Here is a 57671-nt window from a genome sequence, read left to right on the forward strand (position 1 = left end):
TTAATGTCACTCTTCCTGAAAGCTTTGAAGGTGACTACCGCGAGGCACTATTAAACGAATTTGAAACCGGACTAACCACGACTGATGGTATAGAAGACGTACTTAACAATTTAGCTGTGCCTATTTGTATAGCTACAAGCAGTAGCCCAGCACGCACCGCAAAAGCGTTGAGCGTAGTGAGTTTAAGTAAGTACTTTAGCGATACGGTTTTTACCAGCAGCGAAGTTAAGCGTGGTAAACCGGCGCCTGATTTATTTTTACATGCAGCTAAGCAAATGGGTGTAAAGCCAGAGCATTGCTTAGTAATTGAAGACAGTAAAGCCGGCGTAAATGCAGGAATTGACGCTAATATGCAAGTACTGCATTACAGCGGTGGGCAACATATGCAAGGCTCTGTTAATCATGTACACAGTGCTTACCCAAATGTTGATCATTTAACGCATTGGCAAGATTTTTTTAGTGCATACCCTGCACTTAAAAAGCAGTAAACACGCAGCTTTTTAAATAAACAAAGTTTTAAACGCGATTTGCTCGCCTTACACACTGACAGGCAAGCAAACGCAAAATATAAATGTAGATGGTTTTGCTTTACTAAAAATAAAACAAAACATGGCAAAAGATCATGCGTTTATAAGCCAAATTATAAAAGGCAAAGTATTTAGGTACTATACCAATCTGCTTGAATATGGGGTTTATTTAACGATAAGAAAATTGCACTGTAACTAGGCAAAAATTTTTATATCTAGTTGTTCTAAATATAAAATTTTTAACGACGTTATGGGGTAATTTAACTCGTTAAATTATTCAAATAGTTATGCAGATTGGTATCAAATGCTTTGCTGTTAACAATAGGAAATACCATGGCAACGAGTCCACACACACAAACATTTAAAGATGTAAACGAAGAGCAACTTCCTGTTGCTAATAATAAGCTTCACGGCTGGAAGCATTTTGCAGGGCTATACGCCGGCGAACATGTTGCGGCTACTGAATTTGTTATTGGTGCAACGTTTGTTGCATTAGGCGCTTCAACCATCGACATTCTACTGGGTTTATTAATAGGTAATCTGTTAGCAATGTGTTCTTGGTGGCTGATTACTGCACCCATTGCAGTAGAAACCCGCTTAAGTTTATATAACTACTTAAACAAAATTGCTGGTAACTCAATGACCAAGCTCTATAACTGGGCTAACGTGGTTATTTTTAGTGTTATATCGGCCGCGATGATCACGGTATCCTCCACCGCCGTGCGGTTTTTGTTTGATATACCTGCGCAACTTGATTGGTATCCAAATAGCTTTTGGTTTGTAGCCATTGTTTTAGCTGTTGGCTCCATTGTTGTATTTGTTGCGATGTATGGCTTTTCTACGGTTGCTGACTTTTCAAAGCTGTGTGCGCCGTGGCTATTTGTTATATTTATTGCAGGCTCGTTTGCGTTATTCCCTGAGCTTTCAAATCACGTATTAGGTTCTACCTCTTTAACTAGCTTTAGCGACTTTATGACCATAGGTGACTCCTCCATATGGACGGGCACCAATGCCGATGGTGAAAAGGGCATTGGCCTATTAGAAGTGATTGGCTTTGCATGGGCTGCTAACTCAATAACTCACTTTGGTTTAATCGACATGGCTATTTTTAGATTTGCTAAACGCAAAAGCTATGGTTTGTTTTCTGGTGTGGGCATGTTTTTTGGTCATTACTTAGCGTGGATCTCTGCCGGTATTATGGGCGCAGGTGTTGCGGTATTACTTAAAACAACTATTTCATCACTTGATCCGGGCGATGTTGCATACCATGCATTAGGTTGGACTGGTTTTGTTATTGTAATTATTGCCGGTTGGACTACAGCTAACGCAAACCTTTACCGTGCAGGCCTTGCAGCGCAATCTATATTTGTTAATCAATCACGTGAACGCACCACCGCTATTGTAGGTGTTGTAACCGTAATTATTGCGTGTTTCCCGTTTGTATTTTCTCAAATGCTTCCGCTACTTACATACGCAGGCTTATTAGTTGTACCAGTAGGCGGCATTGTGTTTGCTGAGCATGTGTTATTTCCTAAAATTGGCCTAACACGTTACTGGGCTAAATATAAAAATATTACCCGCAGCGTACCGGCTATAGCATCTTGGGCGTTAGCACTTGTGTTTGGCTTTGGCTTAAACGCAATTGATGTAATGTCGTTTTACTACTTGTTTATTCCTACATGGATTTTCACCATTGTTGTTTACACGCTTTTAGCTAAAAAATACGGCGCTGGTGACGACTACACACAAGAAATTGCAGCAGAAAAACAAGAGCAACGTGATATTAAAGAATATCAAGCAGCTGAGGCTAAAGACATTCCAAAGCCAGTAATTGACAGCTCTGTATTTACAAAAGTACTTAACGCAGTTTCTACGGTTTCACTGGTTATTATTTTCATATTTGCCAGCCAAGTGATGTTTTTCAGTGAAACTATGAGTATGTACAGCGCTAATAAATCGCAATTCGAAATAGCCTGTTTTATTTGTACTGTTATTTATTTTGTTACTGCGTACTGGTCGTTAAAACGCCATAAAGTACTCAACACAGCATCGTAATACAGTATCGTAATTTATATTTTATCTTTGTTTAGTAAGGTCACACCATGACACAATACCAACACACTGACGCTCTAGTTACAGGGCTAAACCAACAGAGCTTGGCTCAATTACCAAGCCATGTTGATACACCAACCTACGACCGTAGCGCAGTTAAAGCCGGTATTGTACATATTGGTGTGGGCGGTTTTCATCGTGCTCACCAAGCAGTGTATGTTAACGAGCTTTTAAAAACTCCGGGCTCTGAGCAATGGGGTATATGCGGTGTTGGTCTTTTAGAGGGTAACCGTGGTCTGCGTGATATTTTAAAGCAGCAAGATTACCTTTACACGCTTACTGTTAGACACCCAGACGGTACAATAGATAACAAAGTAATTGGCTCAATGATCGACTTTTTGTTTGCTCCAGAGGACAAACAAGCGGTAATTAATAAGCTAGCGCACAGCGATACTAAAATTGTGTCGCTTACTATTACCGAAGGCGGTTACAACTTTAACCCTGCAACGGGCGAGTTTGATTACAGTAATCCAGATATTATTAACGACATTAATAACCCGAACGACCCAATTACAGCGTTTGGCTACATTACTGCTGCGTTAAAACTTCGTAAAGAGCAAGGCCTAGGCGCGTTTACAGTACAGTCGTGCGATAACATTCAGCACAACGGTAACGTAACACGCAAAATGCTTTTAGCCTTTGCTACAGAACAAGACAAAGACCTAAGCGAGTGGATTGAGCAAAACGTATCGTTTCCAAATGCGATGGTTGACCGTATTACACCGGTATCTAAAAAGAGTGATATTGATTATGTGGTTGATGCATATGGTGTTAGCGACGAGTGGCCAATTACCTGTGAGTCGTTTACACAATGGGTAATAGAGGACACATTTAGTGACTCTCGTCCAAATTGGGATGTTGTTGGTGCTCAGTTTGTTACTGATGTAACGCCTTATGAAACCATGAAAATACGTTTACTTAATGCAGGGCATTCTGTACTTGGTTTATTAGGTTCAATCCATGGCTACGGCACTATTGACGAAACGGTATCGGATGAATTATTTGCCACATACCTACGTGCTTTTATGGATAAAGAAGTAACCCCAAATCTTGAACCACTTGAAGGCATTGACCTTGAAAGCTACAAAGATACGTTAATAGAGCGTTTTGCTAATCCTAATATTAAAGACAGCCTAGCGCGTATCTGTAGTGAAAGCTCAGCTAAACTGCCTAAGTTTTTAATTGCCACAATTAACGAAAACCTAGTACAAGGTCGAGATGTATCACTGGCAACGCTTGTTATTGCTACTTGGTGTTTGTACAGCGATAAAGGTTTAAGTGAAAACGGCGAGCAACTTGAAATTCAAGATGCGATGCACAAAGAGCTTAATTCTTACGCGCAAGAGACTCAAACTAGCCCGATTGCATTTTTAAAGTTAACGAGCTTGTTTGGTAAGCTTGAGCATAACGAAACGTTTACTGCTGAATATAAAAAGTTGATTGCTGCGTTGTATGCACCTAATAGTAAAATTAAAGCCATTATGCAGGCTGTACTTGATCAAAAGAGTAACTAATTATGAGCATTTTAATTAATCATAAATCAGGCGAAAACGTAAGTGTTAGCTGTTTTGGCGAAGTACTGTGGGATTGTTTTGATTCAGGTAAACGCTTAGGTGGCGCGCCACTTAACATGTGTGTGCGTATTAACTCACTTGGCATTAAAGCCGACATGATCAGCGCTGTTGGTAACGACGAGTTAGGCGCTGAGCTACTTGGCGAAATTACTAGCAAAGGCGTAAGCTGCGAATACATTGCTATTAATAGTGACAAAAAAACTAGCACGGTTGAGGTAACGCTCGACAGTGGCGGCTCTGCAAGTTATGAAATAGTGGCAGACTCTGCGTGGGATAATATAGCGCTTACCGATGAGTTACTTAGTAAAGTTAAAAGTAGCGATGTATTTGTATTTGGCAGCCTAATTGGGCGAAGCGAAGCGTCTTTAGCAACATTAAATCAACTAGTTGATGTAGCAAACTTTAAAGTATTTGACGTAAATCTACGTGCACCGCATTACAAGCTAGAAACACTTGTAGATTTAATGAATAAAGCAGACTTTATTAAGTTAAACGATGAAGAGCTATACGAAATTGCAAAAGCGATGGGTTGTAAGTTTCATTCGCTTGAACAAAATTTAGCGTTTATAGCACAGCAAACAAATACCGATTACTTATGTGTAACCAAAGGTAGCCACGGTGCTTTATTAACAATCAAAGGCGAGAATTTTTATAATTCAGGTTATTTAATTAGCGTAATTGACACTGTTGGCGCAGGGGATTCGTTTTTAGGTTCGTTAATTTATCAGCTTTGTAGCAACGACGACGCGCAATATGCCGTTGACTTTGCATGTGCCGTTGGAGCAATGGTCGCCGAAAGTTCTGGTGCAACACCTACTTTAACGCATCAACAAATTAGTGAGTTTATGAACCCACTTTAAAAAAACATTGTGTGTGAAAGCGGTTATACGTAAAAGTTTAACCGCTTTTTTTGTGCCTAAAATAAGACATAGGCGATAAGTGAGTGTTAAGTGCGCAGGTTGCGTAAATAGTGGCTTATATCGATTATTGTATTAGCTAAACGTCTTATTGTTTGAGGGTTAAAGCTTTGTTATCGTTCGTCGATTATTCACGGATTGAAAAGGCGGGGCGACACACAATGCGCTCTATAACTAAAATACAAAAAGAGAAACGTGCTTTATGATCATCTTTTTTATCTGCCTCACTATTTTAATACTGGGCTATAAGTTTTACAGCCCATTTGTTGAAAAACAAGCCGGTTTGGATTCAACTGCTGACACACCACAAAAACGCTTTAGCGAAGGTGTTGATTACGTAGCTATTCACCCTGTACGAGCATTTTTAATTCAGTTTTTAAACATTGCTGGCGTAGGTCCAATATTTGGCCCAATTTTAGGTGCTTTATACGGACCAGTTGCACTAGTATGGATTGTACTTGGTAATGTTTTAGGTGGAGCTGTACACGACTTCTTCTCAGGTGTAATGAGTATAAAAGAAGACGGTAAAAGCCTACCAGAAATCGCAGGCCATTATTACAACGTCGTATTTAAAGGCTTTATGCTTGTATTTACTGCCATGCTACTGTTTTTTGTAGGTGTAGTATTTATTATGAGCCCTGCCGGTTTGCTAAGTAACCTTGATTTTTTTGAAGGTACAATACTGGCAAACAACACCTTTTGGGTACTTGCTATTTTAGCGTATTACTTTTTAGCTACCTTGCTACCAATTGATAAAATTATCACTAAGTTTTACCCAATTTTTGGTGCGCTAATGATTGTAATGACAGTGGCAATTGCTATTTCATTACTTATTAATGCGCCGCACTTACCTGTACCAAGTGACTTTTTAGCTTACTTTGAAGCTGATCACGCACATGACTTTTTAGAGCCAAACCCAGATGGATTACCAACATGGCCATTGTTATTTATAACAATTACCTGTGGTGCTATTAGTGGTTTTCACTCTACTCAAGCGCCTATTATTGCGCGCTGTTTAACTAACGAAAAATACGTACGTCCAGTTTATTACGGCGCTATGATGTGTGAAGGTATTGTAGGTTGTGTATGGGCACTTGCTGGTATTGCAGCGTTCCCAGATGGTTACGCAGGCTTAAAAGCATTGCTTGACCAAGGTGGTCCAGGCTTAGTTGTTAACCATGTAGCTAACAGTTACTTAGGCGTATTTGGCGGTATAATGGCAATTATTGCAGTAGCCGTATTCCCAATTACTTCTGGTGATACAGCGTTCCGCTCATTACGTTTAACTGTTGTTGATGCGTTTAATATTCCACAAAGCTTACGTAATCGCTTACTAGTGGCGGTGCCTATACTTGCTATAGCGTACTTTATGACGAAGCTCGATTTCTCGTTAATTTGGCGCTACTTTGCATTTTCAAACATGCTGCTTTCTACAAGCGTATTATGGCTTGCCACTAAGTACTTGTTTGACCGTGGTACATTCCATTGGATTGCCAGTGTTCCTGCTGTTATAGCAACAGCGGTAACGGTTTCTTATATTGGCACTGCAGCAATTGGTCTTAACTTATCAAGCGATTTAGGTAAACCTATTGGCGCTGTAGTAACAGTGATTGGCTTAATTGTTTTAGCAATTGTGCACTCTAAGCATAAAGTTAAACCAACAGCGGTTTAATAATCACATAAGTTATTTCAAGCATTAAAAAAGCGAGCTATTGATAATCAATAGCTCGCTTTTTTTGTGTACTAAATTTAGGTATTACTGAGTTGCAAGTTCAAAGTAACTATTATCGTCGAGCGTTTTGCTTATCATCATAGCGCCCTCAAGCAGGCTCACTGTTTGAATAGCTGCTTGAGCGGGGTTAGGCTCACCATTAGTTAAGTGTGCAGCGCTAAGCCATGTTAGGTTTTGATTAAAAAAGCGTTTTACTTCAAGGCGTACTTTATCTGGAAGGCTATCGCTTTCGGCTCCTAGTAACCCACATAAACACATTTTTTTATCGATTACTAATGCACGTCTAAAAAGCTGAGTGTACACATCAATAGGATTTTTACCGCTTGCTTTAAGCTCGCTTGGCTCGCCTAACGCAGCTAAAAAAGAATTAGTATATTGATGAGCAAGCTCAGCACCTAAATCGGCCTTAGTCGCAAAGTGATAGTGCACACTGGCGCTTTTAATGCCGACTTCGCAGGCTAGCTCTCTAAAACTAAAATTACTGTATCCGCCAAGGCGCACCTTGTTTTCAGCGGCTTTTAATAAAGCTTCTTTTTTACTCATTTTTAATATTTCCTATCTGCAGTAACACCAGTTTTATTAAAAACATGATCATTGTATCGCATTAAATAACACACTAACTGCGTTAAAAATTATTTATACAGAATAACTAGATGTCATGATTTTCGCCTCGTTATTGCGCTATTTTCCTAGCGCAATAATAGATCACTTATTTAATGCAATTGGTACAGCAAAATTATCGACCAGTAGGTAGTTATTTACAAGTGTTTTTACTTTTAAGCAACTCCATAATTTTATTATGAATTAAGTTAAATCCCATAAACCAGAAAAATTTAAACGTTGACTTAAATTTAGTTTAATATTATAAATTACCTATCGATAGGTAGGCTCCGCCATTGGCTCACTTTTAAACAATAAAGATAGAGATTGCTATGAAAATTTATGATGTAGAAAACTTTCCAAATCCACTTCGTGTTCGTATCGCTTTAGCTGAAAAAAATGCCACTTCAAATGTTGAGTTTGTACCTGTTGATTTATTAAATGGTGAACACAGAACAAAAGCCTTTTTAGCTAAAAATCCATTAGCAGGTGTACCCGTATTAGAGCTAGATGACGGCACGTTTATATCAGAAAGTACCGCTATTACTGAGTATATTGATACCGCATTTGAAGGCCCATCTTTAATGGGTGAAACCGCAAAAGAGCGTGCAGTAATTAACATGATGCAAAAACGCGCAGAATCTATGGTGCTTGACGCTGTGGCAACTTACTTTCATCATGCAACTGATGGCTTAGGTCCAGAGCTTGAAACGTATCAAAATGTGGCTTGGGGTGAAAAACAAGGCGAAAAAGCACGCCAAGGGTTTAGCTATTTTAATGATGTACTAGCGCAATCGGCGTTTGTTGCAGGTGAGCAGTTTAGTATTGCTGATATTACATTGTATGCTGGGATGGTATTTGCTGGATTTGCACAAATAGCAATCCCGAATGAGTTAACCCATTTAGTTGCATGGCAAGAAAAAGTAGCAAAACGCCCAAGTGTTGCAGCTTAATTAGGTTATTAGTTTAAAATTTAAGTGGAGTTACGCTTAGGAGCCAAATATGAAAATTGCTGCCGATTTTAGTAAACGAGTTGTGGTACATAGCGAATCACTTCCGTGGGTTGCATCGCCAATGGCGGGCGTTGATAGGCGAGCGCTCGATAGAGTGGGCGACGAAGTTGCTCGCGCAACGACCATTGTTCGTTATGCACCTGGGAGTGAATTTTCGCCGCATGTACATACAGGCGGTGAAGAGTTTGTTGTGCTTGAAGGGGTATTTCAAGATGAACATGGTGACTTTGCGGCAGGTTCTTATATCCGTAACCCACCGCAATCAAAGCACAAACCGGGGTCTGAAAATGGCTGCGTTATATTTGTAAAGTTATGGCAGTTTCAGCCAGATGATCGAACCCACGTGCGTTTACAAACGGACTTGATGCAAAGTACGGCGCACCCTAGTTTTAAAAATGTAGCCGTAACCCCTTTATACAAAGACGATTTTGAAGACGTAAGCTTGTTGGACTTTAAGCCCAACGCCTGCATGGTTATAAGCGCAAAAGGCGGAGCTGAGCTGCTAGTACTTGAAGGCTCATTTGATGAGCAAGCCGATACCCTTGTAAAAAACAGTTGGTTAAGAGTGCCTATTAATAGCTCTGTTAACGTTAAAGCGGGAAGTAATGGTGCAAAAGTATGGCTTAAAACGGGCCATTTAACTGATGTAGAAAACCAGATATCTCGCGTACAAAATGCGTAATTGAGTCGTTTATTTGAGACTATTTAATGATCTAGCTCAGAACTATTTATTGATTTAGTTCAGGACTATTTATTGATTTAGTTCAGGACTAATTAATTTTAGAAGGTGTACTTTTACCACTCAGCCTATTTAAGGAGAGCAGTAATGGTACACACAACACATGGTTTATCGATTGGTCTTGAACGTGCAGGAAGAGAGTTTTTTTTAAAACTTAAAGCCGTTGGTACGCTTACTCACGACGACTACAAAATAATTACCCCAATGATAAATTCAGCTCTTGGCGAAGTTAAGCACCCAGTTGTAAACGCCTTAATAGATGGTAGCGAGCTTGAAGGTTGGGAATTACGCGCAGCGTGGGACGACCTCAAGTTAGGTGTTAAGCACTCTAAAGAATTTAAAAAAGTAGCTATTTACGGTAATAAAGAGTGGCAAGCTCGAATGGCCAAAATAGGTAACTGGTTTATATCGGGTGAGGTTCAATACTTTGAAAATGCTACCGCAGCCATAGATTGGCTAGACGAATAATAAATCCCTTCTTTCAAAAAATAGCGCTTACAAAGCGCTATTTCAACTCTTAAATAAAGGACTTATAGCGAACGTTTAATAGTTTTCGCTTATTGTTAAGTATCAATTTTATCAAAATACGTTACTAAGCTATCAATAAATGAACGAAGTGCAAGTGACTGATGTTTCCTAGAGCGGTAAATACCGTATATGTTCAAAGTTTGTGGTTTAAGGTGTGGTAGTAAATGTATTAACGTTCCATTATTTATATATTTCTGCGCAGCAAACTTAGGTTGTAGAGTTATTCCTTGATTATTAAGAGCAGCTTTTAACAGTAAGCTCGAATCATTAGCACTGAAGTTACCAGCAATCGCTACAGATACGGGTTTTTCAGGGTGTGAAAAATGCCACATACTTTTTTCAAACCGTGAATAGTTCAAACAGTTATGGCGACTCAAATCATCCGTAGTTATAGGCTTAGAGTTTTTTTCTAAATATTCTGGGCTTGCACATAATACTGAATGGCATTTCCCAAGTGGGCGAGCAATTATATTAGGATCTAAGTCATTGGTAATTCTAATTGCTAAATCTATTCGCTCTTCTACCAAATTTGTAACGTGATTACTAATTTGTACATCAATACTGACTTCGGGATGAGCGTGCAAGAATTGTTGCAACATATCTGGTAGTACATCATGTGCTAAAAAAGGCGAGCACGACAACCTAATTTGCCCGTTTAATCTGTTATTACTTTCTATTGGCGCACTGATGTTTTGGGCGATGGCAATGAGCTCTCGGCTATGATTAAGTACTTTTTCACCCTCTGACGTGAGTGTTATTTTTCTTGTTGACCGATGGAGTAGTTGGGTATTTGCCCACTTTTCCATTTGATTCAAATACCGTGTAACCATAGATCTAGACATATCTAAAGCACGGGCAGCACCGGCTAGACTTTTCTGCTCTACAATTTTTATAAATACATCAGCTGCAATAATTCTATCCATTCACTTTGCCTATATGTTCGATTTATGCAACAGATAGTTGCATTCTGCCTAGTTTTTCATTCTTAAATTGCAACATACAATAGCCTCATCTTAACGAAATAACAAACAGGCTACTGAGAATGAAAAAAGTTAAACACGTATTAGCAGCAACAGCTTTATTAGCAAGCACATTAATGCAACCGGTATTAGCGCAAAGTGAATTAGTTGTTGATGTATATAACCCACAAGACAAAAGTATTTTTGCTGTTTCATCAAGCATTATAAGTGGTGATAACGAAGTGTTATTAGTGGATGCCCAATTTCAGCGTAATGATGCACAAGCATTGGTTGAAAAAATAAAAGCGAGCGGTAAAACATTAACAGCTGTTTATATTAGTCACAGCGACCCTGATTTTTACTTTGGTTTAGATGTAATTAAAGCTGCTTTTCCAAAAGCAAAGTTATTAGCGACTAAATCAACAGTAGAGAATATTAAGCGCTCAATGCAAGGAAAGTTAAATTATTGGGGGCCTATTTTAAAGAGCAATGCACCTAAAGAACTTATTTTGCCAGAAGTAATGCTATCTAATAGCCTAACTATAGATGGGAAAGAAATTATTATTAAAAATTTACAGCATGATCCAAAGCATACTTACCTTTGGATCCCTTCTATAAAAACAGTGCTGGGTGGGGTTGTAGTATTTGATCAAATGCATGTGTGGTTGGCCGATTCGAGCACTGCTGCAGAGCGTCAAACTTGGCAGTCAACATTAGATAACATCGAGAATTTAAAACCACAGACTGTTATTCCAGGTCATTTTTTACAGGGCAGTAAACAAGACCTTTCTGGTGTGTCATTCATGAAAGGATACTTAAATAAAGCGGATAGCGCTGCAAAAAATGCAAAAAACTCAACTGAATTTGTAGAGATAATGACTCAAGCTTACCCTGATTTAGGTGCAAGAAGCATTTTAGAGTTGGGCTCAAAAGTGGTTATGGGTGAGATGCAATGGCACTAAGTGCCCTTGCGTTAAGCAATTATTTAGATAGGAAATATTAATGAAAAACGTAACGTTACATATAATTGTTGACCCTTTATGTGGTTGGACTTACGGCAGCGTGCCCTTGATCACCGCTGCTGAAAATATTGATGGTTTAATTGTAAAAGTACACAGTGGAGGTATGCTAACAGGTGATAATGTCAAACCTGTGACTCCTGCATGGCGTGAATTTGCACTTAAAAACGACAGTGTCATAGCGAAGAAAACCGGTCAGGTATTTGGTAGTAACTATACTGATGGGCTTTTAAAAACCAACGATATTATACTCAACTCGGCTCCGGCTATTACCGCTATATTGGCAGCGCAAGAGCTTGGTATATCAGGTGGGGAAATGCTTAATAGTATTCAACATGCTTATTATGCTCAGGGTAAAAACATTATGCAGCTGCATGTACTGACTGATATTGCATTGGAGCTGGGTTTAAACAAGGCCTTATTTGAAACCCACTTTAATGCGCTAGAAGGCGGTGCAACAGATCAACATATAGCACAAAGCCGAGGCTTATTGCACGATATTCATGGGCAAGGCTTTCCTAGTGCAGCATTTGAATTTAACACAGGTAAGTGGCAAAAAGCCGATATAGCCCATTATTATGGAAAAACTGAGCAGTGGGTTACCTACTTACAGCAATCAGTTGCGCTAGTATAGTGTGATGAAATTTCTAAATAATAAAGCTGTTTATATTACAGCTTTATTGAGCTTCCTTTTTATAGTGCAAGGGTGTGCAAAAATGAACAACATAGACATAATTAAAAGTACGTATGAAGGCAAAACATCACAAGAGAATGGGCAAAATTTAGTTGCTCATGCAAGTGATACTATTACTTGGAAAGAGGCTGACGGTTTTGCTTATGCTGGTACATACCATGGTATGAATGACATTACTGAACATGTTTTTCAAAAGCTTGCAAGCGAGTGGTATAACTACACGTTTACGCCACAAAACTACTTATCCCAAGATGATACTGTTGTAGTGTATGGCACGTACTCTGGTACTTATATTAAAACGGGTAAAAAAATGCAAGCTAGGGTCGCGCATATTTGGCAGCTTAAAAATCAAAAAATAACGCACTTTGAACAAATAGTGGATAGTAAAATGGTGTTTGATGCTATGCAGTAACTACGCGTTACTGCATATATTTGAACTTAAAAAACATTAGGTCTATTAAAGTACATCAGCCAGCACAGGTAATGCCGGAAATGCCCCTTTAGCTAAACACGCTTTAGAGCCACATTTAAGAGCGAAGTGCAGGGCGCCTTTTACGCTCGCTTTATCATTTAGTTTATCTGCTAGTGGTAAATCACTTCCTAAGTTATTTAAGTAGTATAAAACCCCCGCTATAAATGCATCACCTGCGCTTGTTGTATCTACGGCGTTTATTTTTGGTGCCGATTCGTTAAGTGTAAATGCGCTGTGGTAAACCGTGGCAGGCTCTGGTCCATCGGTTAAAAACACCAGTTTTACTCCGGTATTTAATAGCATTTGAATGTAATCATCGCTCGTTGTATCGCTATGCTGAGCTAAAAAATTAAGTTCGTCACGCGAGAGTTTTACTATGTCACAATAGGTGTAACAGGCTTTTACATTGCTTGCTATATCGTTTGTGTTTTCCCACAAGCTGTAGCGTAAATTCACATCAAAACTGACGAGCTTATTATTCGCTTTTGCAAGTTCTAGCGCTTTAACCGTTGTGTTGGCAATTGCTGATTCGGTTAATGTGTTTGAACAAAAGTGTAGTGTGCTTATTTCTTGCCAATTTATATGCGCTAAATGCGCCTGCGTTAATAGTACATCGGCTGTGTTATGGCGATAAAAGCCAAAACTACGCTCGCCGGTTTCATCAAGGCTTACTATAACCATGGCGGTTTGTGAGCCTGGAATGGTAAATAAATAGTCTGTATTTACATTGTATTGCGCTAATGCATTACTTAATTGATTGGCAAAATGATCGTCCCCTTTACCACCACAAAATGCAGCCTCTGCGCCGAGTTTTGCGTAGCCAACAGCTACATTGGCAGGCGCGCCACCTGGTATAGGTAAATAGGCTGAGTTATTAGCATCTTGTGGCAGCATATCAATTAATAGCTCGCCTAAGCACAGGAGTTTAGTCATTTGGAATATCCTAAAAAGCCTAGCAAGGCTAGGCTAAAAAACGTGAAGGGTGTTATTTATTCATACTTTAAAAGGCGCTACAGTGACTACTCACCGCAGCGCAATACACACATTTAGTTAAAAGCGTATTTTAAAGTTACCGACGTTGTGCGGCCGTTAATAGTACGGGCACGAATAATGTTATTTTCAGGTACTGAACCTTCTTCTGCTTCTGTAATACCTACTGTATCGAAGAGGTTATTCACATTAAGCGCAATATTAAGGTTTTCAGATAAGTCATAGCTTACAAAGCCATTTACCTGTGTGTAGCCGTCAAATTGTAGATCGTTATTATCTTGAGCGTATGCATCGGTAGTACCAATGAAACTTACCCCTGCAGCGCCTTTTTCATAGTTGTAACGTGCCATTAATGAGTAAATTAAATCGGCTTGACGACGTGGCGTATTACCTACCACATCTGGATTAAGCGCATCTTTTGCTATTTCTGCATCGGTCCAGGTTAAATTACCGCGAAAATCCCATGCATCAATAAAGTAAGTAGATTCTATTTCAATCCCTTTTGCTTCGTATTCACGGTCAAAAAACGTTTGTGATGTTGCTTCAAAATTTTGCTCTTCAGTTTCGGCAAAAAACGCAGTAGCAAACACTGATAATGAATCAAAGCGCTTTTTAACACCAAACTCAAACTGGTTTACTTCATCAACAGCGTCTTCTTTTGCAACAGAGCCGTCGGCGCGTACTTTACCAAATAAAAGGCGGTCAGCATTTGCACGCCCACCTTTACTAATACGTGCAAACGTAGCAAGGCTTGGGTCAATTTGATAATTAGCACCAATTGAATAAGAAGAATAGTTCCAGTCATAGTTTACTGGGCTGGCGTTTGCTGTATCAATTCCAGCAACGTTTTGCTCAGGAATTGATATTTCACCGTCGCGGTTCATATCTACAGTTGATGTTACGGCACCTGCATAGTTACCGCGAGCTTCGCCACTGTCGTAACGGGCACTTGCATCAATGCTTACGTCGCCTAATTTAGTAGAGAATGCAACGTATGGTGCACGGGTGTCGTACTCTGTGTCGTAATCACGTTGGCAACAGTTTCCCCAGTAAGGTGTGCCATATGCATATAAACCATTTTCTGAAAATTCAGTACCGTCAGCTGCAGTAACATTTAATAATGCAGCATTGTCGCCTTTAAGCTCCATAAGGTATGAATTCCATAACCACGACATAGCAATGTTTTGTGTTGACGCGTAATAACCAAAGGTAATGCTGGTGTCATCATCAAACGATTTAGTTAGTTTAAAGTCGTTAACTAATGAATCGAAGTCGTTCATTGTTACGTCAAACGTATGAATTCGCATAGCAAGGTCGTCGTTAAATGCAGCGCCCGTGTTTGCGTTACTGAGTGTTGCGCCTACACCACCAATGCTCTGTGCAATAGATGATGCGCTGCCAACCTCTGCAGGAATAAGCGAGTTAAAGTTGCCGCTTATTGATGATTTACGAAAACGGTTTTCGATACGCCAATCGTTATCTAAATCAAATACAGCTTCAAAACCAACAGAGTCAACCTTTGGATTCATACCATCGCGAATATCGCCGCTACTGATTTGGTTTTCACCATTTAAACGTACTGTTTTAGTAAATAACGCTGAGTGAGGTGTGTCTGATTGCGCATCAAAGCCAGCAATAGAGTCACCATTTGAGTACATTGGCATAGGAAGGTAGCCAACACTCTTATCGTCTAAGTGTTTGTAATAAAGGCGAACGTAACCGTTGTCGAAATCTTTAGTAAGATTAGCTTTTATTTGGCCACCTTTATTAGACGTGTAACCTGTTTCGCGCGGGCCTTCGCCTTGTCGAACAAAGCCACCAACATGAAAACGCACGCTATCGGTTAAGTAAGTGCCGTATTCAAAGTCTGTACGAACGCTGTCGTAATCTAAGCCAAGTGTTGTAGATACACTGCCAGATTCGTTTTCGCCATTTTTAGAGATAAAGTTAATAATGCCACCAGGTGCATTACTTGCGGCAGTAGATGCTGAGCCACCACGAATCGATTCTATAGTTTGCACAGTGTTATCTAATCGCATAAAAATATCTGAATTACCAAAAGCGATATCACCGTATTGCAGTACAGGTAAACCATCTTCTTGTAATTGTAAAAATTTTGCACCGCCTGAAGCAACTGGCAGGCCACGAACAGCAATATTTGCATTACCTTCGCCACCTGTCGATTCTGCACGGATACCAGGAATGATTCTAAAAGCCTCGGCTGTTGAGCGAGGAGTAGACACCTGAACTTGTTCAAGTGATACGCTACTAACTGAAACGCTTGAAGCCATGATTGTTGTTCGACGTGGTACGCCGGTTACAACAATTGTTTCAAGACCTTTGTTTTGTGATGCTTCAGGTGTTGCTTGGTCTGTTTCTTGTGCGTTAACGCCTTGACTTACGGCAAGTGCTAAAGCGCTGATTAAATATAAAGGTGTATTGTGTGTTGTCATGTGAACGCCTCGTTGTGTTGAACCCAGTAGGATTTGTTATTTTCACTTAATCGATTAAGTAAAAATAACAAATATTTTACAATAAGCAAATTATTTTGTGTTTAATTTGCTCTTTTATTATTCATATGTTGATTTTAAAAGTATTTTTTATTGTATTGAGATACAAATTTATTAAGCTGTTGGGTTATTTTCTTGTAAAGCACTCATTGATGGGTCGCGTAAATAATTGAACAACATAGCTACAAATAAAATCACGGCAAACCCTGTTGCTAAGTAAAAGCCATAGCGCACATGGCCAAAGTAATCGCTGATCATACCCATAAATAAAGGAGCTAAAGCAGCCGATAATGCGGTAAAAAATAATATAACGCCGGCTACGGCTCCATGGCGCTCAGCAGGAAAACACGATATACCTTTAGAGTTTAAAGTTGGATAAACCATAGACATAAATAAACCTGAAAGAGGTAGTAACCCTACAGCCCAGTCAACGCCACCAATAAGTGTACCCACATAACAAAGCGCAATACCTAAGCTTAAATAAGCCATAACACCTTGCCAGCTATAACGATTTAGTAACCATACAGCAATAAAACGACCTGCAGCACGTAGTATAAAAAATATAGTAAGTGCATAAGTGGCAAGGAGTGGCCAAGAGCCTGTGTAGTCCTTTAATAGCGTTGGCATCCATACATAAATAGCCACTTCAGTCGCTACATAAAGTGCAATAGCTAAAGAAAAGCCAAGTGCATAAGGGTTTTTTACCATTTTCATGGTCGTGGCCAAAGAGGCTGGCTTTTCAGTTGTTTTAACTACGTCAGGGTAGTCTGCGCGCCATGCTAATAAAGCAAGGATTAAACACATTACGCCCGCAGTAATATACAGGTATGTCCAACTAACGTTTTGCACTAATAAAACACCAACTAGGGCAGGGCCTACAATAGCGCCAATGCCAAAAAAGCCCTCAACCTTGTTCATAGTTTTAGTATGGTCGTCGTTACTATGTGAAATATCGCCAAGCAATGCCAGTGCGCCGGTTTTAAATAAACCAATGGCCAGGCCTATGCAGCAAAGCAATACTAAAAAGAAAGTAAAACTGGTGCTAAATGCAAATAAAAAACAACTCGCGGAAAATATTAATAGACCTAGCATAATGGTTTTTTTACGGCCAAGGCTGTCAGCTAAAAAGCCTAAAAATAATCCACTAAAGGCAATGAGTGCCATAGGAGCGTAATGAAATGCACTAGCTTGAGTCATGCTTAAACCGAAATCTTTTATAAGTTCGGGGATTATCATGCCGACTGCGTCAGAGGTCATGGCAAACATAAAAAACATCATGTATGTAAGCCAGCGTATTTGTTGCAGTGGGTCGCTGCTTACGTGAGTGTGTGATTTTGTCATGTGTTTATTCCTCGTTAAATTCTCTATTAATACTTCGTAAGTCAGTCAGTTGCTTACTGTAGTATTACGTGAGACACGAAATTTGTATGTAAAATTATTAAAAATTACTTGTAAATTCTTACTCGCTAGTTAAAGATATATCTTAATCGATTAAGTTTCAACATGGTAATCACACAATGATGAAGAATAAAGTTCAATTGATCACATATGCTGATCGAATCACTGGCCAAAATATAGGCGCGCTAACCACACTTTTAAACGGCCCTTTAAAAGGCGTATTTGGTGGTGTGCACTTATTGCCATTTTACAATCCTATTGATGGCAGCGATGCTGGCTTTGACCCTATTGACCATAGTGAAGTTGATTCTAGAATAGGCACTTGGGAAGACATACAAGTATTAGGTAAAGATCTCGACTTAATGGCTGACCTAATTGTTAACCATGTATCGGCGCAGTCTTTTCAGTTTCAAGATGTATTAGCTAAAGGTAAGCAATCAGAATTTTGGGATTTGTTTTTAACCAAAGATGATGTATTTCCAAATGGTATGAGCGAAGCTGAGCAAAAAGCAATTTACCGCCCACGTCCTGGTAGTTGCTTTACCCCAATGAAATGTGGTGATGGTAAAACGTATGACTTCTGGACCACTTTTACCGATAACCAAATTGATATAAACGTAAAAGTAGAAGCCGGTGTTGCGTATTTAAATAACGTACTCACTAAATTTTCGGCTAACAATGTAAATATTATTCGTTTAGATGCGGCGGGTTACGCTATTAAGCAAGCTGGCACTAACTGCTTTATGCTTGATGAAACGTTTGGCTACCTAGATAACTTATCTAAGCAAGCAAACGATTTAGGCATGGAAACCATTGCAGAAATTCATAGCCATTATCAAACTCAGGTAGAAGTGGCAAAACGCGTAAATATGGTTTACGACTTTGCGTTACCACCGCTTATTTTACACAGCTTATTTAACAACGATGTAGATGCACTGCTCAAATGGTTACAAATTTCGCCACGTAATTGCTTAACTGTACTTGATACACATGACGGTATTGGCATTATTGACGCAGGTCCAATGGGCGACAAACCAGGGCTATTAAATGCGCAGCAGATTGATAACCTAGTAGAAACAATGCACGCCAACAGCAACAACCAAAGCCGCCAAGCTACGGGCGCTGCTGCGAGTAATGTCGACTTATATCAAGTTAACTGTACGTACTACAACGCATTAGGCGCTAAAGACTTTGATTACTTACTGTCGCGTGCAATTCAATTTTTTGCTCCAGGTGTACCACAAGTTTATTACGGCGGCCTATTTGCTTGCGAAAACGACATGGAATTACTGACAAATACAAATGTAGGCCGTGATATTAACCGCCCATATTTAGATGCAAATATAATCGACAAAGCCTTAAATAAGCCTGTAGTAAAAGGTTTAATTGAATTAATTAAAATTCGCAATTCACACCCTGCATTTGCAGGTGAATTTAGCGCCCAAGGTGAAGGCAGTATGTGTTGTTTATCGTGGCAACTAGATGAGCAAACTATTTCACTTACTGTTGATTTTAAATTACGCCATGCACTTATTACGCAGGTAAATGGTGATGAAGAAACAACGATTAACTTAAATTCATTTTTAGCTTAATGTTATAAAAGTAATTTACAAACGCCATGTAAAGCAAAAGCCAAGCTTAAGTAGCTTGGCTTTTTAACACATAAAACTATTACAAGGTTTGTAAGCTAACTACTCGCACCAATCTCTAATTCGTAACTGACTTCCTGAGTTTTTTCTTCTTTAGAAATAAATAATTCAGCGGCTATAACGCCTTTTTCTTGGCTGTTTTGATGAATGGTGGTGAGGCGAGGCACAAACCGGGCTGCTTCATCAATACCATCAAAGCCCACAATACGCAGTTCTTCACCTATTTTTATGCCTTGTTTTATTGCTTCTCGCATTGTGGCAAGCGCAATTAAATCACTCATACAAATAATAACGTTAGGACGAGGGGAGGCACTTAAAACCTCTTTAGCAGCAATATTAGCAAAACGCTCGCTACTTTCAGGAATGTTCCAAATACGATCGTCAGCTACCGTAATATTTGCCTCGCTTAAAGCGCGTTGATAACCACGTAAACGTTGATGCGAAATAGATTGTCCGGTTTCAAATTCGTGGTGTTCATACACGCGGCATAATACGTTTTCATCAAGTAATCTAAGCCCTAATATAGCCACTTTATCGCTTTGATTATGCAGTACGTGTTTAGCAATTTCGTAACTTGCTTGCTCGTTATTAATATTTACAGAGGCATTGCGAGCAATATCAAAATCAATTGTCACTACATGTTTAGACACTGTTTTTAACTGCTCAACTAACGCGTTATTACGAGGGCGGCCATAACAAATAAAGCCATCTACCAAGTCGACCACGTTGTTAAGGTTACCGCTATTACCTGAAAACAATAAAACATTAATGCCGTTTTTTTCAAGCACCGAGGTAACACCGCGCATAAAGCTGCTAGCCACAGGGTCCGACACCATGTATTCCACACTATCGGGCAGCACTAAAGCGACAATATTAAATGTGCCATTACGCAACGATTGCGCGGCCTTATTGGGCCCGTAATAGCCCAAAGTTTTACACGCTGCAAGAATATCGTCTCGGCGTTTAGCCGATAGCTGATCAGGGCGATTAAACGCATTAGATACTGTCGCGTTAGACACACCTAACTCTTTAGCAATACTTTTTAGGGTCCAGCGGGTTTGCTTACTCATACCAATTCTTTACTCAATACACATGTTAATAAACTAACATATTCAGGGCGTTAGCAAAGTAAAAAAATAAGATTTTAGGGCTAATGTCGGCATTCTTTAGGCGCAATGCCAAAGGTTTGTTTAAATAGGCGACTAAAGTGGCTCGCGCTATTAAATCCAACATCAAAGCACACTTGGCTAATTGCATGGCCTTGTAGTAATTGAGTACGCGCTTTTTTTAGTCTTAACTGTTGCTGCCAAAGGGCTGGGGTAGTGCCAAATGCGAGTTTAAATTGATGATAAAACTTACTTCGGCTCATACATGCTATTTTGCATAAGGTATTTATGTCGAGCGTTTCACTTAAGTGTTCTTCAATATAAAGCAGGGCATCGCTCACTTTTGTTTTAAGGCGTGGCTTATCGCAGCTAGCTAGCAATAGCTCGCGGCTTTGTTGTTGTAATAAACGGGTGATCAATTCGTTCAACGACAAATCAATCAAGTAATGTCGCTGTGCGCCTTGCTCACTAAATAAATGCACCATGCGCTCTAATAATTGCTGCGTTTGAATATTATGTTGGGTATGCACTAACTGAGGTACATATTCAAATAAGCCATCGTGTGCAAAATTTTGCTGCATGTTTAGTGCTTTCGCCACGCTCGTTATTTTATCTGTGCTAATTTCAATGGCTAAACAGGTGGTTGGGGCGTGCATTGATGCTTGTGGAAAATCAATTAAAACACCTTGCTCTGGCGCTAATACAAACGACTCGTGTGGTAAAAATACTTTATGGTATTGGCTCCTTTCTACGTGCATTACCTTTTTGCCGCTTAGCATGGCACAAAACAGCAGCTCGTTTGAGTGCAGTGCTACCTTTTGCGCGCTTTGATACGTGTCGTAAATACTCAACTCACTGCTATCTGCAGCGAATGTGACTTTATTTTCTATTAATACATCAAGTTGTTGGCGTTTTTTGTTTAACTGAGATGTGTGCATATCAATCCTTTAGGTTTTATTAGTTTGGACTCACAGACAACTTTTGTGGACAGCTAATCAAGTTTTTAGGTACTTGTTAGTTTAATGTCAATCAACATTGATTAAATATAAAGCATTTTGTTTTATATAAATGTTCGACCTTTAGCTAACAACAATAAAGAGAGCACACACATGATATATGCAAATCCAGGTAGCGATGGCGCACTCGTAAACTTTAAACAACAATACGGGAACTACATTGGCGGAGAGTGGGTGAAGCCAGTAAATGGCCAATACTTTGATAATATAAGCCCAGTAAACGGTAAGGTATTTTGCCAAATACCGCGTTCAGACAAAGACGACATAGAGCTGGCTCTCGATAAAGCGCATGCAGTGCGAGAGCAATGGGGCACAACGTCGGTGACCGACCGAAGTAACATACTGCTAAAAATAGCCGACCGAATTGAGCAAAACCTAGAGTTACTAGCTGTTGCCGAAACATGGGATAACGGTAAAGCAATTCGTGAAACACTCGCTGCTGATATTCCGCTAGCGGCAGATCACTTTCGCTACTTTGCAGGGTGCCTACGATCGCAAGACGGCACTATAGGTGAAATAGACGCAACCACCGTTGCGTATCATTTTCACGAGCCACTAGGTGTGGTTGGGCAAATTATTCCGTGGAATTTCCCTATTTTAATGGCCGCCTGGAAACTAGCGCCAGCACTTGCTGCAGGTAACTGTGTAATTTTAAAACCGGCTGAGCAAACACCAGCTTCTATTTTAGTTTTAATGGAGATAATTGGCGATTTACTCCCTGCAGGCGTATTAAATATAGTAAACGGCTTTGGTAAAGAAGCGGGTGAAGCACTGGCAACAAGCAAGCGTATCGCTAAAATTGCATTTACGGGTTCAACGCCTGTGGGCTCACATATTTTGAAATGCGCTGCTGAAAATATTATTCCTTCAACGGTCGAGCTCGGTGGTAAATCACCTAATATATTTTTTAATGATGTAATGGAAAAAGACGATGCGTTTTTATCCAAAGCTATTGAAGGCGCCGTGCTTGCTTACTTCAACCAAGGCGAGGTGTGTACGTGCCCATCAAGGTTGTTTATTCAAGAAGATATATACGAGCAGTTTATTGAGCGCATACTCGAACGTACCCAACAAATTAAACGCGGAAACCCACTCGACAGCGAAACTATGGTTGGCGCACAAGCCTCAAAAGCACAGTTTGATAAAATACTCAGCTACATTGAAATAGGTAAAAAAGAAGGTGCAGAAGTGCTCACTGGCGGAAACGTAGAGCAACTAAGTGGCGATTTAAACGGTGGTTACTACATACAACCTACCTTATTAAAGGGCACAAATGACATGCGTGTGTTCCAAGAAGAAATTTTTGGCCCTGTTATTTCTATGTCGACCTTTAAAGATGAAGCCGAAGCACTCGAGCTTGCCAACAGCTCTGAGTTTGGTTTAGGCGCCGGTGTATGGAGCAGAAACATGAACCGTGCTTATCGCATGGGTCGTAAAATAGAAGCAGGGCGAGTGTGGACCAACTGCTATCACATGTACCCAGCACATGCTGCATTCGGTGGTTATAAAAAATCAGGAATAGGGCGCGAAACACACAAACTAGCACTCGATCACTACCAACAAACTAAAAATTTATTAGTGAGCTATAGCGAAGATCCGCTCGGCTTTTTTTAATAAAACAGTTCAAACTTAAACACAACCACCATTAAGTAATGAGAGCGCTGCATATTTGCAGCGCTTTTTATTCACAGTGCTCACAACGCTACTTTAAGCGTGTTGTAATATATAAGTACAATACCAACCGTATTCAAACCGTTAAAACCTAAGCGTTTTAATAACTCATTCCTGCGTTAAAAAACGATTTTACGATATTAACTTTTTATAAAAGTTGCTCTAAAAATGTGCAGTGATTTATGCATTGTCGGATATTACTGATCTCCCCCAATTTAGTGTGTTACTGCATTAATGGAAACTTCTTTATAGTTAACTAATTGTTTACAGATGGTTATTTGCTGGCTAAGATAAATGCATTGTAATATAGGGACATTTTTCGGTTTATAAAGCGACAAATGTCGTAGATAAAATTGTTAGGTATCTCAATGGAATTTGAACAGACCAAAATTGGAATTGAAACCACGTATCCAGACAGTGGTCATGTAGAAATCGAATATCCATGGGCTGATAAAGTTGGAGAAAACAGATTTCAAATCAAAAACTTCCCCTTCTATGCTTACGGTATATCATACGATGACATAGTAGAAGCTGAGTTCGTTAATAAAGATGATAAATACCCGTTTTTTACTAAAGTAATCACAAAGTCGGGACATAGAACGCTAAGAATTAAACTGGATGAATCTGCAAAAGAATCAAAACGCTCGCAGGGTATTTTAGATAAATTAAGTTCTATGGAGTGCGGTTATGAAGGGACTAACGGTGAATTTTACTTTGTAATAAATGTTCAACCCCAATGCGATTTCGATGCAGTTCGTGATTTTCTCAACGATAACGATATTCGTTGGGAATATGCAGATCCTACATACGAGAAAATGCATAGCACCGATACCTAACAATCGCATTAACACTCGCTGCGCTCGCTAGGGACAAAAACACGTAGGCTCCCTGCGCTTCGCTTGTACGTATTTTCGCCCGTTATGCGGGTGTTAGGTGCTTCTGAGAAATCAATGGCCAAATCAGAGATAAGACAGTTCTTAAAAGAAATCCGCACTAAATTTCCTGACGTTGTGCCTCTCATGGAAAAACATGAAAAATGGGCACTCACATTCCTAATGGAAGAGTTCGCAAATTTGACAACCATTTTGTTTAATCAAGGTAATTTAGAAGAAGCATTAGAACAGTTGCAGTACATGAGCGAAAAACTAGATACTGCAACCAAAGCAGAATTCGAATACATAGATGTATATTATGCAGAGCACTTATTCTGGAAAGGTACAAAAGAAGGTATTGAGCGTGGCTGGCCTCTCGTGCCAGATAATCTCAAAAAACTATACTTGGGCTTTCATGGTAAAGCCCCTAGGGTAGTGGTTTAAATATGCACGCACCTAACAACCTAATCAACACACTCACTTCGTTCGCTGGGATGCATACACATGGGCTGCGTCGCTTCGATCCAAATTATAGCCCATGTGTTTCCGCCCCTAAGTAGGGTGTTATTAGGTGCTCTAGATAGTATGCAGAATATTAATCCATGGCTTTGGTCAGCTTTTGTTTTGTCTCTCTCAGGGATCTTTTTTAGATGGGTGTTTGGTAATACGTTTGTGAGCTTGTTTCTTGCCGTATTGCTAGCTTTAGCGATAGTACCTTTAGTTAAAAAAATTCAGAGAAAGAATTAACAAGATACCCATCCAAACTTTGTATTTTTCGAAGCCTAGATTCTAATAGGTTAAATAAAGTGGCTGTCATCATGATTTTTTGGGTACAAACTAATTGCCTTAAAGCATAAAGTTATATAACTTATTAAGGTGAATACATTTTATTGACGTAAATTAATTAGCAGGAACGCCAAATGAACAATAAAATACTTAAATCATCTACCGCTACGTATCAAAGTGGTGTTGCAAAAGCCGATGGTAAATTTTATGTAACGCAAGGTGAGGTACGTTTTGAGCCATACAATGAAAGTGCTGGTTTAGGGCCTTATACTTTTACACGAAGCGCAATCGTAAAAATTGAAAAATCAGCAGGAACAGGCGCAGGCATTTTACCACTAACAAGCGATGCAATAACAATCACTTTAGATAATGAAGATACTTATGATTTTATTTTAGCAAACCCCGATGAATGGATTCGTCTACTCAAGCATTAAACAATCTCTAGAGCTGGCATTTAGGCATAATTATTTTAAGTGTGAGCTAAGTTAAACGGCATCAATAGTGTCCAGTTTTAACTATTAAAAAACTACAATAAAAGGATTTGAATGATGTTTAAAATATCTATGCTCACTTTTTCTACTAGCAGCTTTATTGTATCTTTTATGGGTTTTGCTAACACCACTGTGTCACCGCAAACTGATTTAACTGGACACCTATCTTAGACTTTGATTTCTCATAAATTAAAAAGCATTATTTTGAATAATTATTTAGCTAGAAATTTCATGTTTACTCTAGTTCTAGTTTATAACCGACGGGCTCGCCTTGTGGCTTTTGGTAACTAAAACTGGTTAGTTTTACTAAAACGCTATCGCTTTTTTGCCAGTATACAATTGCCCTGTGATTACGTACTTCATGCATAATTACATCGTAATGTAAGCTCATGGGGAATAGTTCACTCTGGTTATTAAATGGTGCTGAAAGCTCAATAACCATGGAGCGGTAAAACCCAACGTGAGAGTTATGCACTAAATTAATTTCAGCATGGTTAAGCGTAACTGGCAAAGCTTGAGCATCGCTTATTAATGCCATATGGCTGTGTAAATAATCGTTTAATTTATTGAGTACATTACCTTTTAAGGGCTCATCTATTTGTGCGCCATCAAGTGAAAAGAGCGACGGCGCGGCTATAATTAAATCTTCAAGGGCAAAGCTTAACTTTAAACTCAGCGTATTAGTTGGCTGCTCAGTTAATGTTAGCTCACTGCCTGGTAGCGCATGTGCATTAGCAAATTTAGTGCTTAGTAAAACACATAAGGCGAGTGCTAAGACTGGCATTATAGGGTTTTTAATCATTGTGTTTGGCCGCCGTAGTCATCGGTTTTATCTCGCCATACAGAGTGTGTGTGATTGCCCTCTTCGTTAGTTGATTTATTTGATTGGACAACTAATGTATTACTTGAGCAAATTAAAACGTTATAAAAAAGCCGCTTGTTGAAACAAGCGGCTTAACTATTCTAACTAGGAAATAGTTTAGAACGTGTAACGTGCACCAATTGAGTAACGAGGACCGTATTGATTAGCAAATAAGAACTGCTCTTCGTAACGTCCGTAACCTTCTTCAGTGGCATTATTTAAGTTTATGCCATCAAAAAATACCGTTACGTTTTCGTTTACATCGTAGTTAACGCTCATATCCCATTGGCCATACGCTTTAGCATATTGCGGAGGCGCATCAGCTGAACCTTGCGCTTGGCCAACACCAATTAGGTATGAGTCGCGCCATGCATAAGTAATTTTAACTGATAGGCCGTCTTTTTCGTAAAAGCCTTGGAAGTTAGCTGAGTCACTTAAGCCTGTAAGCGGTGCTTGTTGATCAAGGCTTTCGCTATCAAATTCAACGTCGCCATCTACAAACGTTGCGTTAACACCAACACCAAAACCGGTTTCACCAATTAAGTGCTGAACAGCTACTTCAAAACCATCTACCGATTTACTGTCGGTGTTTTGTGGTTGGCTAATATTCCATGTAATTAGCGGATCGTCGCTGTTTGGTTCAATAACGCCATTTGCATTGCCGTAACCGCTGGCAATCATTTGTGCAAAAATAGCGTCGGTTGTTGCTTGCTCACCACGTGATTCAATATCGCTTACGGCTTGTAAGTAACGAGGGCCGTTTAAAATATCGTGCAAGCCATCAATAGTGGTTTGCGTAATGGTGGTTTGAATAAAGTTATCAACATCTTTTTTAAAGTATCCAACAGACGCGTAGCTACCTTCTGCGTAGTAATACTCAAGTGATAAATCAAGGTTTGTTGATTCAAACGGCAATAAGTTTGTATTACCTTGGCTACCTGTGCGAGAACCTGGTTTTGGGCTGCCTGTTAAACTACGGCCACCGGCTAAATTACCTAGTGGTGCACGCGACATTGTTTTACCCCAAGATACGCGAGCTACTACGTCTTCAGTTAAATCAACACTTACGTCGATTGAAGGTAGTAAAACATCGTAATCACCTTGTTGTTCTAAGAAGTTATCATCGCCGCCCGCAGCGTATTGCATGATCCACTCTGAAGCGCTTATCCAGTTAACTTGATCTTCAACGCGTTGACGTACAGTACTGGTTACGTCTGTTTGCTCATAGCGTAGGCCTGCATTTACTTTTACGTAGTAGTTACTTACGTCAAACTCCCAGCTTGATTGAACATAAAAGCTATTAGTGATTTCTTCTACGTAGCTTTCGCTGTCAATACCATCCATATATGCATTTGCGGCGTATGCATCGCCGCCTGTCACATCAGCTGTTAAGTAAGCAATTTGGCGCGCAACAGCTTCGTCAAAATCGTAGGTATAGTAGTAACCAGGTTGTAAGTCACTGCCGCCCCCTTCAAATTGATCTAAAAGGCCCGATGTATCGTGACGGGTAAACATGCCGTCTGGGAATATTTCTGTATATGATGGGTTAAAACCTGGGCCACCTACTAAACCACTCCAAGCGGTGTAACCACCTGTGTTTTGTTCTGTACGTGATGCGCCAAATTTAACTTTAACTAAACCAATGTCATAGCTTTCGTTATACCATGTTGTGTGTAGCTGTAATTGTTCAATGTTTGATTCACCCGGCGAGTGAGTAAACTGACTAAAGTTTGAATCAATTTCGCCAGGCGTTAATTCACTTGTGCCATTTAACCAATTAACTTGTGCACTAGGTACTTCGCCCGTGCGGTAATCATAAATTTTATTAGCTAGCTGATCAGACCCTAAAATTACTTGGCCTGCACTTCCCAGCCCGTTGTCGGCGCCGTTATCGGTTTCGTTTTTAGAGTCGTGGTAATCAAGCTCTACGTGCCACGTGTCGCTAATTTCCCAATCTAGGTTTAAACCAAGAGAGCGGGCTTTTACTTCTGTAGTGCCTTTGTTGGCTGTAAACGAGGCATCGTTACCGCTAATATCAGCATAAACAGCCGTACCATTTTCATCAAGCTCGTAGCCATTAATATTGCTACCAAAGTCGTTCCAAATACCCCAACCAATACTTTGAGAACCTGTTACAGCTTTACTTGCGGTGTAATCAAGTGTTGCTACAAAGCCATCTACCGGTGCATATTGAAAGGTAACTTGTCCGTTTGTACGTTCACGTTCTACATCTTCAATAGAGTAATTCATGTCTTTAGGGAAGTAGTAGTTACCTGCAGGGTCTGTGCGGTTATCAACGACGTTGCTGCTATCTAATTCAGGTAAGTCTACGTTTGCCTGCCAGCCTTGAATATTGGCACTTTGTTTTTGAAAGTCACGCTCTTGGTGCGAAAATGAAAAACCGAAACCAAAAGTGTCATCTACAAAGGTATTGCTGTAAACAGTAGAAAACTCTGGTGTTACGTCATCGCCAGCTTCGTTCGACGAGTCGTGGTTTGCTTTAACGGTTGCTGAAAAATTTTGACCTGGCTTTTGAAAAGGTCGCGCAGTAGAAATATTAACCGTTGCACCTAAGCCACCGCTTGGCACGTCTGCACGAGCTGTTTTAAACACTTCAAGCGCACTTACGCCTTCAGAGGCAACGTTTTCAAGGTTATACGAGCGTGTATAACCTGTGCCCGGCATTTGGCGGCCATTTAAGGTAATCAAGTTAAACTCTGGACCAAAACCACGTACTGTAATTTGGCTACCTTCACCGTTAGCGCGGCTTACCGATACACCGGTAATACGCTGTAATGATTCTGCTAAGTTTGTATCTGGGAATTTACCCATTTCTTCAGACGAGATAGCATCTACAATACCCGAAGAGTCGCGTTTCATATCCATAGAACGAATAAGTGAACCACGAATACCTTTTACTTCAATAATTTCTACATCAGGCTTTGCTGATATGTCTGCTTCTGCAGCGATAGCTGTGTTTAATGTGCTCGCAGCAATGATGAGAGACACAGAAGCCGCAAGTTGGCTTTTTTTAAAATTGAATGTGTTCATAATAGCTCTGCTTTATAAAATGTTGTTGTGTAGCAATAGGCGCTAAGCGCCCATTGGTGTGTGTTTTATGGATTTGCAATAATCACGTTATCTATACGGTAAAGCGCGCCATCGCCCATGTCCCAGCTAGGAAAAACCATAATTACGTTTAATGCGCTAATGTCTAAGCCTGCATCAAACAATTGCTGAAGAGGGAAGGTGTATGTTTGCCATTCGCCCGTTACAGGTGCTTGGCCTTCAACACTGCTTGATAAAGCAAGCTCTACTGCGCTTGATGTACCAATTGATTCAATTTTAAATAGCCACTGAGCATCAATATTTGAAGGGGCTGATACAACTTTCATATCAAATTGAACTACACCATTTTCAAGTATTGCAGAGGCATCAAACGATACGTCTTCATCAGCTATAAAGCCCATTACTGTAGCAGTAGAACCAATGCTAAATTGCGCTACTGCGCCATGCGCGTCATCATCGGTTTCTGTTGTTGGTGTAGAGCCACCACAACAATCCCAAATACTCCATTGCTCGGCCGCTGCATCTTTAAATACAGTAAGCTCACCCGTTGCAGCTGGCGCTGCATTTGGATTATAAATTTTAACGTTATCTACACGGTAAACAGAGCCTTCACCTGCACCCCATGCTGGGAAAATCATTAATACATCTATAGTACTTACATCTAAGCCAGCAGCTGCAAGATCAGAGAGTTTAAATGTATATGTTTGCCACTCGCCAGTAACTGGTGCTTCGCCTTCAACACTTGCCGTTAATTCAAGCTCTACTGCAGAGTCACCTTCATTTGACTCAACTTTAAACAACCACGGTGTAGCTGGATCGCTAGGCGCTGAGGTTACTTTTAAATCAAATTGAATAACACCTTCATCTAAAATGCTACTAGCATCAAACGATTCGCCTGCGCCTCCTGACGATGTGCGGCTATTAAAGCCCATTACAGTAGGCTCTGCACCAATGCTAAATTCTGCGGTTAGACCATGTTCTTCATCATCCATGGCTTCAACTGGGGTTGAGCCACCACAACAATCCCACATTGGCCATGCTAGATTTTGCTCATTTTCAAAAATAGTAAGCTCAGGTGATACGCCTAAGTTATCTTGAGTAATCTCAACATCGTCAATTAAATAAACAGCGCCTTCACCTGCGCCCCATGCTGGAAACACCATGATCACATCAATTGCGCTAATATCTAAATCTGCAGCATCTAAATCTTTTAGTAAAAATGTATAAGTTTGCCATTGGCCAACAACAGGGCTTACGCCTTCAACACTGTCTGTAATCGGCATTTCTACTGCGCTAGAACCTTCATTACTTTCAAGTTTTACAAGCCAAGCTGCATCAGCTGTGCCTGGTGCATTTGTTACTTTCATTTTAAAGCGAACGTAACCTTCATCCAGCATTGGAGATGCATCAAACGGGCTGGCTTTTCCTGCTTCGTCAGTAATAAAAATCTCACGGCTAATAAAGCCCATTACAGTGGGTTCTGCACCTACTACAAATTCAACTACATCACCTTGGGTTTCATCTGCAACAATAGCGGGAGTAGAACCACCACAACAATCCCATGCAGGCCAATTTGGATTAAATGATTCACCAAAAATAGTTAGTGGTGTTGCAATGCCTGTCGAAGGTGGACTAGGAATTGGTGCATCGCCTTCAAGCAACGCATCGTCTAAGCTATTGTAACCTGGGCGAATAGTTTCACAGCCTTTACCTGTTTCAGGGTTTGATGCACATTGATAAACACGTACGTAATCAATAGCAAAGGTTTGGCCGTTTTCAAATGCGCTAGCGTCTATACCTAAATCATTTACGTTTTCAGGCCAGTCACCGCCTACTGCTAGGTTTAGCAATAAGTGAAAGTCTTTATCAAATGGTGCGCTATCCCAATGCGTTGTAAGTTCGCCAGAACCTTGTTCAAAGTATTCTGCAAACCAACCACGATGTTTTAGGCCTACAGCCTCACCACTTGCATTAGTACGAACTTCTGATTGACGCTGAGTTGCATAAAGGTAACCGTTTACGTACCAGCGAATTTCACCTTCTTGCCATTCAACAGCATACGTGTGGAAATCATCTGCTGGATTAGTATCTTCAGGGAATTTGTATTCTTGCCCTGTGTAGCTGTTATCTGGCCACGCACGTCCGTAATGAAGTGTGCCATGGATACTAGACTCTATACCGCCATCTTCATCTGGTGTTTTAAGGTTTACTGATTCTAAAACATCTATTTCGCCAGAACGAGGCCAAGTGCCGTAAACTTCATCAGTTGGCAGCATCCAAAATGCTGGCCAGCTACCTTGTCCTGATGGAAGTTTGGCGCGCACTTCAAAGCGACCATATGTAAAGTCGGCGTTGTAACGCGTATTTAAGCGCGCTGAAGTGTAAGGTTTTTCTGCACCTTCTTCAGCGGGTAGGGCAACAATGTTTAACACACCGTCTGCAATAAATGCATTTTGCTCACTGTCGGTGTAACACTGTTTCTCGTTGTTACCACCGCCATCGCAGTTTAATTCATAGTTCCATTTGTTTGTATCAATGGCTGAGCCTTCAAACTCGTCGCTCCAAACCATTTGCCAATCTGATACTGGCTCAGAGGCATCTACATTTTCAAAATTTGATTTAGTGGCAGAGTCACCACCACAGCCAGCTAACGTAACTAAAGAGATAGCGGCAAGTAAACGTGTAATGTGCGTTGTTTCAATGTTCATAACTGAACCCCGGTTTCAACAGATTATTGTCAGATTAATTGTTTTTTGAGCTTTGTTTTTCGTGCTGTAAGCGCTTACATTTTAGATTGTGTTTTGTAAGCGCTTACAAATGATATTGTGGAGTACGCAAATGGTCAACATATTTGTTTATTTTATTTACAATTAGTTTACGGTAAGAGGCGTTTTAGTGTTACTTAATTCATAATAGACTCTTTAATAAGAGCCTATTAAATATATGACTAATCCGAGAATGTACGCGGTTTACTTATTTTTAAATGGCATGATCAATAAACCCCAAAGCGAGGCATTTTGCTTTTGGCTTGGGTATTCTTTTAAGCCAATATTTATATCTGCGTCGGCTTTTTTTGCTTTATCTTTATAGCTACCAAATAATTTATCCCACCAAATTACACTAAAACCATAGTTTGAGTTGGTTTCACTAACCACTTGGCTATGGTGAATTCGATGCAAAATTTGCGTCATTAGTATTAAACGCAGTGGTTTTTCAATGGCATTAGGTAGGCGTATATTTGCATGATTAAATAATGCTAAACCATTAAGTGCTATTTCAAATATAAGTACCGCAATGGCAGGTACGCCAAGAGCTGTTACTGCAATGAGTTTTATAAGTATGCTCAGCACAATTTCGATAGGGTGAAAGCGCAAGCCCGTACTTGTATCAACATGTGCATCGGCGTGGTGTACACGGTGCAAGCGCCATAAAATAGGCACTTGATGAAATAATCTATGCTGCCAATAAATTAATATATCGAGTAAAAGTATGCTCAATATAATAATTAAACTGCTTGGTAGGGCTATTTGATTAAATAAGCCAATGCCGTGCTCTTGATTGTAAAGTGCAACAGCGGTTAACCCAATAGGGACCACTAAGCGCGCAATAACTGATGAAGCAAACACTAATCCAAAATTAGCAAACCAACGTGTACTGCTTTTAATAGGTGCTTGGCGAGCAGGTTTTTGCCATTCAAGCAGCATCATTATAATTAAAATGCTAAAAAAGCAGCCGAGTCGCCACCATACTTCATTAGTCATCTATTACCTCAGAATTTGCACTGTTAGGCACGTTTTCAGCTGCTTTGTTAGCATCGGCTTCTTGTTGCTTAAGCGTGTGATAACCGCCATGTATACGGGTAAAAATAGTTATGCCACATGCAATAGCAAAAATGCTCGCCATAACAGCAAAGTGCTGCGGCCAAATACAAAATGCAATAAATAGCGCTATTGTTTCAGTGCCTTCGGTTAAGCCATTTAAGTAGTAAAAGCTTTTGTATTTAAATTGCGGTTTTTCGAGTTTAAATTTTTCGGCGGCAATCGCAAAAGCTAAAAAGCTTGAGCCCGTACCAATAAAAGTGGCAAGTAATAACGAGCCCGCTATCGCGTTTTGCTCAGGGTTTGCCAAAATAAAGCCAAGCGGAATAGCCGCGTAAAATAAAAAGTCGAGTGTGATATCTAAAAAGCCACCCGCGCTTGAACTTTGGTTTGCATAACGTGCTAATGCGCCATCAAGTCCATCTAAAATTCGATTTAAAGCAATGGCCACTAATGCGCCGTACCACATTTCAAACGCCAGTAATGGCACGGCTAATAAGCCAACTAAAAAGCCAACTACGGTTAGCTGATCGGCGGTTATGCCGCGTTTATGCATAAGCATAACCACAGGTGTTAAAAGAGGCTTAATGACAGGGGTGATAAATTTGTCTAGCATGTTTATTGCCTTATGCGTTTAAAGCTATGTATTTAAAGTGCGCTACTTAAAGTAATGAGTTTGCCATTTGCAGCGTCGGCGTCGCTATGGTCATGAGTTACCATAATTGCAGGTAGCTTATGATCGCGTATTTGGCTAAACACGAGTTCGCGTGTATCAACACGCAGTTGGGTGTCGAGTTTGCTAAAGGGTTCGTCGAGTAAAATGGCTTTAGGTTCGCTCAGCAGCATACGTAATAATGCAACACGGGCTTGTTGCCCGCCCGAGAGGTTATCGGGGTGGCGATTGCCCATATCTTTAAGACCTACTTGCTCAAGTGCGTGTTCTATTTTTTCAAGGCGTTGTTTTTTATTGCCTTTTGGCATTGCAAAGGCAATGTTACCAGCAACAGTTAAATGGGAAAACAATAAAGCGTCTTGATAAAGCACTCCAATATGGCGCAAGTGTGGAGGGGTGTTATCGATATTTTGACCATTAAGCCACACCTCTCCATTGGCCTTAAAGCTACTTGGTAAAGTACCCGTAAGCCAATTCAATAAGCTTGATTTACCACTGCCTGATGGGCCCATAATAGTCAGAATTTCACCGCCATTAACTTGCTCGTTTAAGCTAAGTAACAGCTCATTTTGGCGATAAAGCTGACAATTTTTAATTTGTAACGATGACTGCATTAAAAAACCTTAACCCTGATAGTGTTAAACATGGGTGCTTTAAATATGTGCACTTTTAAACTCGCGTACTTTTAAGCACGTGCACTTTTGAAAAAATATTTAGGTAAACCCCATGCCAGTATAAATCCAATAAGCGGCAACGCCATTTGCATAATAGCGTACACGGCACTGGTGCGTCTGCTTGCGCCATTGGCAAGCGTAACGGCTTCGGTTGTTACTGTGGCTATGCGCCCGCCGCCAGCTAAAAGCGTGGGGAGGTATTGTCCAAAACTAATTGCTAAGCCCAGTGCGGCTGCAATTAAAATAGGAGCAAACAACTGAGGTAGTTTTACTTTAAAAAACACCTTGCACGGCGCTGCGCCTAGGCTTGCTGCAACATGAGCAAAACGAGGGTCTAAGCGCCTATAACTGCTCGCAAGTGACAAAAACACATAAGGCAACACAAACAGTAAATGCGTAAGTACCACATTAAAAAATGCAGCTTGGTTATTTACCAATTGTTGTATCCATACTAGCCCAAACAAAAAGGCAATACTGGGTACTAATAACGGTAAGTAAATAATTAAACTGGTAAAACGAGAAATAGGTTTATCACTCAACTGCTCTGATTCTAAACACAATAAAGTAAGAATAATGGCAAATAATGTGGTTACTAAGCCGATTGCTAGGGTATTAAAAAGCGGGCTGCTCATTTGCATTAGCGCACTTTTAAAATGCAGTAGTGTAAATTGCTCAGGCATTGCATCTGGAAAGCGCCAAAAGCCTGCAACCGACCACATAACTAAACCAATAAGCGACAATAGTATAAAGCTAATTACTAATGTGGTGAGTACGACCGTTATTTTTTGCCAATAAAATCCACCGTATTCGCGCACTCCATTAGTGAGGGAGTCGCTAAATAGCACTTTTACGGCCTTTTCTGCGCCAAGCCAAAGGGCTAATAACCCACCTGTAACAGCCAGTTGTAATAAAGCGCCCGCTGAGGCTTTAATGCGCAGGTTTAAATCAACATCGTTAAACCAATGCATTATTGCAACTGCTAACGTGGGTGGTGTATTTGGGCCTAAAATGAGTGGCATTTCTACACTGGCACTTGCATAGGCAAGCACGGCTAAAAGGGGCAAACGCAGCAGCGGATAAAGGCTTGGCAGTATTACTTTAAAAAAGGCGGTCATTGGGCAATAACCCAAGTTAAGCGCAACCTTATGTTGCTGGCGTAATTTTTTGCCAAGCTCAGGTTGAGCAAGTACGCCCAGTGCCATTAGTAATAAAAAGGGAAGCTCTTTTAGTGTTAAGCCTAAAATAATACTAATACCGAATGAATCATGCGGAAACATGCCGTTTTGCGCAAGTTCCCAGCCGCTTAACCAAGGCGACGCTAAGCGTGAAATCATACCTGAAGGGGCAATTAAAAACCCTACTGCAATAGCCGCTGCGGCATGAGGTATCACTAATATAGGGCTCAATAAACGCTGAATTCGGTTAAGCCAAGGGCTATTAAAAAACGCAGCTAAAATCATTAAGGTAATGATAAATGCAAGCAGAGTACTTATTAAGCCCGTTGCAACGCTTAAGGTAACCATTTGAGTAAGGCCTGGTGTTTGCCAAAGGGCATTAAAACCTTGCAAGCTAAACGTTGTTTGCTCAAGTACGGGCGCATAACCAAAGGCAGGCAGCAAGACGCTAATTAAGCCACCAAGTACGGGTAGTATAAGTAAAGCGAGTAAAAATCGCGGACTAAATTTTACAATGCGCGTAAACATATCGGTGCTGCACTGCGTTGTTGCTTTGGTATTAATCGGTACACTTTTTGAAATAACGCTCATTGGCTTACTCCATAACGGGTTTGCCAACCTTGCATAATGGCGTTTACCCAGCTTGGATGAGGTTCGCTCAATGTGCGTTTAATACTGTTTAAAGGCAGTGCACTTGGATGTGGTTTAGCTGTTTTAAATAAGGTTTGCTGATCGGGCGTTAACGTTGATTGAATAAGTACGCTTTTATCGCCCCATATATGCGCTTTTTGTTTTTGGGCTTGCGCCTCAGGGCTGAGTAAAAAATTAGCCACTAATTGCGCACTTTGCTGGTGGCTTGCATTGTAAGGGATTGCCACAAAATGGGTATTACTTAAACTGCCATCACTCATTGCGTAACTGCGAATGCTGTTTGGTAAATCATAGCGTTTTACAGCTGCCGGTACTTCAGGTGCTGAAAAAGTAAAGGCTAAACTCAGCTCTGTATCGTCCACAAGGCGGCGCATTTGAGCACCACTTTGCATAAAATGAGTGCCACCACGCCAAAGAGTTGGGTGTAGTTTATCTAAAAAGTCCCACAGTGGATTTAACACTTGCGCCGTATTTTTAGTTGTAGCTGGTTGGTTTAGCTGCGCTTTAATGTTTTCGCTGCTGTGCTTATGCAGCACAACTAAGGCGTATTTTAAAAAGCTCATACCTAAAAAGTCAGGCGGCTTTGGGTAACTAAAGCGGCCAGGGTTTTGTGCGCTCCAGTTTAATAATTCGTTTAATGTCGTCGGCAATTTATTGTTTGCCTTACCATTTATTGCAATGCTGTCGTAATAAAACGTAAGTGACGCTTGCCCCCATGGCGCCTCCATCCCATTGGTAGGTAAACCAAAATCAAATGTTACAGCAGGGTTATTAGCCGGATCGGTTAATGCAAAGTAGGGGAGTTTATTCGCCCATTGCTTTAAAAGCAGAGAGTGTTCACTCATGGTGGCAAAGTTAGCTCCGTTGATCCACATTAAATCTACGCTGCCTTGGTTGTTATTATTTGCTGATTTTTCGGCAAGTACACGGCTTACTGCTTCGCTGGTGTCACTTAATTTTACATGTACCAGGTTAATGTTGTACTTAGTTTTAACTTGCTGCGCTGCCCATTGAATATAAGCATTTATTTGCGCGTCGCCACCCCATGCATAAAAGTACACATCTTGATTGCTACCAAGTGCTTGAACTTGTTGCCAGCGAGATCCCTGTTGTGTGTTTATTACTAAATTACTTTTATTATTTGAGTTAATAACGGTATTAGCAAACGCAGTGCTCGAAAAAGCAGCTAAATTTGCGATTGTACAAACGCAAAACGCGACACAGCAAAAGCTGTATCGCGCCAGTGTTTGCCAAAACTTAATGGCGAACATTTAAATCCCAGTTGTAGTCTAAAAATTTAACTTTCATGTCATCATTTTTAAGTGCTTTTTGCTGAGCGGGTATCAGTTTAAGCGCATCGCTGTACTGCAAGAAAAACTGCTGTAGCGTGTTTGCACCTCTAAAGCCTTTTTCAAAGTCATCGCCGTACCATTTAAATATTGAAGACACGCTTAGCGTATTTTCTTGAGCCATATTGCGTGTCATATCTGATAAAAAGCGCACTGTTTGCTCTTGCAATTGGCTCTCTAAATCAGTGGCTGTATAGGCCTCTTCTCGAAGCGCTGGGCAACCAATACTCGCGCAATTTACTGCAAAGTGAATACGTGGGTCGTTGTATTTACCGCTGCCACGTATTAAACCATGCTCTATATCATCAAGGCTGCGAGTTTTGCCAAGTAATGGCACAAACTCTTTACTCCATGGTGAGCTAAAAAAGCTCCCTAAGTCTTTAATTGACTTAATATCAGGGTACTTAGTCAATATAAGTTCAACAGTCCACGCATTATAAGCATTGATTAAAAAAGCGAGTTGCTTAGGCTTTTTCCACGCGTCAAATTCGCTTTGCGTTACAGCCGTTAACGAATCTAAATACGTTTTTAGCTGTGCATGCTCACGTTTTATAGCAGCGTAATCAACCTCAGTACTGTGATTATGATTAATAGCGACAACATGCTTATTTAACAATGCATTCCAGCTATCGTGCATGTTTTGGGCTTGGGCCGAAAATGACGTTGCAAACGATGTTACAACTAAAGCCGAACCAAGTAGCAATGCTTTTAGAGGTGTTTTAAACATAATTAACCTCGACGCCAAGTGTGGTATTTTTCAAGCAAGTTAAGCACTTTTTCAGGTGCATGAGCGCGTTTCCACTCACCTGCTGCGTATTTGTTACCTTCAGCCCAAGTAGGGTAGCTGTGTATAGTACCGAGTATTTTGTTAAGGCCTAAACCGTGTTTCATTGCCAGTACAAACTCAGCAATTAAATCGCCAGCGTGTTCAGATACTACGGTAACACCCAATATTTTGTCTTTGCCTTTGGGTGTAATCACTTTAATAAAGCCTTTAGTGGCGCTGTCGGTAATTGCACGGTCTAGCTCTTCAAATTCAAAACGAGTGATTTCGTAATCTATGCCTTTGTCTTTTGCGTCTTGCTCGTTTAAGCCAACACGTGCTACTTCTGGGTCAATAAACGTAGTCCACGGAATAACACGGTAATCTACTTTAAACTTTTTAAGGTGACCAAATAAGCCATTTACCGCTGCGTACCAACCCTGATGGGCTGCCACATGTGTAAACTGGTATGGACCTACAATGTCGCCTGCTGCAAAAATATTTGGGTAAAGTGTTTCTAGGTATTCGTTAGTTACTACTGTGCGGTTTGTTTCAATGCCTAGCTCTTCAAGACCGTAACCTTTAAGGCGTGCACTTCTACCAACGGCACATAATAGCTCGTCGTATTCAATATCTATTTCTTTGTCGTTATGTTTAACAACAATATATTTTTTACCATCGCGAGCTTCACACCGTAGTGCTTGGTGCGATGTTAAAATATTAACGCCACTTTCGGTTAACGCTTCGTGAGCAAAAGTAGACACTTCAAGATCTTCTTTGATCATGATGCGCTCCGCCATTTCAATTTGCGTAACACTTGAACCTAAACGTGCAAAGCTTTGTGCTAATTCGCTACCAATTGGACCACCACCAAGTACTACAAGTTTTTTAGGTGCCTCATCTAGCTCTGCAAATTTATTCCACAACGTATCGCTTGTTACATAGCCAGTTTCTTCAATACCAGGTAGTGGCGGTACAAATGGGCGCGCGCCAGTGGCAATCACAATAGTACGAGCGGTTAGTGTTTGCGTGCCGCCATCGTTAAGTTTAATTTCTACAGTCCACGGGTCTATTAATTTACCGTAGCCTTTTACAACATCTACGCCTAAGTCAGTGTAACGCTCAACACTGTCGTGTGGTGCTACATCGGCAATTACTATGTGTACACGTGCCATTACTTTTTTGAACGAAAACTGCGGTGTCGCATTTTCTAGGCCGTAGTTTTCACCATGGCGAATTTGTTCTGCAATTTTAGCGCTTTTAATGACTGCTTTACTTGGAACACAACCATAGTTTAAACAGTCACCGCCCATTTCGCCCGCTTCAATAAGGGTTACTTTTGCTTTAACAGCAGCGGCTATATAACTTGTTACCAAACCACCTGCGCCTGCGCCAATAACAATCATGTTACGGTCGAATTTTTTAGGCTTAGTGTAGTTTTTGTATACGCGACGCTTTTTAAACACGTTTAAGATTCCTTTTGCAATGAATGGGAATATACCCAATAAAGCGAATGATAAGATTAAGTTGAATGATAAAATTCCAGATAAGCTTTCTATTTGCGCCAGTTGTGTACCTGCGTTAACAAATACAAATGTACCGGCGAGCATACCTGCTTGGCTTACCCAGTAGTAAGTCCAAGACTTTATTGAAGTAACACCCATTAGTAAGTTGATTAAAAAGAACGGAAACACCGGCACTAATCTAAGCGTAAATAAGTAAAATCCACCTTCTCTTTCAACGCCTGCATCAATGGCGGCTAATCGCTCAGGAAAACGTTGTTTAATAGTGTCACGTAGTAAGTAACGCGATACTAAAAAGGCAAGTGTTGCGCCAATAGTTGAGGCAAAAGATGCAACCAATAAGCCTTCAACTAAGCCAAACAATGCACCTGCGGCAAGTGTTAAAATAGCGGCGCCTGGTAAAGAGAGAGCAGTTACTACTACGTATAGTAAAAAGAACCCACCAATAACGAGTAACGGTGACTGCTCTTTGTATTGGTTAAACTGATCCATCGATCCTTTTAAGCCATCAAGCGTAAGTAGTTGGTGTAAGTCAAAATGAAAGAACAGGCCGACGGCGGCCGCTGCAATCAATAATAGAAATATTTTTTTAATCATGTTCTCTCTCTTAAAAACTATGCGTAAGGGTTAACTTGGCGTTAATTGGCAACTCAGGAAAAGCTAAAGTTGCACCAAAGTAACCGCCTTCAAATACTGGGCGCCAGTTTTTTTGATTCGTCACGTTGTTCACATCTAATCGTAACTTGGTATTAGGCGTAAAAGCATAGCTAGTATTTACGTTTAGGGTGTACTGATCACGAATTTTTACTGTCGCCAAAAAGTCTAATGGGTAACTCTTTGTATATAGACCTGAAAAACCCGTTTGCCATTTCGAATTAATTGAATAATTTCCGTTAAAGCTGAAAGATTGCTCAGGGATGCCCTGAACTTGGCGGTTTGAAGGTGCAAACGCGGTAAAGCTAGGTGCGCCAACACTGGTACCTGCAATAATATCTGGACGTGAGTTGTCAAATGCATCTGCTACTTGCGCTGAATCTTGGCTACTTGCAGAATTATCGTAGCGAGCGTCAATATAGCTGTAGCCGGCACTTAACCAATAAGGGTAAGCATCATAGAATACTTGGCTTTCAAAGCCGGTAGTACGAATGCCGGTATTACTACCATCGCGATTACGTAAACTACGACGTTGGCTAAACACTGCACCATCGGCGTACCAATCACTGTCGGTTGGTGCGTATTTTAAACCGAATTCAACTAAGGTATTTTCGGTTGAAAAGTTTTGCGCGCTAATCGTGTTGTCGCCACCAAGAGACGTGCCGCTAGCCATGCTATTTGATGTGGCTTCGTTGTAACTTGCTGCACCATAAGTGGTGTAATCACCATTTAATCGGTAATTAAAGCTTACTTGCCCCGAATGTAGCTTATCGTTAATGCTATCGCTCGCTGCAATTTCACCCTCTGGTGCTATTGGGTCGTGCGCGTCTACGTCATAAAAATCAATGCGGTAGCCAACACTTGTATGAAACTTATCTGTCCAATCTGAATCTTGCTGAATAGCAAAACCCGTTTGCCATGAGCGCGAATCGGTAGTGTCTGATAAGTTAAAGTCGCCGCTGCCATCGTTATTAATATCGTACTGACCACCAGGGGATACAAATACACCTGGACTAATTTCAATTAAACGCGCTTGTTGTGCATCAGTTAAAGGAATGCGGCGATTTGAAATTGGGCCAGTTAAATCAATAGGTAGGTCGGCTTCTGTTGTAAATTGGCTGTAGCCTAGCACGCGGTTGTAACGCACATCAAAAGCAAAAATTGTTTGCTGTTCGTTGCTCCATTGGTAAGTCAGTTCGGTACGGTTCTGCGCGGTATCGGCACCATCTATAATTTCAACAAAGCTATTTTGTGCAATTTCTTCGCGTTGTAAGTGCTGAAAATACGTAATGTTTTTTATTGATGCGTTGTTTGAAAGTTCACGCTTATAAATACTGTGTAGTAAATAAGTAGTGGCTTCGTTTTGATTGTCAGGGTCGGTAAGTACTGTACTACGGTCTATTTTTACTTGCCCAGTAGGTGAAACAATAGAACCTGCCGCTGGAACTGTACTGCCATTTACTTGCACGCCTTGGCCGGTAATATAAAGACCATTATCTATTAGCGCTTGAGTAGGGCGGTTAATACCTGCGTTATCGGTAAATTCAACTTGGTATAACTCAAAGTTAATATCCCAGCTGCTCTTGTCATCAGGTAACATCCTAAGTGCTGCAAATAGGCTGTCGCTTTTCGTGCCCGAAAAGTCGTAGTAACTGCCGTTATCAATGTGTTCAGCGCTTACTCTAAAACCTACTTTGTCTTTTACTATAGGTGCACTGTAATCAACTAAAACACTGTACTGATCCCATCGTCCTGCAGATACCGTTGCTTTGCCTTTACTGTCGTCAGTTGATGCTTTTTTAGAATGTAAGTTTACAAAACCACCGTTGCGTTGGCTTGAACCAAATAATACCGGTGGCGCGCCTTTTACTACATCTATTTGTTCTATAGAGTTGAACGATAACGGCACACCAAAGCCATTATTACCTGCTTGGCGGCGTGTACCATCTTGGAAAAGCTCACCTAGTTGCCCACGAATAGTAGGTAAACTTGGTGCCCCAAAACCACTGGCTGAATAGGTATTAGGGCTTACTGCAAGTACGTCTTGTAAAGTCGTAATATTGAGTTGTTCTATTAACTCGCTTGAAATTGGTGTTACTGATCGGGCTATATCTCGTAGAGCTAAGTTGTCGCCAAAAGGGCCGTCTACAGTGGCATTTTTAACCGAAAGACCTTGAGATCTAATAACTTGGCCTGCCACCTCAATACGCTCAATTGCGCCTTCTTTTGCTGTTTTTGATTCTTCGGCTGCAAAAGCATTAAGTGGTGTATTTAATATGGTGGCTAGGGAAAGTGCTAAATATGCGTGTTTCAAACGTTTTCTCTCTACGGTTAAAATGTTGTTGGCGATAAAGACCGAAAGGATTAAAAATAACTTTCAGTAAAATTTTGATTCTTTTTGTTTTTTAGAACATAACAAAACAGATGCATTATAAAGATGGTAATTAAGTAGTATTGTTTTATTAGTTGATAAAATATTAATACAGCGATTGTACTAGAGTGAATGTAAATATATGCTTTTAATAGAATTTTTAATTATAGACTACTTTCAACCTGCTAACATTTTAAAAGAGTTAACTTTTATGCAGCATTTTTTAAATTACTTAAATAAGCTTCACTTTTAGTACTGCATGGCTTAACTAATGAATTTAATTAAAAATTTTTGAAATAAAAAACAACTTATACGGTCTAGGTTACTTCTACGTTTATTAATATTCATTTAAGGAAATTTTATGACAGGTTCAATGAATTCTGATGTGCAAAACCGTTTGCAGTGGTCACTTTTATCTTTGCGTTTAGGCGTGTTTATTGTAATGGTTATGTGGACATTCGATAAGTTTGTTAATCCTGGGCATAGCGCACGTATTTTTGAACATTTTTACGGTATTAGTGGCTCTACAGATATAGTGGCTTACATTATTGGTGCGGTGCAGTTAGTGCTTGTTTTAGCATTTTTAGCAGGTATTAAAAAGCGTATAACGTACGGTATCATTTTTGTAATGCATGGCTTATCTACGCTTTCTTCTTACAACCAGTACATAGATGGCTTTAATAACTTATTATTCTTTACTGCATGGCCAATGTGGGCTGCGTGTTTTGCACTTTACTTATTACGCGACCAAGACGTGAAATTTACTGTAAAGTAATAAAGTACATGCAAAAAAATTGGTTATAAGCCATAAGGCTTATAACCAATAAGTACACAGGGAGTGTGTGGAAGTCGGTTTGCATGTTATGCAACTAATGCATTGCGTCGTTGTATTGCTCAGCAAGGCTCTCTTTTTGCCCTTCGGTAAGTGCTTTACCCGCTAATTGAAACACTTCGTGTTCTTCTTCACTTAAATGATGATGTACCAAATGGTGTAGCTTTTTAGCTGCAACTAACCATGCAGACGAGCTCATTTCGGTATCTTCAAGTTGTTCAATTAATTCATCAATTTCGTGATGTTCAGCTACGCTGTGGCGCGCTTTTTCATGAGTTAAGTCATCAAACATAAGTGGGTTATAAAAGTAACGTTCTTCAAATTTTGCGTGATTTTCTAATTCTGTTTTTAGCTCATCCATTAGCGTGTGGCGCTGCTCTGTGTCGCCGTGTGTTTGAATAAGCGCATCTACCAATTCTCGTTGTTTGTCATGGTCATGACGTAGTGCTTCAAAAATATTCATAACTAGTCCTTTTACAATTTATTTGCTTATATCATTAACTAGCAAACTAAATGCCAAATATTAAGTTATTGTATTTTAATAAATTTAATTTAACTTTTTATTCTTTGGCTGCGATCACTGTAAATTTTACAGTGATATGAATGCAATAATTTCAGGCTTTCGCGCAGTTCAATTATAAAAGTGAGTATAAATTCCTACAGAACCTTACAAATATTTACTGGTTGTTTATTTTATTGCAGTGATAAAGTGTCAGTGTTATTTGGGTACAACCTATATATTACTCTCACACATAAATGCAGGTAGCACGTTAACTTAATAGGATAGTTTAAGGATGAACATAAAAAGCCCCGTCGCCGCATTATTGCTGTGCGCTTTACTGAGTGCATGTAGTACAGCCCCGCGTTCTGACCCTAACTTATGCATTGAAGAGGCTGAAATGGTTGATCGAAATGGCGCTCAAACAAGCTCACAGGTTTACAATCAATGCATTAGCGCACAAATTAAAAAGGATGAAAAAAATAACACTTTTTTTGATGCCATCGGTACGTTCTTTTTTGAATTTTTTGTAATGGTGGTAGAAAAGTAAATAGGCTAACTTGCAACTGTAATTTAAAGTAAATAAGTTGCGTAAAAATAGGATTAGTTATGAAGCAATTATTGATAGCAATTCCACTTTTTTTATTACTAAGCGCTTGTGCGGCGCAGCCTTACGCAGGCTCGGCAAAATGTATGGAACAAGCAGATATTGCATACGAAACCGATACACGTAAAAATGAGACACTAGATAATGAATGCAAAGCTGCAAAAGTAAATACGCCTAATAAAGAGCTTGAGAATCATGGCTTGGTTGATAGAAGCCTTTTACAGCTAATCGTTAGCTTTTTAAATGGCGTATTTTAATAGTAAAAATATAATTAAATAAGGTATGTATGAGGGAAGAACTAAGAGCAAAAATAATTACCGTGTGCGATAAAAAAATAGCAGTTAAAGGCGAAAATGTAGGGCTTTCTTTTTATGCATTTTTTGCCAATAAAAACGACGATCCAGAGCTACTTATGGATGCTGCTACTTGGTGGATACACACCCATAAATTAGATCATTTTGTAAAAGCACATAAAATTAAACAAATGGTTTTAGACGGACTTTAGTCAAGTAAATGAGCCAATACTTTTAGCTGTGTTTATTTAATCAACCACGACTTGGTTTCTTCCGTTTTCTTTTGCTTTATAAAGTAATTTATCTGCATGCTTAATAAGAACATCTAGTGTGCTTTTTAAAGGGCTACTTACAGAGGCTCCCACACTAAAAGTGATTTTTGTATCACTAGGAAGGTCTTTTATATTACTACAATGCTCGGTAAATCTAGTGGCGAGCTGGTCAAAGATATCTCGAATAGCTAGTTCGTCAACCGAATTTAGTGCAAACAACCATTCTTCGCCGCCGTAGCGGCCAAACTGATGATCACCACTTAGTGTTTCTTTTGCAGCCTTTACAAAGGAAATAAGAACTAAATCTCCAACATCGTGACCAAATTGGTCGTTAACTTTTTTAAAGTAGTCTAAGTCAACAATTGCTATCGTCATTTTACCTTCATCAAGCTTTGCTTCTGCGGCGCGCATTATTCCTCTGCGATTAGGGCTATTTGTTAGATAATCTGTTAATGAAATATCGTGATATTTTTGACGTTGTCGAGCTTGCCGATAAAATAAAAATAATGAAGCAATCACTAAAATAAACGCTATAGCAGCGCTAAGTCGCCAAATTATTTTTTGTTGGTACTCTTCTTTAGCTTGTAGTTCACTAATGTCTTTTGCGTACTCTAGTTGCTGTATTTTTTCTTCTTTTTCTTTTACTTCAAACTGTACCTGTAGTGTTTTTATATTACTTTCACTGGTAGCTTCGTAGTGTTTTTTTGTATAAAGAAGCTTTTGTTCAATTGCTTCAAAAGCCTCGTCAGTGTAGTTGAGGCGTCGCTTTAGCTCATAGCGTTTACTTAAAAAATCGGCTTTATAAATACTGCGGCTGAATTTATCTAAGTTTAAAAATACCTCATCGTTTGCTTCATTTGCTTGATCAAGTAAATCTAGTTTTATATATATGTCAGCTAACAAAATGAGCGATGCGAGTTGCATGTCGTGTACACCTGCAGAACGAGCAAGCTCAATGTTCTCTTTAGTTAAAGTTAAAGCTTTATCGTAGTTTGCTTGTAAGTACTCAATGCTAGCAATTGAGTACTGAGCAAAGGTTAAGCCTTTTTGCATATTAACTTTTTTGAAATAGAGCAATGCTTTGTCTAGGTATATTAAGGCATCTTTAGGTTTTTTTATCTCCAGCAATACATTGCCTAAACTCCAATATGCTTTTGAGGTAAAAAGCCCATCTTGTGTTTGCTCATATGCCGCAACCGCTTTTTTTGCATAATATACGGCTTTGTCTTTTTCGTTTAGATAATTATATGCATCGGCTATTTTTCTAAAAAAGTATCCCTGAGATGCTGAGTCGTCATCTTTTAATGCTAATTCTAACCCCTCTAGTGCAACATTTAGGGTCTTTTTCAATGCATCTGTATCGGTGTAATAGTAAGCAAGTGCTCGTAAAATAATGATTTTTTCTTTAGTTGAATGCTGTTGCAAGCTCTCTTCTAATTTTGTGGCTAGCGTGTGTGCTGGAGCTGGGTTTGCATCCCTCGCTAGAGACTTGAGTTGTGATTCGAGAAATAATAAATATACACTTTTTTGGTTTGGTAACTCTTTGTTCTTTAAGTAATAGGATAAGTGAGTATTTAACGCTGTGTATTTTTCTTGTCTAAAAAGTAACTCCGCATACAAAGCGGCCGCTTCTAGATGAAGCTTTTCCCAATTTTGATCTTTGCTTATTTTAAACGCTTGAGTGAGTTTGTCTCCATTTTGAAGATAGTCTAATTCATTTAGTTTTATGTTATTGATGAGAGTTTGAGTCGTGTCAAAGTCTAGCGCATGTGAAGTTGCATTTAATGAATCGCCATTAGCAGAGGCAAGTTTACTAAAAAGTAAAAATAAAAGGAGAACAATATACTTTGCCCATAAAGTATTACCTAAAATCTTTATTTGTGTATTGTTAGCCATGTTAATCCTTTGCTGATTTATTTTTATTATTGAAATACTTATTCACAGTGCTTAATAAACTTGGGTTTGAACAGTTTTTTTATACTTCTCATTGAAAAAATAAGACCACAAACGATATCAATTTAATTAATAAAAACAAACACATTATATAATATAGTCGCTGTAGTTATGTGTTTTATTAAAAATCAGCGGCTACTTCAAACTCTAATCGTTTAAGCGTAATAGGGTGAGTAAATGCTAAGTATTCTGCATGTAAATGTAATCGTTCGGCTTTTTGCCCGTAATGTGTGTCGCCTATAATTGGCATGTTTAAACCTAAGCTGTGCGCACAATGCACTCTTAATTGATGAGTTCGCCCTGTTTTAGGGTATAACTGTAATCGGGTAATATTGTTGTTACGCTCTAAAACCTGCCAGGTAGTAAGTGATGGCTTACCGTGTGTGTAACACACCATTTGGCGCGGTTTATCATCAAAGTCGAGCACTAAGGGTAAATCAATTACTCCGCTATCCTCAGCTACGTTACCATTAACTAATGCGACATAACGTTTATCTATAGTGCGGTCAATAAATTGCTTTTGCAGTGCTTTGTGCACGCGTTTATTAAGTGCAATCATCAATAACCCAGAAGTCGACATATCTAACCTGTGCACAATTAGTGGGCCTGATGCCTCTGGAAACTGCGTTTTGATTCGCATATAAACTGAGTCTTCAATATTTACGCCAGGCACAGATAAAAACTCAGCTGGCTTATTTACCACAAGTAAGTCGTCATCTTTATAAACAATATTTAAATCTTTACCCTGAGCTGGGTTGATAAGTAGCGGGTTATCTTCAACATCTAAACCCTTTAGCATGTGCCCAAGTATTGGTTGGCATTTACTGTAACAAGAAGGGTAGTAGTTTTTATGTTGCCTAATTGCTGATTTAGGTGCAGCTCCCCACCAAAACTCAGCCATAGCAAGTGGTTTTAAACCATGCTTATAGGCGTATTGTAATAATTTAGGCGCAGCACAATCGCCAGCACCCGAAGGAGGAGTGTGCTCAGGCAGTGCTGCAAATATGGCATTTAAGTCTGTAGTTTCTCCATTTGCATTTAAAAATTGGTACTGTGCAAATAGCTTTTTTTGTAAGCTTTTAGAAAGCGTTTTACGGCGTTTTTTTAAATGAGCAATTTCATCAGAAATATTGATGTGTGTTTGCTCCAGTGACTCGATTATATTTTGCCAATAGGCTTTAAGTGCCAGCAGTTGCTTTTTTTCTACGATACTTTGCCCTGCAAGCTTATTTTTTAACTGCTCAAAATCACTTTCGCTAAGCTCTAATTCGCCTTCTGTACGTTGTATTTTTCGTTGCTGGCGACCGGCTTGCATTACTGCCTGTTGGGCTAATAGTGCTTGCTGGTAGCTTTGTGTTGCATCATCAAGTTTGCTATTAACTTCATGTAGTTGTTCGCTATTTTCTAATTGCTCAATTTGAGCATTAATATCGTTAATTATTTTACTTTGAGCTAAATAGCTATCGTCTTGCAGTTGCATGCTAGAAACTGGCGGTACAAAGCTAATATTGGCTTTATCACCTTCAATTTGCCCCGAATAAGCACTTAAAAAGCCTAATTGTTGCTTAGCATTTTGCACCACTAAAACCCCAAACATTTTACCGGCATTTTCTGCTTTTAAATGCGTTAACGTTTCAAGTTGTTGCTGTAATTGTTTTGTGGCTGCTACAGCTAATGGTTGCGGCTCGTAATAAAAAGGGAAAGTAAACTTTTCAGGAAGCGCGAGAGAATCAATATTTTGAGAAAATAATGTAAAGCAAGAAGCAGAATTTGACATAGAAGTAAGAGAAAAGCATTCAGTAAAATAATTGAGCGCATAATAACATATTCATAGTTAAGCCACTAAAAATCTCGCATCCGCATATTCATAAACACTTTAAAGCGGACATTCATGTTTTGTGTATCAGTATGAGGGCGTAGCAAACCTAGGAGTATCGTTTGTTAGTAAAGTCTCGGTAGCAATATATCTATCATTATCAAAATATTTAGGCTTATCGATTCTCAATAATTGAGCGCATTTCGAAACGATGACTTACTTGATAGATTAGAGGCGAAAAATCAATTTACAGAATAACTGAATATTTAGGAGTTCTATATTATGAGTCAAAATATCGCAAGTTTTATCACTAAAACCCTTGAACAAGCTGGCGTAAAACGTATTTGGGGAGTAACTGGCGATTCACTTAACGGCATTAGTGAAAGTCTGCGAAAAATGGGAACAATTGAATGGCTAGGTACGCGACATGAAGAAGTTGCCGCATTTGCAGCTGGTGGCGAAGCCCATTTATCAGGCGAGCTTGCGGTGTGTGCGGGTTCTTGCGGGCCAGGTAACCTTCATTTAATTAATGGCTTATTTGATTGTCAGCGTAATAATGTACCAGTATTAGCAATTGCCGCACATATTCCTTCATCTGAAATTGGTAGTAGTTATTTTCAAGAAACCCATCCGCAAGAATTATTTAAAGAATGCAGTGTGTATTGTGAAATGGTGTCGAGCCCTGAGCAAATGCCGTACCTGCTAGAAACAGCAATGCGACAAGCAATACTAAACAAAGGCGTGAGTGTACTTGTGCTACCTGGCGACATTGCATTAAAAGATATGCCTAAAGCTATTAAGCCAAAATGGAACGTCCCAAAGCCAGCAACTTATACCCCCGCTTTATCTGATATTGAAGCGATGGCGACTCATCTTAATAAAAGTAAAAAAGTAACCTTATTGTGTGGTGCTGGTTGTAAGGATGCCCACGACGAAATTGTTGCGCTAGCCGAAAAATTACAAGCGCCAATTGTGCATGCCATGCGCGGTAAAGAATTTATTGAATACGATAATCCTTACGATGTTGGTATGACCGGATTTATTGGTTTTGCATCGGGCTATCATGCAATGCAAGAAGCCGATACGTTATTAATGATTGGTACTAGTTTCCCTTATCGTGCTTTTTATCCCGAAAATACCACCATATTACAAATTGATAATCAGGCTGCGTCACTCGGGCGACACGTGCAAATTGACTGTGGCGTGTTAGGGGATACTAAAAATTCAGTGACCACACTGCTTGATTATATTAAAGGTGAACGGACAAGTTCGCACTTACAAAAATGTGTTAAAAATTACAAAGAGTCTCGACAAGATCTTGATGAACTTGCCAGTGGCAAAACCTCGCAAAATTTAATTCATCCGCAATACCTAACACGTTTACTCAACGAGCAAGCGACTGACGATGCTGTTTTTACTTGTGACGTAGGTACGCCAACAGTGTGGGCTGCGCGTTATTTATCAATGAATGGTAAGCGTCGCTTAATTGGCTCGTTTAATCATGGCTCTATGGCAAATGCGATGTCGCAGGCAATGGGGGTTCAATCTGTTGATAGAGACCGCCAAGTCATTGCAATGTGTGGTGATGGTGGCTTTTCGATGTTAATGGGGGATTTAATCTCACTTAAGCAGCTTAATTTACCAATAAAGATTGTTGTTTATAATAATCGCTCACTTAGTTTTGTGGCTATGGAAATGAAAGCCAGTGGGTTTTTATCAAGCGATACCGATTTAGAAAACCCAAGTTTTGCTAACATTGCACAGGCCTGCGGCTTAAAAGGGATTCATGTGGACGACCCTGAAAAATTACCATCGGCAATGAACGAGATGATGAACCACTCAGGACCTGTTGTTTTAGAAGTCGATACTGCAAAACAAGAGCTTTCAATGCCGCCGCAAATCAAATTAGAGCAAGCAAAAGGCTTTAGTGTTTACATGATGAAGGCGCTGATAAACGGCAAAGGAAACGAGATTGTAGAGCTTGCCAAAACTAACTGGTCACGCTAGTTAGTTACTTCCCTATTGAGTATTTTAGCTCAATAGGGAAGTGCCAAGTAATAATCCTCACTATCATCTTTTATTATTAATAAGCTAGGGCTGCTGTTTGTAAGTGATTGAACCGAAATAGAAAATAATATATGGTTTATCATTAAATTAATAAAAACACGCATAAAATACCTCTACTCATAGAGGGAACGGAGCAATAATGAAATGGAAATCGGTTTTACTGTCGCTGGCTGTTTTATGGCTTATTCAAGCTCAGCAAAGCAGTTTACGCACCAGTGAATACGCAAATATCTAGCCTATTGCAAGTAAATTCAACGCAGTTAGCGCTGAAAATAGCTGCTTGAGATAGATATATTATCCAGAGTTTAGGTTATTTAGAAAGCGCTGAACTGTTTTTACGTTGGAATCACTATGAGGTTTTTGAGTTTGACTCAAGTGCAATGTAATGAGCTAAAACATTTAGCATTGGCCTCAATTGCTACTTGGTAGTTGTTTTTAGTTTAATGTTTTACTCGCTTTACTCAATTAAAGTAAAGCGAGCGCTCAGTATCAGTTACAAACTCTTTTTAGGCGGTAGGGCTACGTTTGCAAATATTAGCCCTGCAACAAGCGACATAAATATTAAAAACGTTTGCTGGCCTATATGCTCTGCGTATATAAAGTCTTGGCCTTCAATGAGTGAGTTTAAGCCAATATAGGTTTTGCTACCTGGTACTAATACAATTAAGCCTTGCATGGCCACAATAGAAGCCGGCGCATTAGCAACACGGTTAAACAAGTTACTAAATATACCTACCGATAAAGCACCCACAAACGTACCTAACGTGTAATCAAGGTACATAGCCGAGCCAATACTGGTGCCATACGCTATAAAGCCTGATGCAATAGACCAAACAGCGTGCTTAAGTTTGGTTCTAAAAATAACGATTAAGCTGCTACAAAGTAAAAATATGGCGAGCCATGCTGTCCACTTTGGTAATGGTTCAGGTTGTACAAAGTCAGCTTGCCCAAAGAGTGCAAAGCCAATGCCTATGCCAATAAAACCGCCAAAATAGAGTTTAAATAACAGCATAAACGAGTCCATGACTCTTGCTGTACCCGACACTAAATGCCGCGCTGCAAGCTCTGCTAAGCCAAGCGCAAGTGCTAAACCTGGTATAAATACAATAATGGCCGAAAGTACCACCAAGCGTATGTTTATTTCAGGTGTTATATACACGCTTACTGCACAGGCAAGTATTGCCGATATTATGGCTACCAATGGCTCAAGCATATGGGCTACGCGTTTTGAGCGTCCCGACCAAAGCACAAACAAATAAACAACTAAAGTAAGAAGCGATGACCAAATAACATCAGTCCAGCTAGTACCCATTAACATTGCAAACGCACCACCAGAAGTTGCAAACGCAACGCCCGTAACAAGTTTATTGTATGGGTTTGGCATGTCGTAGATAGCATCTAGCTGGGCGTCAACTTCTTGTAAAGTTAGCTTGTCGTCAAGCATTTGGTTTACAAGGTCGTCGGTGTCGGCAAGTGAGCCTAAATCGTGATCGCCAGGGTCTACACGCGCAACATGGGTGTACTCGTCTTCGTGGCCATCAGTCCAAATAACAAACGTTACCGAAGTTGGCGACATAACAAACGACGATTTAAGTCCTAAATATGTAGCCACTTCCATTAGGTGGGCTTCTAGGCGGTAAGCAGGCGTACCATACTTGTGAAGCATTTTACCCAATTTAACGATAAATTTGCGTTTTTCTGTAAAGGTTGCAGTTTTCAAATCTTTTTGGACCAAATATTGCGATAACTAAGCTAAAAATATAGACAATACAGCTAAAACTGCCCACGTTTGATGGGCGCGATTTTAAACACTAATTGGTGTGTGTCTAGTCATTTTTAATCTAATTTTTTATTTTTTTCAGCTATCCATTGCGACATGTATTGAGTGCTGCGCATTGTATGATGTTTGAGCATTTGGCCTGTAAAGTTTTTTTCGCGATGAGCCTCTAAATCGCTACTTATTGAATCGATTTTTTTAATTAACACCGTACTCAATTGTGCTTTATCGTAAAGCGTATTAAGGAGCGTGTTGCCATCTTGCTGCGCTTGTTCAAAGTCACTTTGATTGGTGTACATTTCAACAGCAGCATTGGCAAAATCGTCGGCGGTGTTGGCTATTTTACCAGGCCATGGTAAATCGTTATGCATGCCCTCTGCACCAATATAGGTGGTAACGCTGGGTGTTTGCATAATCATGGCTTCAAGTAATTTACCTTTAATGCCTGCACCAAAACGAAGTGGTGCTAAACATACGCGTGCGCTTTGCATTACATCAAACGCATTATCGGCCCAGCCTTTTATTAAAAACCCTGTTTTAGGGTTATTTAGTGCCGTGGCTTTTGGTGGTGGGTAGGAGCCATAAATATGTAGTTCTGCTTTTGGGAGTTGCTTGCGAATAAGTGGCCATATTTTTTGTAAGTAAAGTACAGCATCCCAGTTTGGTGCGTGTCTAAAGTTACCTATGGTCATAAAGTGCTGGCGCTGCTCAAACGTTTTTGTACTTGTAGGCAGTGAGCTTAAATCGACCATAAATGGTAAATGGTGTAATAAGCTTGGCTCTATTTTAAATACGCTGTTTAGCAGGCTCATTTCATAACTTGAAATAATTAAGCTTAGGTCGCAGCGTAAAATAGCGGCAATTTCTCGTTTTGCTATGTCTGAGTGTAAATCGCTGGTTGTAAACTCGCGCTCACCTTTAAAGGCTTCGTGGCGAGCGTTACGCAAACATTGTAAATCTTCGGTATCTAATATTTTAATGACATTTGGGCAATGTTTATCGACGCGCCAGCCAAATTGTTCTTCCATCATAAAACGGTCAAACATGACTATGTCTGGGTTATAAGCTTTAACGTATTCGTCAAAGCTATCGCAGTTTAGTGCAATGCTTTGGCTGGTTATACCAAAGTCGTCAAGGTTTACCATGTGGTCGGTGCGCTGCGCGGGCGTTGCAAATTCAACGTCCCAGTTTTGCGCTCTAAATGCATTTAATAACGACATCATGTGCGTTCCCGCAGCAGACGAATTTGGCTCTGGCCATACGTAGCCAATTACCAGCACTTTTTTCATTGGCTAGAATCTCTAATTTGTAAGTTTACATTTACCAGTGTTTTTACTGGCGGGGCTGTATTTTGTAGTAGCTCTTGGAGTATTAAAAGGCACCGCTTAGCTATATCAGTTGTACTAATAGCCACGGTGGTTAAGTGATTATTTATAACCGCGCTATTAGGAATGTGGTGGCAACTCACTACTTTAATAGAGTGATGAGTTAATGAGTTAATAGCGGCAATAACACCTTGAGCAATAATATCGTTTGCACACACCACTGCGTTTAATGTGGGGTTGTGTTTATATGCTTCTATAAATGCATTTTTAGCGCTAAGGGCTGTGTTTACTGCGCAGTCAATGGGTGCTAATGGTGTAATGCTGTGCTGCGCGCATGCGGTATTAAAGCCACTTTGCAGTGCTTGTGAATCACTTAAAGTAAGTTCACTGCTTATAAATGCTATGTTTGTCACGCCTTGTGCGAGTAAATGCATACTGGCTACGTGGCTGGCTTTTTTATAGTCGGGTAATACACAAGGAGCTGCGCTAAAGGGCACTTCACTCATTAAGGTAATTACTTTGTGTTGCGCGCTGAGCGCATCAAGCCATTTGGGGCAAGTATTAGCAACGGGGCAAATAATAAATGCAGCCGCGTTGTATTCTTTTAAGTTTTTAACTGCGTTTGCTTGTAGCTCAAGGCTATTATTACTGCTTACAATCATGGCTTGTAAGCCATTGTCGTTTAACAAAAGTTCTAAGCTGGTAGCAAGGTGTGCCATAGCTGGGTTAGTTAAATCATTTATTACTATGGCCACTAAGTTAGAGCGTTTTGAGCGCATAGCAGCGGCATCACGATTATAAACGTACCCTAGCTCATCTATCGCTTTGAGTATTTTTTGTTTACTTTTATTGCCCACTTTATCGCTTTGGGTAAGTACCAAGGATACGGTTGATTTTGATACACCAGCACGCTCTGCAACATCAAAAATGGTGACTGATTTGGCTTTGTTATGCATTGTATTTTAAGTACCGCAGTGGTGAATAAATAGCGCTGTAGTTTAGCTTAATCAGCACTATTAAGTCACCTTTTAGAGGTGTTTAACTTACCTTAATACTTTATGAACAAAGCAAAACGTGTTTATATACGCCTATAAGAGTAAAAAATAACAAAAGGATAAAAACATGAGCGCTTTTAGGCTGTTAGTTGTCTTTATTTGTTGTGCGGCATTAGTCCCAACAAGTTACGCCGAGCAGGGCTATCAAACCCCATCACCCGAACTTGCAGCATTGGTTGACGCTAAGTTAGCACCCACTAGTTACTTATCGAGCGATGGCCAGTGGCTAGCGCTTTTTGAGCGCAAACGTGTAGTAACCCTTGATGAACTTGCAAAAGAAGAGCTTAAGCTTGCAGGTATTAAGCTAAACCCCGCTAATTTTTCGCGCTCTCGTGTGAGTGCCAAATTTAGTGCCGTGGAGCTAAAGCATGTTCAAAGCGGGTCGGTTATTAGCATTAACAACTTACCTAATGGCATTATCCGCTCACCTAAATGGTCATCTAATAGTAAATATTTAGCCTTTGTTGTTGAGCAACCAACCCAAGCCAACTTATGGCTTTACAGCGTTGAAACCAAACAAGCAAAAGAGTTAACTAGTGCTGCGTTAAATTCGGTACTAACTGCATCGCCATATAAATGGCTGCCAGATAGCAGCGCCATTGTTGCAAATCTTGCTGTTAATTTTGGTAAACCAAGGCTTGAAAATAACAGCCAAAATGTAGTGCCTGTTATTCAACAAAGTACTGGCGAAAAAGCGCCAGCACGTACTTACCAAAATTTATTAACCAGCCCGTTTGATGAATCACAGTTTAAGTTTTACGGCCAAGGGCAATTGGCTTACATAACGCTTGATGGCAATACTCAAGCAATAGGTAGCCCTTCTTTATTTAAATCGTTTTCGGTATCACCTGATTCTACCAATATTTTAGTTGCCGGTATTAATAAGCCGTTTTCGTATCAAGTGCCTTACAGCCGCTTTGCAAGCACGTGGCAAATATGGGGCATGCGCGGCTATGCATTAGCAGAGCTGGCAAAACAGCCACTTGCCGATAATATTCCACAAGGTTACGACAGTGTACGCACTGGCCGCCGTGATTTTGAATGGCGAGCCGATCAAGGCGCTGAAGTTATTTGGGCCGAGGCGCAAGATGGCGGCGACATGAAAACCGACGTTGAGCATCATGATTATGTTTACAGCTTACGTGCACCATTTAAACGCGAGCCCAAATTATTTGCCAAAGTAGAGCGCCGTTATGCGGGAATGGAGTGGGGCAACGAAAACGTAGCAATGCTGACAGACTGGCGCTTTAGCGATCGCCAAGTACGTACTTACATAGTGCAACCACGAAATGCCGACAGAAACCGCGTGCTATTTTCAGAGCGTAGTTACAACGATGCGTACAAAGACCCAGGTAATGCAATTTACGAGCGCAATGATTTAGGCGCAAACGTAATTAAAATTGTAGGCGGGCGTTATATTTACCTGCGCGGTAATGGTGCTTCAGAGCAAGGTAATGTGCCGTTTTTAGATAGGTACGATGTTAAAACAAATAGCAGCAAGCGTTTATGGCAATCACAAGCGCCATACTACGAGCGTGTTCGTTCACTACTTGATGACGAAGGTGAGCGCTTTATTACTATTCGCGAATCTAAAACTGAGCAACCTAACTTTTTTATACGTGATTTAGATAACGACACGTTAACGCAATTAACGACATTTGAGCACCCGTACCCTGCATTTAAAGGCGTAACTAAAGAGCAATTACGTTATAAACGCGACGACGGTGTTGAGCTTTCGGGCACGCTTTATTTACCACCAGGGTACGATAAAACACAAGGCCCGTTACCGGTACTTATGTGGGCTTATCCACTTGAATACAAAGATAAAGCCGTTGCATCGCAAGTACGCGAATCGCCTTATGCGTTTACCTACATTGGTTATTGGGGCCCAATGCCTTACCTTGCTAAAGGGATTGCCGTGTTTGACGACCCTAAAATGCCAATAGTGGGTATTGATGGCAGCGAGCCAAACGATAACTTTAGAAAGCAGTTAGTATCAAGTGCGCAAGCAGCTGTTGATGTATTAGTTAAAAAAGGCATTGCCGATAAAAACAAAATTGCCATAGCAGGGCACTCGTATGGTGCATTTATGGTTGCTAACTTATTGGCTCATAGCGATTTATTTAAAACAGGTATTGCCCGCAGTGGCGCGTATAACCGCACATTAACACCGTTTGGTTTTCAAGGAGAAGAGCGTGATTTTTGGCAAGCACAAAGT

46 protein-coding genes (2 of these 46 cut by a window edge) are annotated in these 57671 nt (G+C 40.1%); 22 read left to right on the forward strand and 24 right to left on the reverse strand.

The annotated features are described in order from the left end of the window. The 5 genes from H5090_RS07165 to H5090_RS07185 all read left to right on the forward strand — a co-directional run. Positions 1 to 488 carry the 3' portion of an HAD family phosphatase gene (locus H5090_RS07165; protein WP_149593207.1) on the forward strand. The gene continues 187 nt to the left of window position 1, outside the view, so only the last 488 of its 675 coding nucleotides appear in the window; its start codon lies beyond the left edge, outside the window; the stop codon is at positions 486 to 488. A gap of 372 nt (positions 489 to 860) precedes the next feature. Beyond that, a complete protein-coding gene (locus H5090_RS07170) occupies positions 861 to 2582 on the forward strand; it encodes a cytosine permease (protein WP_004334683.1) in 1722 nt (573 codons plus the stop codon). 47 nt (positions 2583 to 2629) lie between these two features. Next, positions 2630 to 4153, forward strand: coding sequence for a mannitol dehydrogenase family protein (locus H5090_RS07175; RefSeq protein ID WP_182695365.1), 1524 nt, complete (start codon positions 2630 to 2632; stop codon positions 4151 to 4153). A gap of 2 nt (positions 4154 to 4155) precedes the next feature. Continuing rightward, positions 4156 to 5073, forward strand: coding sequence for a carbohydrate kinase (locus H5090_RS07180; RefSeq protein WP_024595733.1), 918 nt, complete (start codon positions 4156 to 4158; stop codon positions 5071 to 5073). A gap of 259 nt (positions 5074 to 5332) precedes the next feature. Continuing rightward, positions 5333 to 6802 carry a carbon starvation protein A gene (locus H5090_RS07185; RefSeq protein WP_004334688.1) on the forward strand — a complete coding sequence of 490 codons (1470 nt, stop codon included), beginning with the start codon at positions 5333 to 5335 and terminating at the stop codon, positions 6800 to 6802. Positions 6803 to 6886: 84 nt separating this feature from the next. Here H5090_RS07185 and H5090_RS07190 read toward each other — a convergent pair whose 3' ends face one another. Next, positions 6887 to 7405: a TetR/AcrR family transcriptional regulator gene (locus H5090_RS07190; RefSeq protein ID WP_182695366.1), complete on the reverse strand. Its 519-nt coding sequence runs from the start codon at positions 7403 to 7405 to the stop codon at positions 6887 to 6889. Positions 7406 to 7794: 389 nt separating this feature from the next. On the opposite strand from H5090_RS07190, the gene H5090_RS07195 reads away from it, so the two are divergent. From H5090_RS07195 to H5090_RS07205, 3 genes are all read left to right on the forward strand, one after another. Beyond that, positions 7795 to 8415, forward strand: a complete 621-nt coding sequence (locus tag H5090_RS07195; RefSeq protein ID WP_182695367.1) for a glutathione S-transferase family protein — start codon at positions 7795 to 7797, stop codon at positions 8413 to 8415. 49 nt (positions 8416 to 8464) lie between these two features. After that, positions 8465 to 9157 (forward strand): cupin domain-containing protein, encoded by a 693-nt coding sequence (locus H5090_RS07200; protein ID WP_024595730.1) that lies wholly within the window; start codon positions 8465 to 8467, stop codon positions 9155 to 9157. A 144-nt stretch (positions 9158 to 9301) separates the two neighbouring features. Further along, positions 9302 to 9682 (forward strand): STAS/SEC14 domain-containing protein, encoded by a 381-nt coding sequence (locus H5090_RS07205; RefSeq protein WP_002960091.1) that lies wholly within the window; start codon positions 9302 to 9304, stop codon positions 9680 to 9682. A 95-nt stretch (positions 9683 to 9777) separates the two neighbouring features. On the opposite strand, the gene H5090_RS07210 is transcribed toward H5090_RS07205, so the two are convergent. Then, a complete protein-coding gene (locus tag H5090_RS07210; protein ID WP_024595729.1) occupies positions 9778 to 10665 on the reverse strand; it encodes a LysR family transcriptional regulator in 888 nt (295 codons plus the stop codon). A gap of 119 nt (positions 10666 to 10784) precedes the next feature. Between H5090_RS07210 and H5090_RS07215 the strand changes: the two genes are divergently transcribed. The 3 genes from H5090_RS07215 to H5090_RS07225 all read left to right on the forward strand — a co-directional run bounded on the left by H5090_RS07215 (position 10785) and on the right by H5090_RS07225 (position 12826). Beyond that, positions 10785 to 11663 carry an MBL fold metallo-hydrolase gene (locus H5090_RS07215; protein ID WP_024595728.1) on the forward strand — a complete coding sequence of 293 codons (879 nt, stop codon included), beginning with the start codon at positions 10785 to 10787 and terminating at the stop codon, positions 11661 to 11663. Between the two features lie 40 nt (positions 11664 to 11703). Continuing rightward, on the forward strand, positions 11704 to 12354 hold the full coding sequence (locus tag H5090_RS07220; protein WP_182695368.1) for a DsbA family protein: 651 nt from the start codon (positions 11704 to 11706) through the stop codon (positions 12352 to 12354). Between the two features lie 82 nt (positions 12355 to 12436). Next, on the forward strand, positions 12437 to 12826 hold the full coding sequence (locus H5090_RS07225; RefSeq protein WP_149603532.1) for a nuclear transport factor 2 family protein: 390 nt from the start codon (positions 12437 to 12439) through the stop codon (positions 12824 to 12826). 45 nt (positions 12827 to 12871) lie between these two features. Here the strand turns inward: H5090_RS07225 and H5090_RS07230 are convergent, their stop codons facing one another. The 3 genes from H5090_RS07230 to H5090_RS07240 form a co-directional block, all read right to left on the reverse strand. After that, the gene (locus H5090_RS07230) at positions 12872 to 13819 is read right to left on the reverse strand and encodes a carbohydrate kinase (protein ID WP_182695369.1); all 948 of its coding nucleotides are present in this window, start codon (positions 13817 to 13819) and stop codon (positions 12872 to 12874) included. 113 nt (positions 13820 to 13932) lie between these two features. Further along, on the reverse strand, positions 13933 to 16329 hold the full coding sequence (locus tag H5090_RS07235; protein WP_024596984.1) for a TonB-dependent siderophore receptor: 2397 nt from the start codon (positions 16327 to 16329) through the stop codon (positions 13933 to 13935). A gap of 171 nt (positions 16330 to 16500) precedes the next feature. Next, a complete protein-coding gene (locus H5090_RS07240) occupies positions 16501 to 17727 on the reverse strand; it encodes a sugar MFS transporter (RefSeq protein ID WP_039488390.1) in 1227 nt (408 codons plus the stop codon). 176 nt (positions 17728 to 17903) lie between these two features. Between H5090_RS07240 and gtfA the strand changes: the two genes are divergently transcribed. After that, positions 17904 to 19376 carry a sucrose phosphorylase gene (gtfA, locus tag H5090_RS07245; RefSeq protein ID WP_002960098.1) on the forward strand — a complete coding sequence of 491 codons (1473 nt, stop codon included), beginning with the start codon at positions 17904 to 17906 and terminating at the stop codon, positions 19374 to 19376. A 95-nt stretch (positions 19377 to 19471) separates the two neighbouring features. Here gtfA and H5090_RS07250 read toward each other — a convergent pair whose 3' ends face one another. Both H5090_RS07250 and H5090_RS07255 read right to left on the reverse strand, forming a co-directional pair. After that, positions 19472 to 20503, reverse strand: a complete 1032-nt coding sequence (locus tag H5090_RS07250) for a LacI family DNA-binding transcriptional regulator (RefSeq protein ID WP_182695370.1) — start codon at positions 20501 to 20503, stop codon at positions 19472 to 19474. Between the two features lie 80 nt (positions 20504 to 20583). Continuing rightward, on the reverse strand, positions 20584 to 21477 hold the full coding sequence (locus tag H5090_RS07255; protein WP_182695371.1) for an AraC family transcriptional regulator: 894 nt from the start codon (positions 21475 to 21477) through the stop codon (positions 20584 to 20586). 171 nt (positions 21478 to 21648) lie between these two features. Between H5090_RS07255 and H5090_RS07260 the strand changes: the two genes are divergently transcribed. The 4 genes from H5090_RS07260 to H5090_RS07275 all read left to right on the forward strand — a co-directional run bounded on the left by H5090_RS07260 (position 21649) and on the right by H5090_RS07275 (position 25318). Beyond that, the gene (locus H5090_RS07260; RefSeq protein WP_182695372.1) at positions 21649 to 23169 is read left to right on the forward strand and encodes an aldehyde dehydrogenase family protein; all 1521 of its coding nucleotides are present in this window, start codon (positions 21649 to 21651) and stop codon (positions 23167 to 23169) included. A 425-nt stretch (positions 23170 to 23594) separates the two neighbouring features. After that, on the forward strand, positions 23595 to 24062 hold the full coding sequence (locus H5090_RS07265; RefSeq protein WP_182695373.1) for a DUF4265 domain-containing protein: 468 nt from the start codon (positions 23595 to 23597) through the stop codon (positions 24060 to 24062). A gap of 114 nt (positions 24063 to 24176) precedes the next feature. Further along, a complete protein-coding gene (locus H5090_RS07270) occupies positions 24177 to 24542 on the forward strand; it encodes a hypothetical protein (RefSeq protein WP_182695374.1) in 366 nt (121 codons plus the stop codon). 476 nt (positions 24543 to 25018) lie between these two features. Further along, positions 25019 to 25318 carry a hypothetical protein gene (locus tag H5090_RS07275; RefSeq protein WP_024596978.1) on the forward strand — a complete coding sequence of 100 codons (300 nt, stop codon included), beginning with the start codon at positions 25019 to 25021 and terminating at the stop codon, positions 25316 to 25318. Positions 25319 to 25610: 292 nt separating this feature from the next. On the opposite strand, the gene H5090_RS07280 is transcribed toward H5090_RS07275, so the two are convergent. The 11 genes from H5090_RS07280 to H5090_RS07330 form a co-directional block, all read right to left on the reverse strand. Beyond that, positions 25611 to 26177, reverse strand: a complete 567-nt coding sequence (locus tag H5090_RS07280; RefSeq protein ID WP_182695375.1) for a hypothetical protein — start codon at positions 26175 to 26177, stop codon at positions 25611 to 25613. Positions 26178 to 26354: 177 nt separating this feature from the next. Then, positions 26355 to 29288, reverse strand: a complete 2934-nt coding sequence (locus H5090_RS07285; protein WP_182695376.1) for a TonB-dependent receptor — start codon at positions 29286 to 29288, stop codon at positions 26355 to 26357. Positions 29289 to 29353: 65 nt separating this feature from the next. Beyond that, complete coding sequence (locus H5090_RS07290) at positions 29354 to 32014, reverse strand: glycoside hydrolase family 16 protein (RefSeq protein ID WP_182695377.1); 2661 nt, start codon at positions 32012 to 32014, stop codon at positions 29354 to 29356. Between the two features lie 261 nt (positions 32015 to 32275). After that, positions 32276 to 33067: a sterol desaturase family protein gene (locus H5090_RS07295; protein ID WP_182695378.1), complete on the reverse strand. Its 792-nt coding sequence runs from the start codon at positions 33065 to 33067 to the stop codon at positions 32276 to 32278. Beyond that, complete coding sequence (locus H5090_RS07300) at positions 33060 to 33740, reverse strand: CDP-alcohol phosphatidyltransferase family protein (RefSeq protein WP_182695379.1); 681 nt, start codon at positions 33738 to 33740, stop codon at positions 33060 to 33062. Before H5090_RS07300 ends, H5090_RS07295 begins: the two co-directional genes overlap by 8 nt. Positions 33741 to 33772: 32 nt before the next feature. Beyond that, positions 33773 to 34411, reverse strand: a complete 639-nt coding sequence (locus tag H5090_RS07305; protein WP_008165767.1) for an ATP-binding cassette domain-containing protein — start codon at positions 34409 to 34411, stop codon at positions 33773 to 33775. A gap of 71 nt (positions 34412 to 34482) precedes the next feature. Continuing rightward, positions 34483 to 36237 (reverse strand): ABC transporter permease, encoded by a 1755-nt coding sequence (locus H5090_RS07310; RefSeq protein WP_182695380.1) that lies wholly within the window; start codon positions 36235 to 36237, stop codon positions 34483 to 34485. After that, positions 36234 to 37568 carry an ABC transporter substrate-binding protein gene (locus H5090_RS07315; protein WP_182695381.1) on the reverse strand — a complete coding sequence of 445 codons (1335 nt, stop codon included), beginning with the start codon at positions 37566 to 37568 and terminating at the stop codon, positions 36234 to 36236. The genes H5090_RS07310 and H5090_RS07315 overlap by 4 nt, the downstream gene beginning before the upstream one ends. Beyond that, positions 37555 to 38373 carry a DUF547 domain-containing protein gene (locus H5090_RS07320; protein ID WP_182695382.1) on the reverse strand — a complete coding sequence of 273 codons (819 nt, stop codon included), beginning with the start codon at positions 38371 to 38373 and terminating at the stop codon, positions 37555 to 37557. Before H5090_RS07320 ends, H5090_RS07315 begins: the two co-directional genes overlap by 14 nt. 2 nt (positions 38374 to 38375) lie before the next feature. Continuing rightward, a complete protein-coding gene (locus tag H5090_RS07325; protein ID WP_182695383.1) occupies positions 38376 to 40529 on the reverse strand; it encodes an FAD-dependent oxidoreductase in 2154 nt (717 codons plus the stop codon). Between the two features lie 10 nt (positions 40530 to 40539). After that, positions 40540 to 42900 (reverse strand): TonB-dependent siderophore receptor, encoded by a 2361-nt coding sequence (locus H5090_RS07330; protein WP_182695384.1) that lies wholly within the window; start codon positions 42898 to 42900, stop codon positions 40540 to 40542. Positions 42901 to 43318: 418 nt separating this feature from the next. On the opposite strand from H5090_RS07330, the gene H5090_RS07335 reads away from it, so the two are divergent. Further along, positions 43319 to 43732, forward strand: a complete 414-nt coding sequence (locus tag H5090_RS07335) for a hypothetical protein (protein WP_002960120.1) — start codon at positions 43319 to 43321, stop codon at positions 43730 to 43732. A 94-nt stretch (positions 43733 to 43826) separates the two neighbouring features. Here the strand turns inward: H5090_RS07335 and H5090_RS07340 are convergent, their stop codons facing one another. After that, positions 43827 to 44252: a hemerythrin domain-containing protein gene (locus H5090_RS07340; RefSeq protein ID WP_008134499.1), complete on the reverse strand. Its 426-nt coding sequence runs from the start codon at positions 44250 to 44252 to the stop codon at positions 43827 to 43829. A 331-nt stretch (positions 44253 to 44583) separates the two neighbouring features. On the opposite strand from H5090_RS07340, the gene H5090_RS07345 reads away from it, so the two are divergent. From H5090_RS07345 to H5090_RS07355, 3 genes are read left to right on the forward strand one after another with little or no spacing between them, the layout of a single operon-like run. After that, positions 44584 to 44838: a hypothetical protein gene (locus tag H5090_RS07345; protein ID WP_076924239.1), complete on the forward strand. Its 255-nt coding sequence runs from the start codon at positions 44584 to 44586 to the stop codon at positions 44836 to 44838. Positions 44839 to 44897: 59 nt separating this feature from the next. After that, complete coding sequence (locus H5090_RS07350; protein ID WP_010553640.1) at positions 44898 to 45152, forward strand: hypothetical protein; 255 nt, start codon at positions 44898 to 44900, stop codon at positions 45150 to 45152. A 29-nt stretch (positions 45153 to 45181) separates the two neighbouring features. Then, positions 45182 to 45400: a DUF6500 family protein gene (locus H5090_RS07355; protein ID WP_182695385.1), complete on the forward strand. Its 219-nt coding sequence runs from the start codon at positions 45182 to 45184 to the stop codon at positions 45398 to 45400. A gap of 36 nt (positions 45401 to 45436) precedes the next feature. Here the strand turns inward: H5090_RS07355 and H5090_RS07360 are convergent, their stop codons facing one another. Together H5090_RS07360 and H5090_RS07365 are read right to left on the reverse strand one after the other, a co-directional pair. After that, positions 45437 to 47356 (reverse strand): GGDEF domain-containing protein, encoded by a 1920-nt coding sequence (locus H5090_RS07360; protein WP_182695386.1) that lies wholly within the window; start codon positions 47354 to 47356, stop codon positions 45437 to 45439. 178 nt (positions 47357 to 47534) lie between these two features. After that, positions 47535 to 49190, reverse strand: a complete 1656-nt coding sequence (locus H5090_RS07365) for an RluA family pseudouridine synthase (protein WP_182695387.1) — start codon at positions 49188 to 49190, stop codon at positions 47535 to 47537. Between the two features lie 321 nt (positions 49191 to 49511). Between H5090_RS07365 and poxB the strand changes: the two genes are divergently transcribed. Beyond that, positions 49512 to 51236 (forward strand): ubiquinone-dependent pyruvate dehydrogenase, encoded by a 1725-nt coding sequence (gene poxB / locus H5090_RS07370; RefSeq protein WP_182695388.1) that lies wholly within the window; start codon positions 49512 to 49514, stop codon positions 51234 to 51236. A gap of 553 nt (positions 51237 to 51789) precedes the next feature. Here the strand turns inward: poxB and H5090_RS07375 are convergent. The 3 genes from H5090_RS07375 to H5090_RS07385 all read right to left on the reverse strand — a co-directional run bounded on the left by H5090_RS07375 (position 51790) and on the right by H5090_RS07385 (position 55354). Next, positions 51790 to 53016 (reverse strand): threonine/serine exporter ThrE family protein, encoded by a 1227-nt coding sequence (locus tag H5090_RS07375; RefSeq protein ID WP_002960134.1) that lies wholly within the window; start codon positions 53014 to 53016, stop codon positions 51790 to 51792. 116 nt (positions 53017 to 53132) lie between these two features. Further along, complete coding sequence (locus H5090_RS07380; RefSeq protein WP_182695389.1) at positions 53133 to 54362, reverse strand: glycosyltransferase; 1230 nt, start codon at positions 54360 to 54362, stop codon at positions 53133 to 53135. Continuing rightward, positions 54359 to 55354, reverse strand: a complete 996-nt coding sequence (locus H5090_RS07385; protein ID WP_182695390.1) for a LacI family DNA-binding transcriptional regulator — start codon at positions 55352 to 55354, stop codon at positions 54359 to 54361. The genes H5090_RS07380 and H5090_RS07385 overlap by 4 nt, the downstream gene beginning before the upstream one ends. Positions 55355 to 55520: 166 nt before the next feature. Here H5090_RS07385 and H5090_RS07390 point away from each other — a divergent pair, with 166 nt between their 5' ends. Next, positions 55521 to 57671, forward strand: the 5' portion of a protein-coding gene (locus tag H5090_RS07390; protein WP_182695391.1) for a prolyl oligopeptidase family serine peptidase. It continues 312 nt past the right edge of the window; the window shows 2151 of its 2463 coding nt (coding positions 1-2151); the start codon lies at positions 55521 to 55523; its stop codon lies off the right edge, out of view.

This window comes from Pseudoalteromonas sp. SR43-5, from assembly GCF_014163835.1.
GTDB classification, from domain to species: Bacteria; Pseudomonadota; Gammaproteobacteria; order Enterobacterales; family Alteromonadaceae; genus Pseudoalteromonas; species Pseudoalteromonas distincta.

Bases quoted from the DNA above. Each gene is read 5' to 3' on its own strand.
- H5090_RS07170 (WP_004334683.1), top strand. From the start codon at position 861: ATGGCAACGAGTCCACACACACAAACATTTAAAGATGTAAACGAAGAG.
- H5090_RS07175 (WP_182695365.1), top strand. From the start codon at position 2,630: ATGACACAATACCAACACACTGACGCTCTAGTTACAGGGCTAAACCAA.
- H5090_RS07180 (WP_024595733.1), top strand. From the start codon at position 4,156: ATGAGCATTTTAATTAATCATAAATCAGGCGAAAACGTAAGTGTTAGC.
- H5090_RS07185 (WP_004334688.1), top strand. From the start codon at position 5,333: ATGATCATCTTTTTTATCTGCCTCACTATTTTAATACTGGGCTATAAG.
- H5090_RS07190 (WP_182695366.1), bottom strand. From the start codon at position 7,405: ATGAGTAAAAAAGAAGCTTTATTAAAAGCCGCTGAAAACAAGGTGCGC.
- H5090_RS07195 (WP_182695367.1), top strand. From the start codon at position 7,795: ATGAAAATTTATGATGTAGAAAACTTTCCAAATCCACTTCGTGTTCGT.
- H5090_RS07200 (WP_024595730.1), top strand. From the start codon at position 8,465: ATGAAAATTGCTGCCGATTTTAGTAAACGAGTTGTGGTACATAGCGAA.
- H5090_RS07205 (WP_002960091.1), top strand. From the start codon at position 9,302: ATGGTACACACAACACATGGTTTATCGATTGGTCTTGAACGTGCAGGA.
- H5090_RS07210 (WP_024595729.1), bottom strand. From the start codon at position 10,665: ATGGATAGAATTATTGCAGCTGATGTATTTATAAAAATTGTAGAGCAG.
- H5090_RS07215 (WP_024595728.1), top strand. From the start codon at position 10,785: ATGAAAAAAGTTAAACACGTATTAGCAGCAACAGCTTTATTAGCAAGC.
- H5090_RS07220 (WP_182695368.1), top strand. From the start codon at position 11,704: ATGAAAAACGTAACGTTACATATAATTGTTGACCCTTTATGTGGTTGG.
- H5090_RS07225 (WP_149603532.1), top strand. From the start codon at position 12,437: ATGAACAACATAGACATAATTAAAAGTACGTATGAAGGCAAAACATCA.
- H5090_RS07230 (WP_182695369.1), bottom strand. From the start codon at position 13,819: ATGACTAAACTCCTGTGCTTAGGCGAGCTATTAATTGATATGCTGCCA.
- H5090_RS07235 (WP_024596984.1), bottom strand. From the start codon at position 16,329: ATGACAACACACAATACACCTTTATATTTAATCAGCGCTTTAGCACTT.
- H5090_RS07240 (WP_039488390.1), bottom strand. From the start codon at position 17,727: ATGACAAAATCACACACTCACGTAAGCAGCGACCCACTGCAACAAATA.
- gtfA (WP_002960098.1), top strand. From the start codon at position 17,904: ATGATGAAGAATAAAGTTCAATTGATCACATATGCTGATCGAATCACT.
- H5090_RS07250 (WP_182695370.1), bottom strand. From the start codon at position 20,503: ATGAGTAAGCAAACCCGCTGGACCCTAAAAAGTATTGCTAAAGAGTTA.
- H5090_RS07255 (WP_182695371.1), bottom strand. From the start codon at position 21,477: ATGCACACATCTCAGTTAAACAAAAAACGCCAACAACTTGATGTATTA.
- H5090_RS07260 (WP_182695372.1), top strand. From the start codon at position 21,649: ATGATATATGCAAATCCAGGTAGCGATGGCGCACTCGTAAACTTTAAA.
- H5090_RS07265 (WP_182695373.1), top strand. From the start codon at position 23,595: ATGGAATTTGAACAGACCAAAATTGGAATTGAAACCACGTATCCAGAC.
- H5090_RS07270 (WP_182695374.1), top strand. From the start codon at position 24,177: ATGGCCAAATCAGAGATAAGACAGTTCTTAAAAGAAATCCGCACTAAA.
- H5090_RS07275 (WP_024596978.1), top strand. From the start codon at position 25,019: ATGAACAATAAAATACTTAAATCATCTACCGCTACGTATCAAAGTGGT.
- H5090_RS07280 (WP_182695375.1), bottom strand. From the start codon at position 26,177: ATGATTAAAAACCCTATAATGCCAGTCTTAGCACTCGCCTTATGTGTT.
- H5090_RS07285 (WP_182695376.1), bottom strand. From the start codon at position 29,288: ATGAACACATTCAATTTTAAAAAAAGCCAACTTGCGGCTTCTGTGTCT.
- H5090_RS07290 (WP_182695377.1), bottom strand. From the start codon at position 32,014: ATGAACATTGAAACAACGCACATTACACGTTTACTTGCCGCTATCTCT.
- H5090_RS07295 (WP_182695378.1), bottom strand. From the start codon at position 33,067: ATGACTAATGAAGTATGGTGGCGACTCGGCTGCTTTTTTAGCATTTTA.
- H5090_RS07300 (WP_182695379.1), bottom strand. From the start codon at position 33,740: ATGCTAGACAAATTTATCACCCCTGTCATTAAGCCTCTTTTAACACCT.
- H5090_RS07305 (WP_008165767.1), bottom strand. From the start codon at position 34,411: ATGCAGTCATCGTTACAAATTAAAAATTGTCAGCTTTATCGCCAAAAT.
- H5090_RS07310 (WP_182695380.1), bottom strand. From the start codon at position 36,237: ATGAGCGTTATTTCAAAAAGTGTACCGATTAATACCAAAGCAACAACG.
- H5090_RS07315 (WP_182695381.1), bottom strand. From the start codon at position 37,568: ATGTTCGCCATTAAGTTTTGGCAAACACTGGCGCGATACAGCTTTTGC.
- H5090_RS07320 (WP_182695382.1), bottom strand. From the start codon at position 38,373: ATGTTTAAAACACCTCTAAAAGCATTGCTACTTGGTTCGGCTTTAGTT.
- H5090_RS07325 (WP_182695383.1), bottom strand. From the start codon at position 40,529: ATGATTAAAAAAATATTTCTATTATTGATTGCAGCGGCCGCCGTCGGC.
- H5090_RS07335 (WP_002960120.1), top strand. From the start codon at position 43,319: ATGACAGGTTCAATGAATTCTGATGTGCAAAACCGTTTGCAGTGGTCA.
- H5090_RS07340 (WP_008134499.1), bottom strand. From the start codon at position 44,252: ATGAATATTTTTGAAGCACTACGTCATGACCATGACAAACAACGAGAA.
- H5090_RS07345 (WP_076924239.1), top strand. From the start codon at position 44,584: ATGAACATAAAAAGCCCCGTCGCCGCATTATTGCTGTGCGCTTTACTG.
- H5090_RS07350 (WP_010553640.1), top strand. From the start codon at position 44,898: ATGAAGCAATTATTGATAGCAATTCCACTTTTTTTATTACTAAGCGCT.
- H5090_RS07355 (WP_182695385.1), top strand. From the start codon at position 45,182: ATGAGGGAAGAACTAAGAGCAAAAATAATTACCGTGTGCGATAAAAAA.
- H5090_RS07360 (WP_182695386.1), bottom strand. From the start codon at position 47,356: ATGGCTAACAATACACAAATAAAGATTTTAGGTAATACTTTATGGGCA.
- H5090_RS07365 (WP_182695387.1), bottom strand. From the start codon at position 49,190: ATGTCAAATTCTGCTTCTTGCTTTACATTATTTTCTCAAAATATTGAT.
- poxB (WP_182695388.1), top strand. From the start codon at position 49,512: ATGAGTCAAAATATCGCAAGTTTTATCACTAAAACCCTTGAACAAGCT.
- H5090_RS07380 (WP_182695389.1), bottom strand. From the start codon at position 54,362: ATGAAAAAAGTGCTGGTAATTGGCTACGTATGGCCAGAGCCAAATTCG.
- H5090_RS07385 (WP_182695390.1), bottom strand. From the start codon at position 55,354: ATGCATAACAAAGCCAAATCAGTCACCATTTTTGATGTTGCAGAGCGT.